The following is a 57,671-nucleotide window of genomic DNA, read 5'->3' as shown; positions in this document are numbered from 1 at the left end:
TCCCCTCGCCGGCCCGCCGGCCCGGCGCCGGTGTCGGCTGAGCCCTACGGATACAGGGTGAGAGCGGAGCCTTCGGTGCCCAGAGCGGTCAGCTCAGCCAGGCTCAATGGCGGGAGTTTCCCGCTGGGCAGCGGTCCCTGCTCCGGTCTGGTTTCCACGGTGTTGGTGAGCGTGAACCGCACCGTCGTCCCGTCCGGGCGTTCCAGCAGCAGCGAACGCTGCACGAACCCCGTCGGTCCCTCCGGGGCGACCTCCTCGGCGAGCAGTTGTCCGCCGCCGGGCAACTCGCTGCGCTGGCAGCCGTTCGGGTCGTCGGTGTGAATGCAGACGAGTCGCTGGGTGCCGCTCGGTTGGAGCACCACGATCAGGCCACCGACCCGGTCATCGCGGTGCAACCGGGCGACGGCCGTGTACTCGCGGCGCTGGGGGTCGTACTGGAACTGCGGTTGCCGGCAGGACGGCTGCACCGGTTCCACCCGGCTGCCGGCCGGCAACGCTCGGGCGAGCGTCTCGTTGAGCGTCAGGGTCAGCCGGACGACCGCGTCATCCGGGGCCTCCGTCGGCCGCGGCTGGACCGTGTCGTACGACTGCAACGGCCCCGGTGGCCCGCTCGCCTCGGGCACGACCGGCGCGCAGGGCGCGACCGCGGTCGGGGTGGTGCCGTTCGGGGTGGCGGCCGAGGTGGTGCCGTTCGGGGCGGCGACCGGCAGTCCCCCGCCGACCGGGCCGGCACCGGGCCCGGCCACCACTGCCGGGATGACCAGGACGGCGGCCACCAACGCGGCGGCGCCGGTGCCGGTGAGGGTCCAGGCCCGGGTACGGGACCGGCGCCGTTCGGTGTTGATCAGCCGGTCGATGTCGAGGCGGGTCGGCGGCGGGTCGGTCGCCGCGGCGCGCAGCAGATTGGGTAGGTCATCCATCGTTGCGTACTCCCTCGCTGACGACCGCCGGGCGGGCGAGTCGCGCGCGCAACGACTCGATCGCCCGGGCGGTCTGACTCTTCACAGTGCCCGGTGAGCAGCCCATCTCCTCGGCGGTCTCCTCGACCGACAGGTCGCAGAAAAACCGCAGCACGAGCACGGCCCGCCGCCGGGGCGGCAACTCGGCCAGCAGAGCGAGGATGGCGAGCCGGTCGACGGTCTGGTCACTGCCCTCCGTCACCCGGTTGGCGCCGCCGGCCGGCACCGGAACGTCGGGCACCTGTGCCCAGGACGCCTCCCGCCGCCACGGCCGGCGCCGCTCGTCGAGCCAGGCCCGCAGCAGCGTCCGCCGGACGTAGGCGTCGATGTTGTCCATCCGGGACACCCGACGCCAGTGGCGGAGCAGCTTCACAAGTGCCGTCGACACCAGGTCGTCCGCCGTGTGCCAGTCGCCGCAGAGCAGGTACGCCGTCCGGCGCAGCGGATCCAGCCGCGCCGTCACGTACTCGCGGTATCCCTCGACGTCCGCCGACAACCGGCCACCCCCTCGTCTACACCGATCAAACGGAGTCGGGGCGGTGCGAGGTTGCCCGGGTTACCGGGCGGCGCGTTCGATGGCGGTCTGGACGGCGCCGACCCGGTCGGCGAGCAGGCCCAGAGCGCCGACCGCCCGGTCCACCGGGTCGTCACCCGAACCGCCGAGCGCCTTGGCCCGCAGGAAGCCGGCCTTCACCTCGGCCCACCGTCGGGCCTGCTCGTCGGTGAGCCGGCCACGCAACTCGGCGAGCTTGAGCAGGTTCGCCTCGGCGCCGGCGGCCAGGGTCTGCGCCTCACCGACATAGTGGTCGTCGATCAACGCCTCCAGTTCCTCGTCGTCCATCACCGGGACGATCCGGGCGGCCATCTTGTTCATGTTCCGGTACGAACCCTGGAGCTGGAACGGCGGTTCGGTACGGGACGCGTCGGCCTGGGCGGCAGAGGCGATGTACGCCTGGTTGGCCGCCAGCACGACCTGCTGCACCCGGATCAGCTTGCGCAGCACCGAGACGATCTGTTCGAGTTCCACCGGCGAGTACGGGTGGTCCAGCTGGTCCGCGCGCACCGACCCGTCGCCCCGGGCGATCCGGACCAGCAACTCGATGTCGCCGCGTTCCCGTCCGGCCACGGGCGCGAGCACCGGGTTCGACGTCAGCGCGTTCTCCAGATAACTCAGCGCGAACACCTCCTCCCGGCCGGCCAGCACGTCACCGAGGTTCCACACGTCGGCCCGGTTGGCGAGCATGTCCGGCACCCGGAACCGCTGCCCCGACTCGGTGTACGGGTTTCCGGCCATGCACACCGCGAACCGCTTGCCGCGCAGGTCGTACGTGCGGGTGCGGCCGTCCCAGACGCCCTCCATCCGGCGCTGCGCGTCGCACAGCGAGACGAACTTCTGTAGCAGCTCCGGCGAGGTGTGCTGGATGTCGTCCAGATAGAGCAGCACGTTGCTGCCGCACTCCAGGGCGAAGGAGATCTTCTCCACCTCCTGTCGCGCGGTCGCGTTCGGCGCCTCGGCGGGGTCCACCGAGGTCACCCCCGAGCCGAGCGCCGGCCCGTTCACCTTGACGAAGACGAGGCCGAGCCGGCTGGCGACGTACTCCATGACGGTGGTTTTGCCGTAGCCCGGCGGCGAGATCAGCAACAGCAGGCCCATCTGGTCGACCCGCTCGCCGTCGCCTGCCGAGCCGAGCTGGCGGGCCAGGTTGTCGCCGATCAACGGCAGGTAGACCTCGTCCAGCAGCCGGTTGCGGACGAACGCGCTCATCACCTTGGGGCGGTACTCGGCGAGCCGCAGCCGGTCCCGTTCCGTCGCCACCAGATCGTTGCGCCGCCGCTGGTACTCCCGATAGGCGGGCACCCGCTCCACCCGGAACCGTCGGGTTCGGGCAAGCACCTCGTCCAACCGCAGGGTCAGCGCCGAGCCGGTGATCCGGGGATGGGCGCCGAGCAGCCCACCCACCGTCTCGGTGCGGGTCGCGGCCGAATCGTGCCGCGGCAGACCGGCGCCACAGACTTCGATCGCCACGGCTTCCGGGAGGTCGACCGCGCTGGCCGCGCTGCTGTCCGCAGCGCCGGCCTCGCCACCGGCCGAACCCGCCTCGCCACCGGCCGAACCCGCCTCGGTGCCGGCCGCCCCGGCCTCGGCCAGGAAGGCGGAGAGCCACGCCTCGACCAGTTGGTGCCGGGCGGCCAGGTCGTCACCGAGGGCCCGCAGGTCGTCGCCGAGTTCCTTGGCGGCCGGCGCCTGCGGGCCACCCAGCGCGGCCCGGAACCGGCGGAGCAGTTCGCGGGCACCGGCACTGGTGACGAAGCCCGGCGGCGCCTGCGCCAGCTCCTCGGCCAGGTACTCCCCGGCCAGCCGGTGTTCGGCCGCCGGCCCGGGCAGGCCGGCATCGCGCAGGAACTCATCGATGCCGCCACCCAGCTCGGCGTGCAACTCGTCGAGGGCCGCCGCCGTGCCGGCGCGGCGACCGAACCGGGCCCGGGCCCGGGCCAGCGAGGTGGCCCGCATCGCCCAGCCGGTCCGGGCCGACTCGTCGGCGCCGTGACTCCAGAACAGTTGAGCCGCGGCGCGGGCGGCTGGCGGGTAGCGGAGCAGCCCGACGCCGGCGTGCATGCGGAGCAGCGCGGCGAGGATCTCGGCGGCGTCCCGATCGTGCACGCCGCGCTCGTAGCCCTCGTCGTACCGGGTCTCGGCCGTCGCCCGCACCAGCTCCCGCAACGCGTCCGGATCGACGGCCGCCTGGTGCAACGCGTCCAGGTCCGGCCCATCCCGACCGACCTCGGCGTCCGCCAGGATGGCGGTGGCCAGGAACTCGGCCCGGTAGACCTCCGGCGACTCCGAGACGAGAAGCTGGTCCCAGAACTCCCGGCCGCCGTCCAGGACCCCGTCGCGGACCGGGACCCGGTAGTCGGTTCCGGTGACCGCCACCGTCATCCGCCCGTCCTGGGGGATCAGCGTGACGTCGACGGGTTGGGAGTTGACCGGGAACCGGTGCCGCCCCAACCGCACGGTGGCGCCGCCGTCGGAGTACAGGTCGAGCCGATCCCGCAGGGCCCGCCCGGCTTCCTGCCGGGCGGCGCCGATCCGGCCGTCCAGCTCCGCGGCCCGGACCGGGTCGCCCAGGGTACGCAGTTCCTCGACCACCGAGCGCAGCTTGGTGATCATCGGATCGCCGGCGAAGTAGGTGTTCACCTCGTCGAGCGAGCGCAGCCCGGCCAGCCGCCGCTGCACGCTCACCAGGATGCGGTCCGCCGAGGAGACCAGCCGGTCCGCCCGGCGGGCCCGCTCGTCCAGCAAGGTCTGCTTGCGGGCCGAGAACGCCTCGTAGACGTCGGTACGCCGGGTGGCCAGCTCGGCCAGGAAGTCGTCGAAGTCGGCGAACCGGGATTCCAGGTCCTCCACCCGCAGCAGCAGCCGCCCGAGCTGCTCGTCACACTTCTCGGCGGTGTCGGCCGCCGCCAGGGCTCCGGTGATCGCCTGGCCGAGCAGCGCGAACTCGGCCGCGAACCCGGCCCGTCCCTCGGCGGCGAGCAGATCCCGGCGGCGGGCGTCGAGCTGGGCACGGGCCCGGTTGACGCCGCCGAGCACCTCACCGACCCGGGCCAGGATGCCGGTCCTAACGGTCGCGTCGCCGATGTCCAGCGTGCTCACCACGTCGGTGACCGTCTGCAGGCCGGCGGTGTGTTCGGCCAATCGCTCGGCGATCGGGCCGGCCTCGGCCGCCGTTCCGATCTCCTTGGCCTCGGTGGCCAGCCGGTCCACCTCGGTCGCGTAGCCGGCGAACGCGTCGTCCCGGCGCAGGAACTCGATCGCCCGGCGGCCCGTGGTGTCCAGCTCCCCGTCCAGCCGGGAGGTCAGCCCGGCGAGCCGGTCGACGTCGACGTACCGCAACTCCCGCAGGGTGACCAGGTGGCCCTGCTCCTGACGGAGCGCCGCGAGCTGCCGGATCCACTCGTCGGCGGTGAGCGGGGTGGCTCCGTGGGCCCGCCGGACCAGCGCGCCGATCCGCTCCTCCGCCTCGTCCACCTGGGCGTTGGCGTGCGCGGTGAGCGACTGGACCTTCTCGAACTCGTCAAGCACCTGTTGGGCGGTGGCCCGCACCTCGGTCAGCGGTTCGGCGAGCCGCCCGAACTCCTCGTCCGCCAACCAGTGGTAGTGGTCGAACGCCCGTGCGCAGGCCGCGATCAACGCCTCGAAGACCGGCGCGGCCGGGCTCATCTCGTCCACCATGCGCGCCACCGACAGGCAGTCGGAGATGCCGCGGACGAGATCGGCGTTGCCGACCCGTTCCAGCGGCCCGGTGCCGACGGGTTGTGCGGCGGCGTAGCTCTCGGACAGGTACGGGGTTTGCCAGATCTGCATCGGATGGACCCGGGTCGGTTCCTCCGACGTGGCCCGGAACACGACAAGCGTGCCGTCCTCGAACAGCGAGTAGCCGTGCCCGGGAATCGGCGTCCCGACCTCCTTGCGAATCATGTTGTACGGCAACAGCAGCGACCGACCCTCAGCGCGGGCGTGGAAGACGTACAGCACGTCCTCGCCGTTGCTGGACCGGATGGCCCCCTCGAACTCCAGGTCGGTCACGTCGGTGTCGAAGGTGCGCCGGGCGCCGGTGGTCAGGTAGTAGCCGCCCGGGAAGATGATCCCCTGGTCCTCGGGCAGGCGCTGGCAGGCTGTCCCTATCCCGTCCAGCCGCACGACGTCGTTGGTCAGGGTGTTGAAAACCAGGTGACGCCAGGTGGTTTCCCGGTACGGCCGCAGCCGCATCAGGATCAGCGGCCCGACCGGCGCGTAGTGGATGTCGGAGTCGGCGAGGCTCTGCAACGGTTCGTCGACCGGTTCGGTGTAGATGCCCTCGCCGGACTCGGTGTTGTCCTCCACCTTGACGGTAAGCGTTCCCCCGACCGTCTCGACGAACACCTTGCCCTGAATGGAGACGTGCGGATGCCGACCGAGGACGTGGTCTTCCCGGGTCGTCTCGATCCACTCGAAGTCATGAGCGGGTGGGAAGACGTGCTCCCGCTCGCCCCGGTTGTCCAGGTATTCGACGGAGCCGTCGGTGCCGATCCGCCAGCGCAGTACCCGGATGTCGTCGGCCCGCTCGCCGGTGGCGAAGACCGCCAGCAGGCGACCGCCCAAGCGGCGCAGTTGCAGCAGCCGGGTCTGCCGGTAGTAGCGGTACAGCTCGGCGAAGTCGCGGCGGAACTGCGGGTCGCGGAGCAGCTCGGGCAGGTCGTCGGCCGGCACGTCGGCGAACCGGAAGGTGTCCTCGCCGCTGTTCCCGGCCGGTCGACCGGCACCGTCAGCGGGCTGACCATCACCGTCGGCCGGTCGACCGGCACCGTCGGCCGGTCGACCGGCACCGTCGGCGGGCTGACCGCCCTCGGCCGGTTCCCGCACAAAACGGTGCAGGGAGAAGACGTCGTCGACCTCCGTCTCCGGCTTGAGACCGATGAAGACGTTGTAGCCGAACAGCATCAGCCCGCCGATCGGCACGATGTCCCGAGGCACGCAGTTGTGTCTGGTGCGAATCCGCTCGGTGCCCAGCAGTCGCAGTTCGGTGCCACCGAACACGGCGAGTCGGTCCGCGTTCAGCCGATCCGCCCGGCGGGCCAGTTCGGCGGCCCGGTCGGCGAGTCGGGTCCGGAGCACCTCGTAGCTGCCGGCGTCCAGCCCCGGGCCGGCTGCGGTGCCGGCGTCCGTCACCGGACCGGCAGCGCCCCCGGCGGGCGTCACCGGACCAGCAGCTGTGCCGGCGTCCGGCGCCGGACCGGCTGCGCCCCCGGCGGGCGTCACCGGACCGGCACCGGGTCGCGGCTGCGCGGCGGTCACCGGCTCACTCACCCGCCCGGACCGCGCGGTTTCCGGTCAGGGCCGCCAGCGGCGCGTCGGCAACGCCCAGGCGCCGCGCCGCGTCCAGCAGTTCGCGCAGCTTGCCCGACGTCTCGGCCCCGCCCGCCTTGATCTGCTGGAGGAGGAAGGCCGAGATCGTCAGGTTCTGCATGTCGGCGGTGCCCATCGAGCCGAGCATTCTGGTCAGGTCGTCGGTGAACGACGAGCTTCCGTCGAGCCACGGCTTCGCGAGCCCACGCGCGGTGTCCGAGTGGTTCATGAACCCGTCGACGCTCTTGCCCAGCGTGATCGAGCCGAGCAGCTTGTCGAAGAAGACGCTGTCGCCGCCGACGATGTCAATGTTCGCCTTCTCGAGACCGGCCGAGACCACCATGGCCTGTGCCTCGGCGACCTGCCGGTGGACATCTATGCCGGCGAGCCGGACCTCCTTCTCCATTTCCAGCCGGATGCGGTACTCCTCGTGCTCGCGGGTCGCGTCGTCCAGCGCCGCCATCGCGGCGGCCTTCTCGGTGAGGCCCTCCGCCTCGCCCTTGAGCTTCTCGCGGACCGCCTCGGCGGCGATGATCGCACGCTCGCGTTCGACGGCCACCTCGGCGCGACCGACCTTCTCGATCGCCTCGGCGCTGCGCTCCTTGACCTGGACGTCGGCCAGCCCGCTCGCCGCGGCCTCGGCCTGGACGCCTTCCGCCAACCGGATCTTGGCCCGGGCCTCCAGCTCCGCCGCCTGCTGCCGGGCCTCGGCCAGCACGAGTTCCTCGCGGGCCTTGTGCTTGGCCGCCGCCTCGGCCGCCTCGGCCGCCTTGATGTCCTTGACCAGGTTCTCCTGGGCCTCGGCCTCGGCCTGGATGACCACCGCCTGGCGGGTCCGCTCGGCCTCCTCGACGACCCGCAGGCGCTTGATGTTCTCCTCCTGCTCGGCCACGGTCTTCTCGACCGCGATCCGCTCCCGGATCACCTCGGCGATCGCCCGCTTCTCGGCCTCGACCTCCTTGTCCTTGGCGATCGTGGACAGTTCGGTCTCCCGCTGCCGGCCGATCACCTCGAGCATGCGGTCCTTCTCGATCCGCTCGGTCTCGATGGCGATGACCCGTTCCCGGTTCTTCTCCGCGACGGCGATCTCCCGGGCGCGGTTCTCGTGCTGGATACCCAACTGCTCGTCGGTCCGGATGTTCGCGCTGGCGGACTTGAGCCGCTCCTCCGCCTGCACCCGGGCGGTCTCGGCCTCCTCGCGGGCCCGCATCGTCTCGACCTCGCGGCGCTGCTTCGCCTCCGCGTCGGCCTCCCGCCGCTCCAGCTCCAGGATGGCCTCCCGGGCGTCGACGTTCTGCCGGGTGATCTCCTTCTCCTCGCTGCGCCGGTATTCGTTGGTGCGCACGTGCTCGGCCGCGGTCAGCTCAGTGATCTTTCGGATGCCCTGGGCATCGAGGATGTTTCGCGGGTCGAGTTGGTCGAGCGGGGTCTGCTCGAGGATGTCGATGGCCGCGTCTTCGAGGCTGTAACCGTTGAGGTCGGTGCCGATGACCTGGATGATCCGATCCCGGAACTCGTCCCGCTTGGTGTAGAGGTCGACGAAGTCGAGTTGCTTGCCGACCGTCTTCAGCGCCTCCGAGAACTTCGCGTTGAACAGCGCCTGGAGGGTCTGCTGGTCGCTGGCCCGCGCGGTACCGATCGCCTGTGCCACCTTGATCACGTCTTCGACGGTCTTGTTGACCCGGACAAAAAACGTGATTTTGATGTCGGCGCGGATGTTGTCCCGGCAGATCAGGCCATCGTGCCCGGACCGCTCGATGTCGATGGTCTTGACCGAGATGTCCATCACCTCGGCCTTGTGCAGGACCGGCAGCACGACGGCACCGGTGAAGGTCACGTCGACCCGGCGCACCTTCGAGACGATCAGCGCCTTGCCCTGCTCGACCTTCTTGAAGAGTCGGCTGACCATGATCGCCAGGACGATGACGATGAGGAGGACGACGGCGAGCAGGACGCCGAGGCCGGTGGAGATGACATCCATGTGAGTTGCGCGGCCGGCGGGCGGGCCACGCATCCTCCCTTCGGGTCTCATTGGACGGCACGGGTTCGCCGAACCCACACGGTGCGCGGGCTCGTCGTGGGCGGGCGGGTCGAGGATTGGCGGGGGGCGGGCTTACGTGGGCGTACGGGGCGTCGGCTGGTCGAACGCGGCGCCGGCCAGCGTCACCCAGAAGAACTCGCCGAGGGGTTCATAGTCATAGATGAGGGCCATGCTGCCGGCGCGCATCGTCTCGTCCCCGGGTTGGCGCACCTGCACGATGGCCGTCGAGCCGTCATCGGCGGTCACCTCGGCCTGGCCGAAATCGGCGGTCACCCGGCCGGTCCGGATCACGCACAGCCGTCCGACAAAGGCGCTGCGGGTGTCCTCCGACCCGGCTGGGAAGAGCCGCCGCAGCGGCATCACCACCAACCGGCAGACCAGCCAGGCGCCGAGCAGCGCCACGACCAGCACGGCGAACCCGGTCGCCATACGGGCGACCGGCCCGAAGCCGAGCGCGTCCAGCAGGACGCCGCCGGCAAGACTGACGAACCAGGCCACCGCCACCAGCAACGAACCCACCACACCCGGCGGGACAGCACCGAGACCGACACCGGCCAGCGTGCCGGCCGCGCCGCCGCGCCCGGCCGGCTCGGCGCCGGCGTCGGTGTCCAATCCCGCGGTCGCGTCGGCGCCGTCTCCCAGGTCGAGCACGCCGGTCAGCGCCAGTAGCCAGTAGCCGATCACCACGACCAGCAGGAAGGTGAAGAGCACGGTCGGGAACTCGAGCACGGCCCCGAGGAATCCACCCATGCACTGACCTCCCCCGTCGCGATCGTCGTCAACGCTATGATCAGCGCCGTCAACATGCGCGATGGTGACACGCCAGGTCAACCCGGAGAGGGCCGCCGAACGGCTGAATCACCGTCGGTGTCCTCGCCCACACGAAGAGCCAGGGAGCGTCCTGACACGGGCGACGTCGTCAGTCGATGGGTGGGACCGGCACCCGGCCCTCGACGGCCGCCCGGGCGATGTCCCGCCGATGCTGGGAGCCCGCCAGGCCGATGCCGTCCACCAGCGCGTACGCGGCCTCCCGCGCCTCGGCGAGGGTCGGCCCGGTGGCCGTACCGCAGAGCACGCGACCGCCGGCGGAGACCAGCCGGCCGTCGGCGGAACGAGCCGTGCCGGCATGGATGACGCCCGGCCGGTCGGCGCCGGTGATCGGATCGCCGGTGCGCGGCGTACCGGGATAACCAGCCGCCGCGACGACCACCGTGACCGCCGCCCCCGGACGCCAGCGCAGCGGCGGATGGTCGGCCAGGGTGCCGGTCGCGGCGGCGTGCAGCAGGCCGGCCAGCGGCGTGTCCAGCAACGCGAGCACCGCCTGGGTCTCCGGGTCGCCGAACCGGGCGTTGAACTCGATCACCCGAGGACCGGTGGCGGTGAGGGCCAGCCCGACGTAGAGCAGCCCGTTGAACGGCGTACCGCGGCGGCGCATCTCCGCGAGAGTGGGTCGGACCACCGTGGCCATGACCTCGTCCACCAGGTCCGGTGGCGCCCAGGGCAGCGGGGCGTACGCGCCCATGCCGCCGGTGTTGGGACCGGTGTCGCCGTCGCCGATCCGCTTGAAGTCCTGGGCCGGGAGCAGCGGCAGCGCCGCCTCACCGTCCGTCACGACGAACAGGGAGACCTCCGGGCCGGCGAGGTGCTCCTCCACCACCACCCGGCCGCAGTCGCGGGCGTGCCGCTCCGCGGCGTGCCGGTCGCCGGTGACCACCACGCCTTTGCCTGCGGCGAGACCGTCGTTCTTCACCACGTACGGCGGGCCGAACTCGTCGAGCGCGGCGGCAACCTCGGCATCGGTGCCGCAGGTCCGGGCCCCGGCGGTCGGCACGCCGGCCGCCGCCATGACCTCCTTGGCGAACGACTTCGAACCCTCCAGGCTGGCCGCGGCGGCGGATGGGCCGAACACCGCGATCCCCTTGGCCCGCACCGCGTCGGCGACCCCCGCGACCAGCGGCGCCTCCGGACCGATCACCACGAGATCCGCGGCGACATCGGTGGCCAGCGCCGCGACCGCCTGCGGATCGGTGGCGTCGACGGCCCGTGTCTCGGCACCTTGGGCGATGCCCGGGTTACCAGGGGCCACGACCAAGTGGGTGACGGCCGGGTCGGCGCCCAGCCCGAGGGCCAGGGCGTGCTCGCGCCCACCCCCACCGAGAAGAAGTACCCGCACAACCCCGGATCCTACGGCGTCAGCCACCGACCCGCGTTGATCAAGAGGTTTGCGTCACCCAAGGGCCCGTTTCATGACGCAAACCTCTTGGTCAACGAGCTGCCGCGACGGCGAGAGCGTTCCTTACCGTGAACGGGATGTAGTCGGACCGGAGGGTGTCCGCCCAGGTGAAGCGGACCACCGCCCAGCCGGCGTTGACCAGGCGATTCTGTCGCCAACGGTCGGCGAACACCGCGTCCGGACCACCGTGCGGGCCTCTCCCATCCGCCTCGGCGATCACCCTCGCGCGCCGCCAGCCCAGATCACCGATGCCTAGCAGGTAGCCGTCGGCGTCACGGACCTCGACCTGTAGATCGTCGGGTGGGACCCGGCCGTCGACGCAGCGCAACCGCACCCGGGTTTCGAGCGGTGACTGTGCCCGACCATCCGCCTCCAGGAGGTAGCCCCGGGCGGCCACAGCCCCCCGCCGGCGAGAGATCGAGCGCGCGACCAGCGGCAGCTGGGACGCGTCGACCAGCCCTCGGTGCAGCGCCGAGTCGATCGCGGACACAGCGGAGTACCGGTCAGTCCGCAGGATCACGTCCGCCAAAGTGCGAAGCGGGGTTGTCACCGGGATGTCATCGATGCGGTGCACGTCCTCATCGCTGACCGTCAACTGGTGCACCGTGAGCCCAGCATGGGCATGCCGTTGGGGTCGGGGCCGGGCCACCGGGACCGAGACATGGATCATCGTGCTGGGCCGAAGGCCGGCGATGCCCTGCAACTCCGCGGCGGTTTCCAGGACGGCGCAGGCCCCTCGGCCCAGGCTGGCGACCGCAGCCCTGATCCGGGCCCGGCGGATCGGTGCGACACAGGCCGCGGGGTCGATCAGGAAGTACCCAGGCAACAGCCGGATCCAGCGGCCAGCCCGACACCGCTGCCGGACCTCGTCCCGGGAAAGACCGGCACGAAGCGCCTGGCGGAGGGACACGACGCCGTCCTGACCGGCAGCCACCCGGCGCAGCGATGGAGGAGTGGTCACCCGTCCACCCTCGCGCCTAGACCCACACTCCAACACCCCTGTGGATAACCCTGTGGATAACCCGCACCGGCGCCCCCGCTCAGCCCGGAACCTGTCCCGCGCCTGTCCCCCACCCCTGTCCCCGGGCCCGCGTCCCCGGGCCCGCGTCCCCGGGTTGATCAAGAGATCTGCGTCAGGGTCAGCTCGAATCCTGACGCAGATCTCTTGATCAACCCGGTACAGGGGGTGGGGGGTGGTTAGCGGAGGGGGTGGCGGATGACGTTCTCGTCGCGGCCGGGGCCGACGCCGACCACCGAGACCCGGGTGCCGCAGAGTTCCTCGACGCGCTCCACGTACCGCCGTGCGTTGAGCGGCAGTTCGTCCCAGGTGCGCGCCTTGGTGATGTCCTCCCACCACCCATCCAGCTCCTCGTACACCGGTTTGGCGTGGTGGAAGGCCGTCTGCGTCATGGGCATGTCGTCGACCCGCTCGCCCTCGATCTCGTAGCCCACGCAGATCGGCACCTTCTCGAGGCCGGTGAGCACGTCCAGCTTCGTGATGACCAGGTCGGTGACCCCGTTGAGCCGGCTGGCATAGCGCGCGACCACCGCGTCGAACCAGCCGCACCGCCGCTCCCGGCCGGTGGTGGTGCCGTACTCGGCACCGACCTTGCGCAGGTGCTCGCCGTTGGCGTCGAACAACTCGGTGGGGAACGGCCCGGACCCGACCCGGGTGGTGTACGCCTTGCTGACGCCGATCACCTGGGTGATGGCGGTGGGCGGGATGCCCGCGCCGACGCAGGCACCGCCGGCCGTCGGGTTGGACGAGGTGACGAACGGATAGGTGCCGTGGTCCATGTCGAGCATGGTGGCCTGGGCACCCTCCAGCAGGACGATCTCGCCCCGGTCCAGGGCGTCCCAGAGCATCGCGCGGGTTTCGGCGATGTACGGCCGCAGCCGCTGAGCGTACTCCAGGTACTCCTCGGTCACCGCGTCGACGTCGATCGCCTTGCGGTTGTAGACCTTGAACAGCATCTGGTTCTTCTCGCGGAGCACGAGTTCCAGTTTCTTGCGCAGAATGCCCGGGTCGAGCAGATCCTGGAGCCGGATGCCCATCCGCGCGACCTTGTCGCCGTACGCGGGGCCGATCCCGCGCCCGGTCGTGCCGATCCGCGACGATCCCAGGTAGCGCTCCACCACCCGGTCCAGCGCTCGGTGATGCGGCATGATCAGGTGCGCGTCGCCGGAGATCCGCAACCGGGACACGTCCACCCCGCGCTGCGCGAGACCGTCGATCTCGTCCAGGAGGACCTTGGGGTCGACCACCACACCGTTGCCGATGATGATCAGCGCGTTCGGCGAGAGCGCCCCCGAGGGCATCAGATGCAGGGCGTACTTCTGCCCGTCCGGCGTGATCACGGTGTGTCCGGCGTTGTTGCCGCCGGAGTAACGGACCACGTAGTCGACCCGCTCCCCGAGCAGGTCGGTAACCTTGCCCTTGCCCTCGTCGCCCCACTGCGCCCCGATGAGCACGATCGCTGGCATCGTGTACCCGCCTCCAAAGGGCCCGGGTGCCCAGGTGGCGACCGCGCGGCAAGCCCGGTGAGTCAGGTTAACAACTAGTGATGGTCCGACCGGCGGCGGCCGGACCGAGGCAGGAGGCCCCGCCCGTGTACGACGTGGTGCTGCTCACCCTCGGCGCCGGCCGGGACGCGCCGTCCGCCTGCGGTGACGGCTGCTGTGGCGGTGGCGGTGCCGGTGGCGCGAAACCGGCCGAGGAGTGTGCCGACACCCCGCGGGTACCGGTGCTGGCGTGCGCCGACGTGCTCACCGCTGCTGGCGCCCGGGTGACCACGGTGACGGCGCGGGCCGACGCCGAGATCGACGAGGTGCTGGCCCGGTTGGACGGACCACCCCGGCCAGACGGGCTGACCTGGCCGGACTCCGACGGCAAGACCCGGCTGGTGGTCGCCACCGCCAGTGACGGACAGTTGCGCGCCGTCGTGCGCCGGCTCGTCCGCCGGTACGCCCCACCGCCCAGCCGCCGCCCCGCCGACCTGGCCGGCAACCGAACGCTGCCGGACCTGCCGCCAATCGGCGTCCTGCCACTCGACCCGCGCGGTGGTGTCGGCAGCGCCACGGACCTGGCGGGTCAACTCGGCCTGCCCCGGGATCCGGCGGAGGTGGCCTGGGCGGTGCTCGGCGGACCGGTCCGTCGGCTCGACCTGCTCCGCAACGACGGCGGCTCGGTCACGCTGGACGGTGCTCTGATCGGTGGTGCCGACGACACCGGCACGCCGCGCACCTGGCAGGGCCGGGTCGAGGTGGACGACGCGGTGCTGTCCGACGGCGACGAGCCGCTGCTGGCCTGTGTGGTGGGTAACGGCAATGGGTACGCGGAGGTCGAGGGCCTGCCGCTGCTGACGGGGGCCGACCCGGCGGACGGCGTGGTAGAGGTGGCGGTGGTGCTTCCGGTGGTGGCGCGAACGTGGCGCCGCAGGAAAATGCGCCTTGAGGTACGGCGGGGACGTGGCCGGGCCGCATCGATCAATCCCCGCGCCGACCGCGTGCCGTACCTTGACGACGGCGTGTCCGGGGATCTCACGCGTAAACGATCGTGGTGGATCGAACCCGGGGCGTGGGCGGTGTATGACCGGGCCCCGGCGAGCTGAAGCCGCTCCTGACCCCGCACGGGCGGACGGGCATATCCTCGGAGGAGATGGGGGAGGTATCTGTGGTGCACGAGGACAGGGACGGAACTCACCTGCCGGCCGAGGAAGGACAGGCCGCGCAGCAGGGCGGCACGTCGGCGCCGCGCGAGGAGTTGCCGATCCCACCGTGGATCCAGCAGGCCCCGCCACCGGACCACGAGCCGGCCGAACACCGCGGACCGCGGACTCAGATCACCACGGCCGCGCAACGGCTCGCCAACGCGGCCGCGCCCACTCCGCCTCCCGAGCCGGAACCGGGACCGGATCCGGTCTCCCGGTCGCCGGTTTCGCCGCCCCCGCAGCAGAGTTCGACCGAGCGGCCCAGCTGGGCGACGACTCAGCCGCTGCCGCCGTGGATCACGGCTCAGCCGCCGGTCCGGCCGCCGGAGCCGCCGGTGCACGGCGGACCGGCTCAGCATCCGGTCGTCCCGCCGCAGCCGCCGTTCCAGCCGACCCAGACACCGTTCGGCCCACCACAGCCGCCGGTGAACTCACCACGCCCACCGGTCGACGTGCCACGCGTACCGGACGACATGACGCCGGCCGACTCGGACGTCCCGCCCCAGTCCGTCGCGGCCGACCTGCCGACCCGCGCCTGGCCGATCGTGAACGGTCGCGGCGCACCTCAGTCGGCGGCGGAGGCCGGCCCGACGATCGGCGACGGGGACGATCGCGACGGCAACGGCCCGGACGACCGTGGCGGCTCGGCCGGGGTGGACCTGGACGAGCCGTTCACCCTTGATCCGGCCGTCACCGAGTCGGGTGACCGGACCGAGTCGCATCCGGACGCCCCCGTCTCCAAGAGCGCGCCGGAGCCGCGCGACGATGTCTCGGCCCGGGACGGGTCGACGGCCGACCCCAGCCCCGACGAAGGCCCCCGGATGGGGGAGCCGGTCTCGCCGTGGGCGCAGCCGCCGTCGCGTACGTCGACACCCGCTCCGCCCGGTCCGTCGATGGGACAGGCGCGGGTGCCCGGTCCACCTCCGCCGGGGCCGATGACCGCCCCACCCAACCAGGGTGGCTGGGGGGCGCAGCAACCACCTCCGACCCCACCGGTGTGGGGCGCGCACGGTGGCCCGCCGGCCACCCAGTACGGCCACCCGCAGGTGAACCATCCACCGGTCAGCCATCCACCGCAGGTCAACCAGCCACAGGTCAACCACGGGCCGGCGCCGCAGTGGGCGTACCCGCAGACGCAGGGCCGGCCGGCGACCCCGGACGTCTACGACGAGCAGCCGTGGGCGCCCGACCCGTCGGTGCCCACCGCCGAGGAGTTCGCCCGCCGCCGGGCCGCCAAGCCCGCCGAGCCAGTGGCCGAGATGGGCGTCCGGGCGGTGGTCAACAAGCTTGGCCTGGTGCGGCTGGCGCCCAGCCGCCACGAGCAGGAGATTCGACAGGACGTCGAGATGGTCCGCCGCAACTTCGGCGGCCTGCGTCAGGTGACCGTTGTCAATCCGAAGGGCGGTGCCGGCAAGACCGTCGCGATCCTGCTGCTCGCCATGACGTTCGGGCAGAAGCGCGGCGGTTACGTGCTGGCCTGGGACAACAACGAGACCCAGGGCACCCTCGGCATGCGGGCGCAGCAGGACTTCCACCACCGCACGGTGCGCGACCTGCTGCGCGACCTGGGACAGTTCCAGGGGGCGCACGGCCGGATCGGTGACCTGTCGCAGTACGTCCGGGCGCAGGGGGCGGGCATGTTCGACGTGCTGGCCTCGGACGAGTCGGCCACCGGTGGTGAGATGTTGACCGCCGACGCGTTCGCGGAGATCCGCGAGGTGGTCAGCCGGTTCTACAAACTGATTTTCGTGGACACGGGGAACAACGTGCGGGCGCAGAACTGGCAGGCCGCCATCGACGCCACCGACCAACTATTGATCACCATGTCGGCCCGGAACGACTCGGCCGAGACCGCCGCGCGGATGCTCGACCACCTGGAGCAGAGCGGTCGGCACCGGCTCGTCCGGCAGGCGGTCACCGTGGTCTCCATGCCGCCCTCCAGCAAGGAGATCGACCTGCCACCGATCCAGCGGCACTTCGCCGCCCGGACCCGGGCGGTGCTGCTTGCCCCGTACGAGCGGTCGATCGACACCGGGGAGCCGCTCCGCTACGGCAGCCTGTCGTCGGCGACCAAGGACGCCTGGCTGAAGATCGCCGCGGCGGTGGCCGAGGGACTGTGACGCCTGGGCGCTGGCCGCGCCAGGTCGTGCGCCGGCGAGCCCGAGAAGTCCACCTCAGGAGCCGGCGAGGGCGTCCGCCGCGGCCGGGTCGCAGTCGCGGAGGAACTGGGCGCACCGAGCCGCCTCGTCGGACTCGCTGATCTCGTCGGCGATCCGGGACAGCACGTAGAGGCACCGGAGGAAGCCCTGGTTGGGAGCGTGCGACCAGGGCACCGGGCCGTGCCCCTTCCAGCCGCTGCGGCGCAACTGGTCGAGGCCGCGGTGATAGCCGGTACGGGCGTAGGCGTACCCACGGATGAGCTGGCCGTCGGCGTAGGCGCGCCCGGCCAGCGCACCCCAGGCGGCGCTGAAGGTCGGGAATCGGGCCGCGACCTCGGCGTACGCCTCGTCGGTGTCCTTCTGTCCCGCCTCGGCGAGCGCCGCCTCGGCGGCCTCGTTGCCCGGCAGGAGGGTGGCTGGTGGCTCAGGCAAGAGGTTCTGCATCGCCCCATTCAACCTCTCCGGGACGGTGGCCCGCGAACCGGGGGCACGACCTGACTGAACGGCCGAGGTCGTCCCCCCGGTACGGCCAGGTGAACCGTACGGTATGAGGGGTGCGATTCCGAATGTCTCGCACGGAGAATGGACTTCCGGAACCTCCCCAGGACCGGTTGAAGGGAGCCCGGTGACCCGCCGTCACCGGGCTCCCGCCATGATGGCCGGGTGCCGAGCCCTCCCCCCGCCGATGTCGTCCAACCGCACGACACCACGCCCGAGGAGATCGAGACCCGGGCTGAACTCGACAGGCACCTGGCCGTCGGCAGCCTGGCCGGCCTCACCCTGCAAGGGTTGCGGCTGGACGTCGACCCGGTGCCGGACCTGAGCCACGTCGACCTCACCGACACCCTGTTCGTGGGCTGCCGGTTCGCCAGCGCCGAGGCTGAGGCCGCGCTGGTCCGGCGCGGCGCGCACGTGGTGCCCCCGTTCGTCGCCCTGCCGTACCCGACGCATCCCGCCCGGCTCTACACGCCGGACGACCTCGCCACCGGCTTCGCCGCTGCCGGCTTCACCGGCATGTACGACACCCGGGTCTACCAGCACTTCCGGGCGCACGGCGGAGCGCTGCCGGCGGTCCGCGAGGCGCTCGCCCAGCGGCTGCACGACCACGCGATCGACAATGCCCTGGCCGACGCCACCCGGTCCTGGCTCGCCAGACACGGGCCCGGTTCGGTGGTCGGGGTGATGGGCGGGCACGCGGTGCCGCGCGGCGCCACGGCGTACCGGCTCGCGGCGACGCTCGGCTGGGAACTGACCCGGGCCGGGCGGCTGGTCGTTACGGGCGGTGGCCCCGGCGTGATGGAGGCCGCCAACCTCGGCGCGTTCCTCGCCGACTGGCCGGCGGACGTCCTGACCACGGTGATCGCCGAGTTGGCCGGCACGCCGGACTACACCGACCACGACCGTTACACGGCCGCCGCACTGCGGATCCGCGAACGGTTCGCCGGTGCCGGCCCAACCGCGGGCGGCATCGCGCCAGGGCCGACCGCCGGCGCCACGGCGACCCAGCCAACCTCGGGCGCCGCTCCGCCGGTCGCAATGCCCGATCCGACCGTGCCGCCGCCACGGTCGGCCGCCGGCGTCCGCGCGAATCCGGACACCGACTGGGCCCGTCGGGGCGGTCTGGCAATTCCCACCTGGCTGTACGGCCACGAGCCGGCGAACCTGTTCGCCGGGCGGATCGCGAAGTACTTCTCCAATGCGATTCGCGAGGACACGATTCTGCGGCTGGCCCGGGGTGGCATCGTCTTCGCGCCCGGACAGGCCGGCACCGTGCAGGAGGTGTTCCAGGCGGCCACCAAGACGTTCTACGGCACGGACGGGACGAGCGGACCGTACGTGTTCCTGGACCGCGCCTACTGGACCGAGACGCTGCCGGTCGGAGCCCTGCTGGAGCCGCTGCTGGCCCGGTCCCGGGGCGGTGATCTCACAAAGCTGGTGCACGTCACCGACGACGTGGACACCGCGGTCCGCCTGCTGACGTGAGGACGGCCCTGGTCGACGCCGGGCGTCGACCAGGGCCCCTCCGCGCCGCTACTTGCCCAGCTTGGTGCCGGTGGACCGGAGCGCCTCGCAGGCCTCCACCACCCGCGCGGCCATACCCGCCTCGGCGGCCTTGCCCCAGACCCGCGGGTCGTACATCTTCTTGTTGCCAACCTCGCCGTCCACCTTGAGGACGCCGTCGTAGTTGCGCAACATGTGGTCCGCGACCGGCCGGGTGAAGCAGTACTGGGTGTCGGTGTCGATGTTCATCTTCACCACGCCGTAGTCCAACGCCTCCCGGATCTCCGACAGCAGCGAGCCGGACCCGCCGTGGAAGACGAGGCTTAGCGGCTTCTCCTTGCCGTACTTGGCGCCCACCGCTTCCTGGATGTTCTTCAGCACCTCGGGGCGCAGCTTCACGTTGCCCGGCTTGTAGACGCCGTGCACGTTGCCGAAGGTGAGCGCCGCCATGTAACGGCCCTTCTCACCAAGCCCGAGCGCGTCCACCATCGCCAGGCCGTCGTCGACCGTCGTGTAGAGCTTCTCGTTTATGGCGTTCTCGACGCCGTCCTCCTCGCCACCGACGACGCCGACCTCGATCTCCAGAACGATCTTGCCTTCGGCGGCCCGGTCCAGCAGTTCCGCGGCGATCTCCAGGTTCTCGCCCACCGGCACCGCCGACCCGTCCCACATGTGCGACTGGAACAGCGGCTCCTCGCCGCGGGCCACCCGCTCCTTCGAGATGGCCATCAGCGGCCGGACGAACTTGTCCAGCTTGTCCTTCGGGCAGTGGTCGGTGTGCAGGGCGATGTTCACCGGGTAGTTCTTGGCGACCTCGTGCGCGTACGCGGCGAACGCCGCGGCGCCGGTGACCATGTCCTTCACGGTCGGGCCGGAGAGGTACTCGGCGCCACCGGTGGAGACCTGGACGATGCCGTCGCTCTCGGCGTCGGCGAAGCCGCGCAGCGCGGCGTTGAGGGTCTGCGACGACGTCACGTTGATCGCCGGGTACGCGAACCGGCCGGCCTTGGCCCGGTCGAGCATCTCCGCGTACACCTCGGGCGAAGCGATGGGCATCTTGCACGCTCCTTACTGAACCGCTCTCGGCCCCCGTGGGCCGCTGTCTCCGGTGTGGGCGCCTGACCGCGCTGTCATGTCCGGGCAGTATCCCGTAGCCGGTCGGCTCCGGCACAACCGACCTGACCGGGGCCGGGCCCGGCGACCGGCACCGATCCGCGCGGGTCCGGCGCGGGTCCGGACCCGGTCCGGACCCCGGTCAGTCGGGCTCCGGCACCACCAGGCTGATCACCCAGCTGACCACCGCCACGATGATGGCCCCCCAGAACGCCGGCCAGAACCCGTCGACGGCGAACGGCAGGCCGGTCCGTTCGGCGATCCAGCCCGTCAACATAAACAGCAGCGCGTTGACGACCAGCGCGAACAGGCCGAGGGTGAGCAGGTAGAAGACGCAGCCGACCACCCGGATGATCGGCTTCAGCACCGCGTTGACGATCCCGAAGATCAGTGCCACGACCAGCACCGTCGCCACCTCGCCACCGGTCGTCCGGGCGGTGACGTCGATGCCGGACACGATCAGGGTGGCGATCCACAGCGCAACCGCCGTGATCGCGAGCCGGATGACGAACGCCACGCTGCCATCTTGGCATCTCGATACCAACCCTGACCGGCCAAATCGCGGAACATCAGCGGTTTCGACAGGTGCCGACTGGGCAGGAGAGTCGGTCGGCGGGCAGGTACGCCAGCCCGTACGGTGGTAGTGGCAGGCCGGATCGGAGGTTAGGAGGCGGGATGACCCAGCCCGACGAGGACTTCACGCCAGGCGACCACCTCGCCCACGACGAGCGCGACCCGGAGGCTCCGGAGAGCGACGCGGTGGAGCAGGCGACGGCCGCCGACCCGTACGTCGAGGAGACCGACGTGCGCCGCGGCCTGGAGGTCGACGACTGGGACGCGATGGAGCAGGCCCGCATCATCGGGCCGGACGACGACGATTACGACCGCTGAGCGGCCCCTCAGTTCAGCTGGCGGATCCGACGGGCGAGCCAGGACCTAGCCCAGGTCGGTGACCTGGTCCGGATGCGTCCGGACCCAGTGGGTCAGGTCGTCCCGGCGCAACGCGTCGAACAGGGACCGGCTGGATTCCGGATCGAGGCTGACGCCGGAGGGCGTGGCACGCGTATCCCAGGACTCGTCCAGCGACCAGCCGATGCCGGTGACCTCGGCGTTGGCGAGTTGCGGAAGCAGCGGCAGCAGGTCGGTGAGCGCCACGCGGTCGGCCACGATTCCCCTCTCGGCCGCCCGCAGCAGGGCGGACAGCCGGGCGGGATTCGTTCCGGATTCTCGCACCTGATCCGCCAGCGCGGCGAGGAACCGCTGCGCGTTCCGGTCCCGGTCGAAGGCGCCCTCACGCAACCCGTACCGCTGGCGCAGCAGGTCCCGGACGGCCGCGCCGTCCAACCGCTGGCAGCCGGCCGGGAACACCCGCCCGGTGTGTGTCGAGGGCGTCCGCTGGGGGAGGCACATCCGGACCCCGCCGGCGGCGTCGGTGACGGCTTGCAGCCCCTGATAGGTGACGACCACCGTGCCGGTGGGCGCGACGCCGGTGAGGTCGGCCACGGTGCGTGCGGTGAGCCGGGCCCCGGCGGTCAGGTCAGGTCGGCCCCCGGGTCGCGCGCTGCCCATCATGAACGCCGCGTTGAGCCGGTCGGTCCCCCGGCCAGGGATCTCGACCACGAGGTCGCGGGGCAGCGCGATCAGGAACACCCGGCCGCGGTCGGCCGGTATATGGGCCAGCAGCACCAGGTCGGTCCGATGGCCGGCCCCGGCACCGTGGTCATCGAGACCGAGCAGCAGGAGGTTTGTCGGTCCCGCGGGGACCGCTGGCGACGCGCCGGGGATCGGTGGCGGCCCGACCGCCACGTCCCGACCCAGCACCGGTAGCGCCACGGCGGCCAGCACAGCCAGCACCGTGCCGGTCGAGGCAACGGCGAGCCGGCGCCGGCGACGCCGCCGGGCCAGCCGGTCGATGGCCGACCGCAGCGGACCGGTCGGTGGTGCCAGGTGTACGTGCCGGGCGAACGCCGCCCGGATCTCGTCCTCGATCATCGTGTCTCCACCAGTTCGGCGCGAAGGGTGGCCAGGGCCCGGGAGATGGCGGACCGGACGGTGCCGACGGCGCAGCCGAGCACCTCGGCGATCTCGCCGTCCGGCAGGTCCTCGTAGAACCGCAGGACGAGGGCGGCGCGCTGGCGGCGCGGAAGCGTGGCCAGGCGGGACCAGACATCGTCCCGGTCGGCGGTGGCCTGCGCGTGGTCGATGGCCGGCGCGGGCCGGTCGTCCGATTCGCCGCGCAGCAACACCCGGCGGAACCACGAGCCGCGACGCCAGTCGATGTACTGATTGGTCAACATCCGTCGGACGTACCGCTCGGGCGAGTCCGCACGGCGCACCCGACGCCAGTTCAGCTGGACCCGCACCATGGTTTCCTGCACCAGATCCTCCGCGAGGTGCGGATCGCCGGTCAGCAGCACGGCATACCGCACCAGCGCGCCGAGTCGCGCGTCGGCGAACTCCTCGTACGTCATCGACACCTCCGCCGGTCCACGATGGTGTTGACGGATCGGGACCGCCGAATCACTGCGTCGTTCTACCCGATCATCCGTTCGGGTGGATCCCAGCACCGGACCGGCCCTTCGTGACCGATCCGACCTCTGGGGGAACATCCGCTGATCAATGACCGCTTAGGCTCCGCTGGCTGTACCACTTTCACGGGGAGGACCTCATGCGGATCAAGCCTGTCCGGCGGCTGCTCGCCGGACTTGGCGTGGTCGGTGCCGTCGGCGCACTCGTCGCCGCCACCGCTTCGCCCGCCCTGGCGGACGACGACGCCAAGCTCGGCGTCTACCTGCGGGACACGACCATCGCCGAGAAGTCGGAGGGCAGGATCGAGTTTCCGATCCTGTCGGCCTCGAAGCCGGTCGTGCTGAACGGAATCACTGTGACGTACGACCTCGGCGACTTGCCGTCGACGGTCAGCGCTAAGGCCGACGACTCCGGGGATTGCACCACGACAGGGAAGATCATCCGCTGCTCCATCGACGATCCGACCAACCTGGACGAGTGGGGGGCCATCGGGCTCGCGCCGCTGTTCATCACGCCGAAGGACACGGCGAAGGACGGCGACACCGGCACCATCACCGTGACCTTCGGCTCCGCGGGCTACGCGACGGTCAGTCACCGGGCGAAGGTCCGCGTCGGCGAGGGCGTCGACCTCTCCACCGGTCAGACCGGGGACGAAGCCGAGTGGTACGAGTCGAGCGCGACGCCTGGGAAGGCGTTCACGTCTCCGGTCAACGTGGTAAACGCCGGCACCACCACCGTGCAGGGTCTGGTCGTCGTCTTCCACGCCGAACACGCCGTCGAGGCCGGTCAGCAGTACAGCAACTGCACCTACGAGGACAACGTGCTGCGCTCCTGCCGCTTCGACCAGGAGTTGGCACCGGGTGCCGCGTACAGCGCCGCACTGCCCTACCGGCTGCGGGCGGACACCCTCGCGCCGGGTGAGGTCTACGGGCAGCATGGCCTGTTCACGCTTGCGGAGTTCGAGGACTACGAGGCTTACTCCAGGAGCCGGGGCTACACTTTCGGCAAGCCGGGCACCGGCGGGACGCTGACGTTGGCCGCCGCCCGCGCCCGGGCCTCGTTCCAGGCGGACACCGAGCCGTACAACAACTGGGGATACATGATGGTCACGGTGACCGGGAAGAACCCCGCCGACCTGTACGCCATCGGGACCGCCGTGACCGGCAAGGCGGGTGACGTGGTCACCGCGAAGGTCGGCGTCGGCAACAACGGTCCCGCTGCCCTGGACGCCGCCCTGCCGGCCACCTACTACACGGTCAGCGTGCCGGCCGGTACCTCCGTGACGGCGGCGCCGGAGAACTGCTACCTGCTGAGGCCGGGTGACAGCGCCTGGGACCTGGCCGGTAAGCCGAGCGTCCCCACCTACTTCTGCGGCTCCGGTCCGTACCTGGGGGTGGGTCAGGTCGAGACGATCGACTTCAAGCTGCGGATCGACACCGTCGTGCCCGACGCGACCGGCCAGGTCAGGGCCAACGCCAGGTGCGACTGTGACGGGCGGTTCGACGGGGACCCGAACCGGACCAACGACGTCGCCCAACTCCTGGTGAACCCGACCGACGACGGCGGTTCGGGTGGGGGCGGCACCCTGCCCATCACCGGCTCGTCCACCGGCGTCGTCGTGGGGGTGGGCGTTGTGCTGCTCGCCGCCGGGGCCGCCGGATTCGTGCTGGCCCGCCGTCGGCGTACCCGGTTCGTGGCCTGATCCACGGCGGATGGATCGCCCGGAGGGGCCTCTTATCATCGCTATGCGTCGATAAGGGGCCCCTCCGGCGTTGTCGTCCGGCCAAACCGGGCGGCGCGGGACCCGCGGTTGCTGCCATCATGATCAGGTGCTGCTCACCGTCACCACCACCCACCGGCCGGCCACCGACCTTGGCTACCTGCTGGTGAAGCACCCCGACCGGGTGCACACGTTCGACGTGCCGACCGGCACCGCGCACGTCTTCTACCCGGAGGCGGCGGCGGACCGCTGCACGGCCGCCCTGCTGCTCGACGTGGACCCGCGACGGCTGGCCGGCGGCCGTAACCGGCGGACCACCCCGGCCGACTTCACCCTCGGCCGGTACGTCAACGACCGCCCGTACGCGGCCTCCAGCCTGCTCGCCTCCGCGCTGTCCAAGGTGTTCCGATCGGCGCTGCGCGGCGCGTCCAGGGACCGGCCGGAGCTGGTCGCGGCGACCATCCCCCTGGAGATCCAGGTTCCCGCGCTGCGCTGCCGCGGTGGCTCGGCCCTGGCCGAGTCGCTGTTCGGACCGCTCGGCTGGACGGTGACCGCGACGCCGGTCCCCCTCGACGAGCGGCGACCGGACTGGGGGGACAGCCGGTACGTCGACCTGACCCTGCGCGGCGTCATCCGGCTCGCCGACGCCCTCAATCAGGTGTACGTGCTGCTGCCGGTGCTTGACGACGCGAAGCACTACTGGGTGGCCCCCGACGAGATCGACAAGCTGTTGCGGGCCGGTGAGGGATGGCTGGCCAGCCATCCACAGCGTGGCCTGATCGCCCGGCGATACCTGGTGCACCGCCGGGCCCTCGCCGGGAGGGCGCTGGCCCAGCTCGACGAGCGCCGGCTGGCCGAGCTGCGGCTAGCCGACGACGCGGCCGATCCGGACTCCGTCGACCCGGATCCGGCTGCCGGAGAGCGACCGGGCGACGAGGACGCTCAACTGCCGGAGGCGGTGCGCCGGCAGCCGCTCGCGGTGCACCGCCGGCGAGCCGTACTCGCCGAGTTGGCCCGGGTCGGGGCGAGCCGCGTGCTGGATCTGGGCTGCGGCGGCGGCGCGCTGCTGGTCGACCTGGTCGCCGAGCGGCGGCACACCGAGATCGTCGGCACCGACGTGTCCGTCGGCGCGCTCGCCATGGCCGAGCGCCGGCTTCGCCTGGACCGGTTGCCGCAGCGCCAGCGGGACCGGATCAAGCTGTGGCAGTCGGCGCTCACCTACCGCGACGACCGCCTCCGGGGGTACGACGCCGCGGTGCTCATGGAGGTGGTGGAACACCTGGACGCGGAGCGGCTACCGGCGCTGGAGGACGCGGTCTTCGGTCACGCCCGACCGGGAACGGTGATCGTGACGACCCCCAACGTGGAGTACAACGTCCGGTACGAGGGTCTGCCCGCGGGGCGGCTGCGCCACTCGGATCACCGGTTCGAGTGGACCCGCGCCGAGTTCGCGGCGTGGACCGACCGGGTGGCCGACGCACACGGCTACCGGGTAACCCGGTCCGGTGTCGGCGACGAGGATCCCGAGGTCGGCTGCTCCACCCAGCTCGCCACGTTCATCCGGGAAGGGGGCTCACCGTGAGCGCGAGGAGTGAGCCGGGTTTGCGAGCCCCGCAGTCGCGAACGAAAGGGGGCTCATAATGCGGATCGACATTCCGGAGCTGGCGCTGGTGGCCCTCGTCGGCATCTCCGGGTCGGGTAAGTCCACATTCGCCCGGCGGCACTTCCGGCCCAGCCAGGTGCTCTCCTCGGACGCGTTCCGGGCGATGGTCGCCGACGACGAGAACGACCAGTCGGCCTCCGCCGACGCCTTCGACGTGCTGCACTACGTCGCCGGCAAGCGGCTGCGGGCCGGCCGGCTGACGGTGGTCGACGCGACGAATCTCCAGTCGCACGCCCGGGCCGGCCTGGTCGCGGTGGCCCGGGAGCACGACGTGCTGCCGGTCGCGGTCGTGCTGGACGTGCCCGAGCCGCTGTGCTGGGAGCGGACCGAGGCCCGCGCCGACCGTCCGTTCGGCCGGCAGGTTCTGCACCGGATGCACCGCGACCTGCGCCGGTCGCTGTCCGGGCTGGCCCGTGAGGGCTTCCGCAAGGTGCACGTGCTGCGCGGCCCCGCCGAGATCGACGCGACCGAGATCCACTACGAGCGGCTGTTCAACGACCGCAAGGAGCTGACCGGCCCGTTCGACATCGTCGGTGACGTGCACGGCTGCCGGGCCGAACTGGAGGCGCTGCTAGAACGGCTGGGCTGGACGGTGCACCGGGACGCCACCGGCAGGCCGGTCAACGCGACGCACCCGCTGGGGCGTACCGCGATCTTCGTGGGCGACCTGGTGGACCGCGGCCCGGACTCGCCGGGGGTGCTGCGCCTGGTGATGGGCATGGTCGCCGCCGGCACCGCGCTCTGCGTGCCGGGCAACCACGAGCAGAAGCTGGTACGCAAGCTGCGCGGCCGCAAGGTCACGGTGTCCCACGGCCTGGCCGAGACGCTGGCCCAGTTGGCGACCGAGCCACCGGAGTTCGTCGCCGGGGTGGAGACGTTCATCGACGGCCTGGTCAGCCACTACGTGCTGGACGGTGGCCGGCTGGTGGTGGCCCACGCCGGGCTGAAGGAGGCATACCAGGGGCGGGCGTCCGGACGGGTCCGGGCCTTCGCGTTGTACGGCGAGACGACCGGTGAGACCGACGAGTACGGCCTTCCGGTCCGCTACCCGTGGGCCCGTGACTATCGTGGTTCGGCCACCGTGGTCTACGGGCACACCCCGACGCCGACACCCGAGTGGGTCAACAACACCATCTGCATCGACACCGGCTGCGTTTTCGGCGGCTCGTTGACCGCCCTGCGTTACCCGGAACGGGACCTGGTGTCGGTGCCGGCCGCGAAGGAGTACTACCCGCCGGCCCGGCCGCTCGTCGTGCCGGCGCCCGAGCGCCCGGCGGACGTGCTGGACCTCGCGGATGTCACGGGCCGCCGGCACGTCGAGCACCGGTACGGCCGGCTGACCGTGCCGGCCGAGAACGCCGCGGCCGCCCTGGAGGTGATGAGCCGGTTCGCGGTCGACCCGCACCGGCTGGTGTGGCTGCCGCCGACGATGGCGCCGTGTTCGACGGCGACCGTGGACGGCTTCCTGGAGCACCCGGCCGACGCGTTCGCCGACTACCGGGCGGCCGGGGTGGATCGGGTGGTGTGCGAGGAGAAGCACATGGGCTCCCGCGCCGTGCTGCTCGTGTGCCGGGATTCCGCCGACGCGAGGTTCGGCGCGGGCGGTGGCGTGGCGTACACCCGGACCGGCCGGCCGGTGTTCGCCGAGCCGCTGGGGTCCGCGCTTGTGGACCGGGTGCGATCAGCCATCGACCGCGCGGGCCTGTGGACCGAGTTGAACACCGACTGGCTGCTGCTGGACTGTGAACTGCTGCCCTGGTCGGCCAAGGCGACCGGACTGATCCGCGAGCAGTACGCCCCGGTGGCCGCCGCCGGGGGCGCCGCGTTGCCGGCCGCGCTGGCCGCCCTGTCCGCAGCCGCGGACCGTGGGTTGCCGGTGGCCGAGCTTCGGGACCGGATGACCCGACGCGCCGACGATCTGGCCCGGTATGCCGTGGCGTACCGGGCGTACGTTCGGCCGACGGACGGGCTGACCGGGGTGACGCTTGCGCCGTTCGCGGTGCTGGCCAGCGCGGGGGCGGCACACACCGGTCGGGATCACGGTTGGCATCTCGCGCTGGCCGACCGGCTGCGAGAGGCCGACCCCGAGTTCATCACCCGGACCGACCGGCGGGTGGTGGATCTCGCCGACTCCGGTGCGGTGACGGACGCGACCGAGTGGTGGCTGGCGCTGACCGCGGCCGGCGGCGAGGGCATGGTGGTCAAGCCGTACGCCGGCCTGGCCGCGACCGACGGGAATGGCCGGTTGGTGCAGCCGGGCATCAAGTGTCGGGGCCGGGACTACCTGCGGATCATCTACGGTCCCGAGTACGACCGGCCCGACCAGCTCGCCGCGCTCCGTGGCAGGTCGCTGGGACGCAAGCGCGGTCTCGCGCTGCGCGAACACGGGCTGGGCCTGGCGGCGCTGGACGGACTGACCGAGGGCGCGCCGCTGTGGCGGCGGCACGAACTGGTCTTCGCGATCCTGGCCTGTGAGTCGGAGCCGGTCGACCCGCGGCTCTGACTGGCCGTGGCCGTGGGCGCCGGACGCGGCCGGTTCGGCGGCAGCGGGCCGCTCCGGGTCGGCCGGTTTCGGACGCGGCGGATCCCCGCCGGACGCGCGCCGGCTCGGCGGCGGCCGATCCGGCCGCGGGTAGCCTGGTGGGCCGTGGCCGACGCCCGGCGGGTCCGCGGGGCCAGACCGACTCAATGATTGGACCTTACGTATGGCAGCAGGCGAGCGCATCGGCCATGTCTTCCGGGGGACGGCCATCGGCGTGGCCGAAGCCGTACCCGGGATCAGCGGCGGCACCATCGCCCTGGTCACCGGTGTGTACGAGCGGCTCATCGAGTCTGCCGGTCACCTGGTGAATGCGGTTCGGTTCACCGCCTCGGACGGGCTGCGGGGGCGCGGCTGGACGCGGGTCACGCATGAACTGCGCCAAGCGCACTGGGTGGTGCTGATTCCCCTCGTCCTCGGCATGGTGCCGGGCCTGCTGCTGGCGGCGCGACTGCTGGAGCCGATGCTGCACGACTACCCGCAGCAGACCCGGGGGTTGTTCTTCGGGCTGGTGCTCGCCTCGATCCTGGTGCCGATCGCGATGGTCGGCAGGCGGTGGCGGGGTGGCGAGGTTGCCGCTTCGCTCGCCGCCGCGGTGGGAGCCTTCGTGTTGACCGGCCTGCCCCCGGCTTCGGTGACACCGAAGCCAGTGGTCGTGTTGCTCGCCGCCGCCCTGGCGGTATGCGCTCTGGCGCTGCCGGGAGTTTCCGGATCGTTCCTGCTGCTCACCCTGGGCCTCTACGAGCCGACGATCAGCGCCGTCAACGACCGGGACTTCGGCTACCTGGCGATCTTCGCCGCCGGCATGGTCATCGGGCTGGCACTCTTCGTCAAGACGTTGCAGTGGCTGCTCGACCGACACCGGCGGATGACTCTGGCGGTGATGACCGGTGTGATTGTCGGCAGTCTGCGTGCCCTGTGGCCTTGGCAGACTGACGACCGAGCCCTCCAGGCGCCGGGCGGCAACGTGCCGATCGTGGCACTGCTCGTCATCGTGGGCATGTCCCTGGTCATAACGATGATCATGGTCGAGCGTCGTCGGCTGCGGCGGGCGGCGGGCGATGTCGCGGACTCGGATCCCCGCTCAGGGGCATGATCGCGCCCGGTTTCGGCCGTCGGGCGCCGCGGTGTCGGAAGCGGTCCTAGACTGTCCGGCGTGCCGATGTCGGCGGGTACCGATCCGACACTAGCGGCAGAGCCTCGGAGGTCACCTCTTGTCGTCGCCCACCATCACCCTCGCCCTCGGTCCGGACTGGCTGGAACCGGAGTGGCTGATCTCGACATTCGGCCTGCTGGGCATCCTGGCCATCGTTTTCGCCGAATCCGGCCTGCTGATCGGCTTCTTCCTGCCGGGCGACTCGCTGCTGTTCACCGCAGGGCTGCTCACCGCGGACGGGAAATACATCACCTACCCGCTGTGGCTGGTCTGCCTGCTGATCACCATCGCGGCGATCGCCGGTGACCAGGTCGGGTACGCCTTCGGCAAGAAGGTGGGGCCGGCGTTGTTCCGGCGCCCGAACTCGCGCCTGTTCAAGCAGGAGAACGTGATCAAGGCACACGAGTTCTTCGAGAAGTACGGTGCCCGATCAATCGTGCTGGCGCGGTTCGTACCGATCGTGCGGACCTTCACGCCGATCGTCGCGGGCGTCAGCGGCATGCGCTACCGGACCTTCGTCACCTACAACGTGATCGGCGGCATCCTCTGGGGCACCGGCGTGACCGTTCTTGGTTACTTCCTCGGCCAGATCCCGTTCGTCAAGGCGAACATCGAAATGATCCTGATCGCGATCGTGGCGATTTCGGTGGTGCCGATCGCGATCGAGTTGCTCCGCGCGCGCATGGCCGCGAAACGGGGGACCACTCCCGAGGAGCGCGCCGCGGCGGAACAGGCGATCCGCGAGACGCGGCAGCACTACGGCCAGCACTGAGGGTGTTCACCAAGGCGCACTGACCCATCGCACCGCGCACGGGCACACCGATCGGGTCAGCGCCTGATCGGCACGCCGCCGGGTACGACGACTCGCGCCGGCCGTGCGGTGCCCCTCCACCGGGAGGGGCACCGGGCGGCCGGTCGGGTCAGCGAGCCTTCTTGGTGGCGCGCTTGCGCGGCGGGGTGAGCAGATCGGCGATCGTCGCGATCGCCGTCGGCACCAGCCGGTAGTAGGCCCACACACCACGCTTTTCCCGCTCGAGCAGGCCCGCTTCGGTGAGGATGCGGAGGTGGTGGCTCACCGTCGGCTGGGAGAGGCCCAGCGGCGCGGTGAGGTCACACACGCACGCCTCGCCCTCGGGGGCCGACTGGATGAGGCTGAGCAGCCGCAGCCGAGCCGGGTCGGCGAGTGCCTTGAGCACTCCCGCCAGTCGCTCGGCGTCGGCACGTTCGATCGGCTCGCCGGCGAGCGGCGAGATCTGAGGCATAGTCATTTCGGCCAACGCAGTTCCCACGTATTCCATCCTTCCACCAACAGCATCGACCCGCCTGCATATCAGCAGATCCGAATCGGTAAACTTTTAAGCCGGTAGGCCGAGGTCAGCCAACGTATAGGCGGCCCGATACGGCAGTCCGGCGGCGCGTACCGCCTCTCCCGCCCCTCGATCGACGATAACCGCCACACCCACCACCTCGGCTCCGACTCCACGTAATGCCTCGACCGCGGACAGCACGCTGCTGCCCGTCGTCGAGGTGTCCTCGACCGCCAACACCCGACGGCCGACGACGTCCGGACCCTCGATCCGTCGTTGCAGGCCGTGCGTCTTGTCGGTCTTGCGGACCACGAACGCGTCCACCGGCCGCCGGTCCGCCCCCGCGTGCAACATCGCGGCGGCGATCGGATCGGCGCCGAGGGTCAACCCGCCGACGGCCGTGTAGTCCCAGTCCTTGGTGAGGTCCGACATCACCCGACCCACCAGAGGTGCCGCCGCGTGGTGCAGCGTCACCCGTCGCAGATCGACGTACCAGTCGGCCTCGCGACCTGACGACAACACCACTCGTCCATGGACCACGGCCAAGTCGGTGATGAATTTTCGCAGGTCGTCACGGTCGCCCATGGTCGAAGATCGTACTGCGCGTGCCTGAGAGTTAGTTGAGTGGCCCGGGCCGTCGCTCTCGGAGGGAACCGACGGCATCGATGTCTGCCCGACCCCGCAGGGGTGCCCGACCCGGTGGCGGGGTTATCCCGCGTCCCGCCCGATCCGGCCGCGGGTGTCTCGGGCCACGCCGTGCAGCACACCTCGGGGCGTGTGCCGCAGGCCGAACACGGCAAGCTTGTACTTCCAGTCAGGGACGCTGACAAGCTTGCCTTTGTGCAGGTCACGTAGGCCCTCGGCGACCACGTCGTCGGCCCGCAGCCAGAGCCAGCGGGGCGTCTTGGACATGTTGATGCCAGCCCGGTCGTGGAACTCGGTCCGCGTGTAGCCGGGACACAGCGCCATCACCCGTACGCCGAACGGACGCACCGACTGGCCGACGGATTCGCTGGAGTTGGTTACCCACGCTTTGCTCGCCGAGTAGGTCGACCCCGGCATAACCGCCCCGAACCCGGCAACCGAAGAGACATTTATCACTGCCCCACGCCGGCGTTCGGTCATCCCGGGCAGGGCCGCGTGCGTCAAGCGCAGGACAGCCAACACGTTGAGCCTGAGCAGCCGGGCCTCATCGTCCGCGGAGGAGCGCAGGAACGGCCGGTTCAAGCTGATCCCGGCGTTGTTCACCAACAGGTCCACGGGTTCGTCGGCGGACCGGAGCCGATCCTCGACCTGTCCTGTGCCGGCCTCGGTGGACAGGTCCGCGGGCAGCACGTCCACCGGCGTACCGTGCCGCTCGCGCAGCTCGGCGGCGACCACCGCCAACCGTTCGGCGTCCCGCGCCACCAGCACCAGGCGCCATCCGTCGGCGGCGAGACGGCGGGCGAAGGCGGCACCGATACCGGAGGTGGCCCCGGTGACGAGGGCCGCCCCGGCGCGACGCGACGATCGTTCAGAGCTGGGCACGTCAGGGGCTGACACGGGCGGTCCTCACCTCGCTGGTCTACGACGGGACGGCCGGAACAGGGGGTCGCGCTCGGGTGTGGTCGTCACCCCCGCGCCGGCGGAAGAAGGCGGCCGCCGGCGGCAACGCGAGCAGTCCGGCCACCACAAGGTAGCCGAGGCCCTGAGCCACCGAAAGGGTCGCGCCCAGGCCGGCCCACCAGTCCGGATAGGCGCTTCCCGCGGCTGTGACCAGTTGTTCCGTGGCCAGTTCGTCGGGGCCGAACTCCATCGGCACCGTCCGTTGCAGCACCGTCACGGTGAGCGCTCCGCAGCCGAGCAGCGTGCCGAGCCCGCAGACCACCCAGGTCGCGACCCGGGCGCCCGGCGTCCCCCGGATCAATCCCAGGGCCAGCAGCACCAGAAGCACCGCGACGCCCACCCCGATCAGCGTGGCGAGGGCCGCGGCGCCGCGCATCAGGAACACCACCGTGCCAAGCTCCGACCGGCTGGCGGCGGTGCTGGCGGTGGCCGCGCGGAACCGGTCGACCGTGCCCGACAGGATCGCCAGGCCGAGCACCGCGTGCGCCAGGCCGACCGTCGCCATCAGCACCAGCATCGCGGCCGCGCCGGTCACGGCCGCGGGCCGGTGCGGCGGAGCGTCCGACATCGAATCTCCTCCTGCCTGAGACACGACGATCCCCCCGGGAGTTGTGTTGTGAGCAACCTACCCGGGGGGATCGGACGTCGTGCCGGTACGACTCAGCCGGCCGGTGGGGTCGACGGCGGCTTGTCGTCCCGGTCCGTCCGCGGGCCCGGCTCCTGCGGGTGGGCCGTCGGCTGCCCGGGGGTGGACGGGTAGCCGGGGGCGGACGGGTAGCCCGGCTCCGGCGCGCCACCGCCGCCCTGCGGGTAGCCGGGGTAGGTGCCACCCGGCACCGGTGGCTCCCCGTGACCCGGCTGCGGCTTGCGGAAGAACTGGTTGGACGCCGGCAGGGCCAGCAGGATCAGCGCCGCAAGCAGCGCGAGCAGGGCGAGCGTCGTCAACGTGTTGGTGACCGGGCCGTACCAGCCGGGGAGCACCTCGTCGAGCCGCTGCTGGATCTCGGCGGCGCTCGGCGCGTCGCCGCCCGCGTTGCCCATCGAGTTGCTCAGGGCCGTGCCGAGAAGGCCGAAGCCGAGGCAGCAGGCTCCGATGCCACCGACCACCCAGGTGGTGATCCGGGAAGCGTTCTTGCCCCGGTTGTTGAGCACCGCCAGCACGACGAGGCCGATGGCGATGAGCAGGAGGACGACGGTGCCGGCAATGGCGCCGATCGCCGTCGCCGTCTCCGCGCCCTCCACGCTGGTGCCCGCGTAGAGATCACGGTAGGCGTCCTGGACCTTGCCAAGGTAGGCGAGTCCGATGATGGCGTTGATCACCTGCAGTGCGGCGACCGCGTACAGCAGATAGCTGGAGATCGTGACGCTGCTCGGACGTGCCCCGGCCGTCGGTGCGACCGGATTGCTCGGATCCGACACGAACGCTCCTTTCCTAGAGCCACGAAACAGGGTATCGATACCCTGCCAGCGATCGGGGTGAAACAGGAACGACCCGCCGGACCAGGCCGTGTTTCGCCCGCACCGCGGCGCGGTCAGTAGTCCCGCCACTCGGCCCGGGAGAACTCCAACACCCGGGGGTGCAGCAGGGTGGACGCTGGCACGTCCAGCCGGCGCCGGTCCGCGGGGAAGACGGCCGCCATCCGCAGCGTGTCGCCATCGAGGAAGCGGGTCGCCGGATGCTCCTCGGGCAGCCTCAGCTCGGGAGCGGTGCCGCCCGGCGCCGCCAACACGAACCCCCAGTCGCCGAAAGACGGCACATCGACGTGGTACGGAGTGGTCGCGAACCCGGCCGCCCGCACGGACGCCTCGATCGACCAGAACGACCGGGGGGCGAAGTACGGCGAGCCGGACTGCACCACCAGCCGGCCCTCGTCGCCCAGCACCGACCGGATCAGCTCGTAGAACTCGACGGTGTAGAGCTTGGCGGTGGCCGTCTCGTCCGGGTCCGGCAGGTCGGCCACGACCGCGTCGAACCGCTCGGCGGCGGTGCGCAGCCAGCCGAACGCGTCCGCGTTCACCACCCGGACCCGGGGATCGTCGAAGGCGTGCGCGTTGAGCTGTCGCAACTGCGGCTCCCGGCGGGCCAACGCCACCACCGCCGGATCCAGGTCGACCACGGTGACCCGCCGTACGTCGGGGTAACGCAGCAGTTCCCGCACGGCCAGCCCGTCACCGGCCCCCAGAACCAGCACCGACGAGCGGGCACCGGCGAGCGCCGGGTGGACCAGCGCCTCGTGGTAGCGGTACTCGTCGACGGAACTGAACTGCAGGTCGCCGTTGAGGAACAGCCGCAGGTCGGTGCCGGGCCGGCCGGCCACCGACGCCGACCGGGTCAACACGATCTCCTGGTAACGGCTGCGTTCCGCGTACACCACCGGGTCCCGGTAGAGCTGCTGCCGCGAGGTCACCTCGAAGTCGTGTGCCATGGCGTACGCGTACCCGAGACAGAGCGCCACCACGGCGGACCCGGCGGTGAGCACGATCCGGGACCGCCGGCCGAGGTCCTTCCGGAAAACGGTGAAGACCAGGACCACCCCGGCGAGCGCGTTCACCGCCCCCACCACCAGGGCACCCCTGAGCTGACCGAACACCGGAATCAGCAGGAACGGGAAGGCCAACCCGCCGAGCAGCGCGCCCACGTAGTCGGCGGCGAACAGGTCAGCCACCGCGCTGCCGGCGGCCTGTTCCCTGATCCGTTGCAAAAGCACCATCAGCAGCGGGATCTCCGCACCGATCAACAGGCCGAGCACGAAGGCGGTCACCACCAGCGCCGGTGCGTACAGGTTGAGCCAGGCGAACGCGGCGTAGAGCAGCAGCACCGACAACCCGCCGAGCAGCGCGAGGACCAACTCGACGGCGGCGAACGCGGCGGCCGCGCGGGACTGCAACGGCTTGGCGGCCAACGCCCCGAGGCCCATCGCGAAAACCATCACGCCCAGCACGATCGACGCCTGCCCGACCGTGTCACCGATCAGGTAGCTGCCGAGCGCCACCAGCGCCAGTTCGTACACCAGGCCGCAGGCGGCGCAGACGAAGACCGCGAGCAGGACACCCGCGCGGGCCAGTCGCCAGCGCGGGTGGGTCGGCGTCGCGACGCTCACCCGCCATCCCCGGTACGTCGGCCGGTCCGGGGGCCGGGGGCGAAGTCCTTCGCGGTCCGCTGCTGCCGTCGCTGCCGGGCCGCGAGCCGGCGCTGCGCCTCGGCGTCCCGGTTGTGCTCCTTGCGCCGCTGAACCAGCCCGATAGCCACCAGCAGTCCGGTCACCAGCAGCAGACCGAGCGCTCCGGCGAAGTAACCCCAGCGGTCCCGCCACATGTCGCTGCCCGCGTCGGCCAGCGGGGTCACCGCGGCGGCCGGTTCGGCGGTGATCACCGGCGCCGGGCTGGCCAGTTCCCGCTCGACCGCCAGCAGCGGGAGGATGGTGGCGGCCCGGCAGATCGCCCAGCCCGGATCGTCCACGAACGCCTTCTCGTCGAGGCCGAACCGCCCCAGGTCGGCCTCCATGCCGAAGGCGTCCAGGCCGGCGGAGGACTCGACCGACAGGCTCGCGTAGTCCTCGCTCTCACTGCTCTCCGAGGTATAGACGACCGTGCCGGCGACCTCGATCCAGCGTGGGCAGCGCTGCGGGTCGCTGTCCACCGGCACCCCGTCGCCCAGGTTCGACCCGACGCTCACCTCCCGGTCCCGGTACCGGTCGGCGAGCCGCCAGCCGAAGCAGATGTTTTGGCTCTGTGCCGAGCGGTCCAGCACCGCGACGGTGTCGGTCCGTTCGGGCAGGGTCGGCGGCGGCACCGGTTCGGCCCTCGCCGGACCGGCGAAGCCGAACACGGCGGTCGCCGTGCCCACCATGACGAGGGCGGCCCGGCCGGCCACGTACGACCCGCGCATCAGCTGATGGCGGCCGCGATGACCGCGCCGGTGGCGAGGTGCACCGTGGCGGAGACCCAGACCGCCGGATGCGGCTGCGGATCCACCAGGATCTCCCCGAGCTTGCCCGGCGTGGCCACGTCCAGCAGCAGGAACGCCCCAGCCATGATCACCAGGCCGAGTACGCCGTACGCCGCGCTGCCAATGATCCCGCGGGCGAAGTCGTCCTCGCTCGCCATGATCGAGGCGACCACGATGATGCCGACGCTGGCCAGGTTGGAGGCGAGTAGCACAGCGGCGTTGCGGTTCCGGTCGACCCAGATCAGCTCGTTGAGCCGGCCCGGCGTAGCCAGGTCGACAAGGACGTACCCGATCCCCATGAGCACCACCCCGACGGCGCCGTAGGCCAGGGTGATCATCAGGTCGGTGACGAGGTTCGGCACGGTGTCTCCAGGGTGAGGAAGCGGCGGACTGACGGAAGCGGCGGACTGAGGGATACGGGGCCGGGCCTATTTGCCGGACCCGGGGCCACCGCCCCGGACGGAGCTACCCCGACCCCACCCCCAAGCGTTGCCCACGGTGGAGTGGTAACGCCGGTACGCGGTGGACGTCTTCTCCAGCAGGATCAGCGAGCCGGCCGCGAGCGGCAGGATCACCACGGAGTCGTCGTCGTAGCGCAGGTAGACGCCACTGCCGTCGACGTACTCGTCGGCCGGCCGCCAGGCGTCCGTGACCTCCTTCGCCACCTGGCTCGGCGGCCGGTTCGCGGTGTACGCGACGGCGTCCCGCCCGATGTCGCGCGCCGCCGCCCGGGTGTACCGGTCCTCGACGTAGCCACGGGGGGAGAAGTTGCCGTAGAAGATTCCGAAGGCCGCCACCAGCACACCGACCACGGCGAAGATCGTGCCGAGCAGGAACCACTTGCGAGGCGTCATGGGGTCACCACCGTCTCGGTCTGGACCAGTTCACCGGTCTGTGGGTACGCGTGCCAGGTCTGCCACCGCACGGCCCGCTCCCCATCGGGTCGGACCCGCAGGGCCGTGACCGCGTCCCGGTCGCCGGGAAAAACGCCTACCAGCGCGTGCGGGTCGTCGGTCAGCTCGTCGCGCAGCGTCGCCACCTGCTCGACGAAGGCCACCCGGTCGAGCCGGAGCACCCGGGAGGTGAACCGGTAGCGCCCGGCGTCGTCGTGCATCTCCCGGGGCAACCGGTCGGCGCCGGGGAGGCAGGCGACGGTCTCCGACCGGACGGCCGTACCGGAGATGTCGAGCACCACCTGATGCGAGGCGCCGAGCAGTCGCAGATGCACCGTGGCCAGGCCGGGCAGGGTGACCGTGAGCACGTGTAGCGCCGGCCGCTCCGGACCGTCGATGGCGAGGCTCAGGTCGGCGGCCGTGGTGTCGGCGTACGGGGTGTCTATGTCGACGAGCATCAGCGCTTCCCCTCGGGGGCCGACTGCGGATAAATCATGACCTCGGGACGGCGCAGCACCTCGCCGCGGGCCACTTCCCAGCTGCCGCTGTCGCCGTACGCCTCGAACGACAATCGGGCCCCGCCGGGCGCCTGGTAATCGTGGTACCGCACGGTGCCGGTCGGATTGAGTCCGGTTGTCCCGGTGGCGGTGTAGCGGGCTCGACCCGACTCGTCACTGGCGAACCGCCGGCCGTCGAAGTCGACAGTGGGCGCGCCCGGGGTGACGGTGGCGCCCGGTTCCGCGGTCCACAGCACCAGTTCCAGATCCGGGTCCTCCTCGACGGAGAGCCACCGCTTGACGCCCTGTACGTCGTCGAGCAGATGCTCGGCCCAGCCCCAGTCACCCTCGGTGAAGTGCAGCGAGCCGCGTACCCCGTAGGAGCTGCCACGGATCTCGACGATGTCCCCCGGGCGCAGCTTGCGGGGATCGCCCCGCATCGCGTCGGCGTCGTCGTCCGGCTGCCGGAACGGGTCGGCCGGGGCGGATGGCGCGGTGCTCTGCCGCCGCGCCCGGCGCCACATGATCACAGCAACCGCCAGTCCGGCCACGGCGACCAGGCACCCCAAGCCGGTCACCAGGTAAGTCAGCGTCCCGTTCACCACACCGCCCCCATCGACTTCGCGTCGGGCGAGACGGTAACAACCCCGTGCACATCTGCAAATGCCGGCGTTGTTGAGTATTCAGTCAGTCACGCAGTGGTGGTCCAGGGCGCATGCGCTCGGCCGCGTAATCGCCCAGACTTGTTTTTCCCATGACACAACCGGTGAACGTGGTGAACTCGGACCGGTCGTCGAGCAGCGACCGCCACGCGGCGCCGGCCGCGGCCGGGTCGAAGCGGTCGAGCAACGTGACGGCGTACGCCCGACCGGCCGCCGATCCGTTCTCGATCAGCTCCATCAGCCGCGGCCGCAGTTCCTCGGCCCGCGCCGGCAGGGCCTGCTCCACCAGCCGGTACGCCTCGGTCACCGGCAGCACCTGGCCGGCGAATCCGACTCCACCGAAGGCGAGCGTGTCGGCGCCGGCCAACTCCCGCAACGCCGCGTCGATCCCGGACCAGTCACCTCTCCCACCCATATCTCCATCCTCCCCCACCCCGTCGATCCCCCCACCCTGTCGATCCCCCCACCGTGTTGATCAAGAGGTTTGCGTCAGTGATCACGGCTTTCTCCGACGCAAACCTCTTGATCAACCCGGCGAGTGCGAGTGCGAGTGCGAGTGCGAGTGCGAGTGCGGGGGTGGGGGTGGGGGTGGGGGTGGGGGTCAGGTTTGGGTGATGGTCAGGGCGTCCTTGGTGTCGGCGAGATCGACCCGGACCGTGTCGCCGTCGCGCACGTCGCCGGACAGCAGCGCCTTGGCGAGCTGGTCGCCGATCGCCGACTGCACCAGACGGCGCAGCGGGCGGGCACCGTAGATCGGGTCGTACCCGTGCTCGGCCAACCAGGCCCGCGCGGCGTCGGACACGTCGAGCACCAGCCGGCGGTCCGCCAACCGCCGTCCCAACCGGTCGAGCTGGATGTCCACGATGGACCGCAACTGTTCGCTGCCGAGACCGGCGAAGACCACGATGTCGTCCAGCCGGTTGAGGAACTCCGGCTTGAAGTGCGAGCGGACCACCGCCAGCACCGCCTCCCGGCGCTGCTCCTCGCCCAGCGTCAGATCGCTGACCACCGACGACCCCAGGTTGGAGGTGAGGATCAGGATCGCGTTGCGGAAGTCCACCGTGCGCCCCTGCCCGTCGGTCAGCCGACCGTCGTCGAGCACCTGGAGCAACACGTCGAACACGTCCGGGTGCGCCTTCTCCACCTCGTCCAGCAGCACCACCGAGTACGGCCGGCGGCGCACCGACTCGGTGAGCTGGCCACCCTCCTCGTACCCGACGTAGCCGGGCGGGGCGCCGACAAGTCGAGCCACCGAGTGCTTCTCGCCGTACTCGCTCATGTCGATCCGGACCATCGCCCGCTCGTCGTCGAAGAGGAACTCGGCGAGCGCCTTGGCCAACTCGGTCTTGCCGACCCCGGTCGGGCCGAGGAACAGGAAGCCGCCGGTGGGTCGGTCCGGGTCAGCGACGCCGGCGCGGGCCCGCCGGACGGCGTCCGAGACCGCGGCCACCGCCTCGGCCTGGCCGACCACCCGCTCGCCGAGCGACGCCTCCATCCGCAGCAGCTTGGCGGTCTCGCCCTCCATCAGCCGACCGGCCGGAATGCCGGTCCAGGAGGCGACCACGGCGGCGATGTCGTCGGCGCTGACCTCCTCCTTGAGCATGGCCCCATCGGCCTGCAACCGGGCCAGTTCCTCCTCGGCCCGGGCCAGCCCGGTGCGCAGCTCCGGAATCCGGCCGTAGCGCAGCTCGGCGGCGCGTTCCAACTCGCCGTCCCGCTCCGCGCGTTCGGCCTCACCGCCGAGGCGCTCCAACTCCTCCTTGGCCGTGGAGATCTTGGTGATGTGCTCCTTCTCCAGCTTCCATCGCTCGCTCAGCGCGGTGAGCTGCTCCCGCTTGTCGGCCAGTTCCTTGCCCAGCCGTACCAGCCGCTGGGCAGAGGCCTCGTCCGACTCCTTGGCCAGCGCCATCTCCTCGATCTCCAGCCGGCGCACGGCCCGCTCGATCTCGTCCACCTCCACCGGCCGCGAGTCGATCTCCATGCGCAGCCGGGAGGCGGACTCGTCCACGAGGTCGATCGCCTTGTCCGGCAGGAAGCGGTCGGTGATGTACCGGTCGGACAGCGCGGCGGCGGCGACGAGGGCGGCGTCGGTGATCCGTACGCCGTGGTGCACCTCGTAGCGCTCCTTGAGCCCGCGCAGGATGCCGATGGTGTCCTCGATTGTCGGCTCGCCCACCAGCACCGGCTGGAACCGCCGCTCCAGGGCCGGGTCCTTCTCGATGCGCTCGCGGTACTCGTCGAGCGTGGTGGCGCCCACCATGCGCAGCTCGCCCCGGGCGAGCATCGGCTTGAGCATGTTGCCGGCGTCCATCGAGCCCTCGCCCTTGCCGGCGCCGACGAGCGTGTGCAGTTCGTCGAGGAAGGTGATGACCTGCCCGTCGGAGTTCTTGATCTCTTCGAGCACGGACTTGAGCCGCTCCTCGAACTGGCCGCGGTAGGACGCGCCGGCGACCATCGCCGCTAGGTCGAGTGACACCAACTTCTTGTCCCGCAGCGACTCGGGTACGTCCCCGGCCACGATCCGCTGGGCCAGGCCCTCGACGATGGCGGTCTTGCCCACGCCGGGCTCGCCGATCAGGACCGGGTTGTTCTTGGTACGCCGGGACAGCACCTGGATCACCCGGCGGATCTCGGAATCCCGACCGATCACCGGATCGATCTTGCCGTCCCGGGCCTGTTCGGTGAGGTCGACGCCGTACTTGGCGAGGGCCTGATAGGTCTGCTCCGGGTCGGCGTTTGTCACCCGCCGGTCCCCGCCGCGGACCGTGGGGAACGCGGCGACCAGGTTCTCCTCGGTGGCGCCGGCGTCCTTGAGCGCGCCGGCGACCATGCCACCCACCCGGGCCAGGCCGGCCAGCAGGTGCTCGGTCGATGTGTACTCGTCGCCGAGGGGGCGGGCGATCTGCTCGGCCGCTCCGATCGCGTTGACGAACTCGCGGGACAGGCTGGGCTCGGCGATGCTGGAGCCGCGGGCGGCGGGCAGCGTCTCGACGGCCCGTGCGGCGGCGCGGCGGACGTCTGCCGGGTTGGCCCCGACCGCCCGAAGCAGCGCACCGGCGGTTGAACCGCCGGTGTCGAGCAGCGATAGCAGCAGGTGCCACGGCTCGACGGTGGCGTGGCCCCGCTGGGTGGCGATGGCGACCGCGCCGGTGATGACTTCCCGGCTCTTGGTGGTCAGACGTTCGGCGTTCATGGCTCCCCCGGGGTAGCGCGGTGGTCTCCGTTGGGAACGACACAACCAGAGTTGAGTCTATTCCGCTCAAGTCTAGCGTTGTGACCCAGATCACGGCGATTGATGACCACCAGCCAGCCTTCGCCCGCCGGGCCGGGCAAGCCATGTCGAGAAGAGCCGCCCGGTTCCGTCCACCTGCTGACCGCGCCGCGCGGGCGCGTCAGCCGACAGGGGGATGAGAACATGAACCGCCAAGCCGTCACCGAGGCGCTGACCAGGCCGATTTCACGGGAGCTACTGGGGTCCTCGATCCCCGCACGGCTAGCCTATGTCGGCGTCGACGGTGCGCCTCGGGCGATCCCGATCGGGTTCTGGTGGACCGGGGAGCAGGTCGTCATGGCCACCGTGCCGAAGGCGCCGAAGGTACGGGCACTGCGGCGGAACCCGAGGGTGGCCCTCACCATCGACACCCAGGACGCGTGGCCGCCACGAGTCCTGCTGATCCGTGGCGCGGCCCGGGTCGAGCTGGTTGACGGGGTGCCGGATTCCTACGTCGAAGCTTCCCGAAAGGTAATTCCGGCCGCACATTTCGAGGGCTGGGAGCAAGGGGTGCGGACCCTGTACGACCGGATGGCCCTCATCACGATGGAGCCCGACTGGGCAAAGCTGCTGGACTTCGAGACCACCCTCCCCAAGGCCGTTGCGGAACTGGTGCAGACCCGCCGGAGCGCGGCCGTCTCCGACTGAGTTCCAACGACGCGTTGTGGAAGCGGGAGGAGGCAGATCAGCGGTTCGGGCCGGGCCGGTCGGTCACTGGAGGACCAGCTCCACCCTGGTCCACCGCCGGTTCGTCCCCGAACCCACCCCGATCCAGATGACCTTGTCGGGAGCGGTTTCTGGCAGTACGAGCACAGAGCCGTCATCGAGCACGCGGATGTCACCGCGCGGTGGCCAGTCCAACAGTCGATACCCGCCGTGCCCGGCGGCCCCCCAGCCGTACGGTCCGATCACCAGCACCCAGCCGCCGCCGATAGCCCTGGCCGTCAGCCCGGTGGGAGGTTGGCCGGACACCGACACCGGCTGCCAGCGCTCCGCCTCGAACTGCCAGAGCGGCGGGAACGACTCCCGGTCCGCCGGTTCACCGACCAGCCAGACATCCGTCCCGTTCAGCTCGGGAGAGAGCCCTCCGAGCGGAGTTTCCGTGGCCGGAACCGGCGTGGTTCGCCAGCTCTGGCCACGGTCGGTGGAGACCGCCGCATGCGGTCGCCCGTCCCGCACCCCCGTCGCCACCAACCGGCCCTCGGCGTACCCCACTGATCGCAGGTCGGGCAGGTCCGGTTGGTCGGGCAGCGTCCTGGCCTGCTCGCCAGCCAACTCCACGACCCGCTTCCGGTCGTCGCCGTCGCAGCAGACCTGGAACCGTCCGCCGATCACCGACCGGGCCGCCGGTGATTCCGCGCCCTGCGGCAACCGGACGAAGCTCTGCCCCCGGTCGGTGGAGAGATACCACCCGTGCGGTTCGAGCTGGACCAGCAGCCGGCCGTTGCGGACGTGCAGGTCGAGGCTCACGGCCGTCGGCTGCGGCAATCGCCGCTCCTGCCAGCTACGTCCTCCGTTGTCGGTAACCAGGAGGACCGCAGGACACCGCGACGGCGGCGGACTGGGCGCCACGTTGAATCCCGGCAGGCAACTGCCGGCCAACGCATAGCCGACGCCCGCGTCGGCGAATCGCACATCGAACCTCGGATAGCTGGCGGGCACCGGCACGCCCACCCGATAGACCCGGTAGGCGTCGACCGGGCCGGACGTTGACGTGGTCGCGACCGGACCCGGCGAACGGCGGATGTCACCGACGGTGCACCCACTCAGCACGACGGCGAGCACCACGGCCCCCGCCCAGGCAAACCTCCGCACAGTCCCATCGTCCTCGGTTACGGGGGTCGGGACTATGCCGGTTGGAGCACGATCCGGATCCAGGAACGATCGGCCGCCCGTCCGACGCCGAGCAACGGGTCGCCCTCGTGCTCCTCGGCCAGCAATGTTCCGTCCACAAGCGAGTGGAACATCCGATTGACGATGGGCCAGTCGACGACCGTGTAGCGGCCGTCGCTCACCACACCCGCCGAACTCCGTCCACCGACGGCCACCGTGCCGGCACCGATGGGCACCAGGATGTCCGCCTGCTCGGGTAGCCCGTCCGCCGCGACGGGAACCCACGGCGTGGTGCCCTCGGCTCTCGCCGGATGCCGCCACAGCGCCGGAGGTCGGCCGGTGGCCGGGCGCACCATGAACCAGGCGTCGCCGTCCGGTGCGATCTCCACGGCCATGCCGGCTGGATCGCCATCCGGCATGGCCGGCACCGATGGCGTCGTCCAGGTTCGGCCGAGGTCGGTGGAGAGCGCCACTACCGGGCGGCCGGCCCGCGTACCGGAAACCCACAACCGTTCGTCCCGGTAAGCCAGCGAGGTGGGTTCGGGCACCGGCGGCACCGGCAATGGTCGCGCCCGACCGCCACGCCAGTCCACGATCTGGTTCCACTGCTCATTGAACTGGAACCGGCTCAGGTTCTCCTGGAAGGCCCCCGGGGGTTCCGCGCCGCCGTCCGCCCGGGTGAAGGCATGGCCGCCGTCCGTGGAGCGGTACCAGTACGGCGCCGCGCGCAGCAGCAGCGTGCCATCCCTGGTCACGATCATCTGCTGCTCCGCCGCTTCCGAGCGGGGATGCCGTAGCCGCTGCCAGGAGCGGCCACCATCGGTGGTCGCCAGCAGGACCGCGGCGCAGGTCGGCGTCGTGCCGGACGACGCGGTGTCGGTGCCGCACCGGGTGAACAACGCGTAACCGCGGTTGGCGTCGACGAAATCGACCCTCTCCTGGTTGAAGTCGGTGGTCACCGGCACATCCGCCGCCCGGATCTCGACGACCGGAGACGTGGGGGCGGAATTCGACGGGCCGGGTGGCGGCGATCCGCCATCGGGCGGGCGACGGACGTTCCCGATGGAGCAGCCGCCAGCGGCGATCAGGACCATCGCGAGCACACCGGTGATCCGGTTACGCATGGCACGACGCATGACCATCATGGTCGCTTATCGCGGACGCCGTATCGCGGGCGCCGTGCGGCACCCCAGGACCGCCCAGGTACGTTGAGCGGGTGCGAGTACGTGTGGAACAGACGGCGCTGCCCGGGATCGGCGTACGTCACGACCTGATCACCGGCTCCGGTCGCCGACTCGGTGTGGTGACGCACCGGAACGGTCGGCGGGATCTGGTCCTCTACGACGTCGACGACCCCGACGCCTGTCTCGCGGACATCCCGTTGACGGACGACGAGTCCGAGGCTCTCGCCGACATCCTGGGTGCGTCACTGATGCTCGGGCAACTCTCCGGGCTACGGGAGCAGGCGGCCGGCCTGCTCACCGAGCAGATCGCCATCCCGGCGGGTTCCAGGTACGTGGGCCGCAGACTCGGCGACACCCGGGTCCGGACCCGCACCGGCGCCTCCATCGTCGCGGTGCTGCGGGAGGGGCAGGTCATCGCGTCACCCGACCCGTCGTTCCGGTTCGCGGCCAACGACGTGGTGGTCGTGGTGGGCACCCGGAACGGTCTCGACGGAGCAACCGCGGTCCTCGCCGGCGAAGACCCGGACGGCTGAGCCCGGATGCACCACGAGATCACCGTCCTCCTCGTCGAGGTGGGCGCGCTGCTGCTCGGTCTCGGTCTGCTCGGCCGGCTCGGCCGCCGGTTCGGCCTCTCGCCCATCCCGCTCTACCTGCTCGCCGGGCTCGCCTTCGGGCACGGCGGCCTGCTGCCGATGAGCGCCAGCGAGGATTTCTTCGCCACCGGTGCCGAGATCGGCGTCATCCTGCTGCTGGTCATGCTCGGCCTGGAGTATTCGGCGAGCGAGCTTGTCACCAACCTCCGGTCGGCCGCCCCGGCCGGCCTGATCGACGCACTGCTCAACGCGCTTCCGGGCGCAGCGTTCGCGCTGCTGTTGGGCTGGGGACCGGTGGCCGCCCTGGTGCTGGCGGGGATCACCTGGGTCTCATCCTCCGGTGTGATCGCCAAGGTGCTGGCCGACCTCGGCCGGTTGGGTAACCGGGAAACTCCGGTGATCCTGTCGGTGCTTGTCATCGAGGACCTGGCGATGGCCCTCTACCTGCCCCTGGTCACCGCGGTACTGCTGGGCAGCGGGCTGCTCGGTGGCGGGCTGGCGCTTGCCGGAGCCGTCGCGACCGTGGTGGTCGTGCTGGTGGTGGCCATCCGGTACGGGCAGGTGATCTCCAAGATGTTCTCCCCGAAGGACCCGGAGGCACTGCTGCTCGGGGTGCTGGGGTTGACGCTGCTGGTGGCCGGCATCGCGGCGGAGTTGAAGGTGTCGGCGGCGGTGGGCGCGTTCCTGGTCGGCATCGCCCTGTCCGGCCCGGTCGCGCACAACGCCACCGAACTGCTGTCACCGCTGCGCGACCTGTTCGCGGCCGTCTTCTTCGTCTTCTTCGGGCTGGCCACCAACCCGGCCGACATCCCGCCGGTGCTTCTGCCGGCGCTCGGCCTGGCGGTGGTCACCATGGCGACCAAGGTGGTCACCGGATACCTGGCTGCCAGGCGGGCCGGCATCGCCCTGCCGGGCCGGCTGCGTACCGGCCTGGGGTTGATGCCCCGAGGCGAATTCTCCATCGTCATCGCCGGCCTGGCGGTCACCTCGTCGGCCGTGGAACCACAACTCGCGCCGCTGGCCACCGCGTACGTGTTGATCACTGTGGTGACCGGTCCGCTGCTGGCCCGGGTGCCGGACACGGCGTGGGCGAAGGGGTGGCTGCGCCGCCGGGCCATGGCGCGGCGACGCGAGCCGGTGGCCGTCGGAGACTGACACCTGCCCCGCCGATTGTGTGCTTGCGGTTGCGTTCTACAGACTTTGTCAGCTTTTGTCCGAGCCTGCAGCACGAGGTCGCGGGGGGACAGGGGCGGCCGTCCGGCGTAACGGGTTGATGACATGGCCGGTTCGGGCACTATCGTGGTCCGCCGGCCACGCGTTACGGTTCGGCACGAGAGCCAGTGAAAGGTGGCGCCCGTCCGGCGCCCGCCGCGGTAGCGGATGAAGGGTCGACCCCCGGGGTGAGCGTGCAGCAGCCGGCGTTCAACGGTTTCGGAAACCCCGTGGATCCCACTCCAGCGGAGCTGCGTGCCTGGGCCTACCAGCCGGACTCCGTTCCGCTGCGTTCGATGCCCCCGGACTGGGACCTGCTGGTCGCCGGGGACCACCTCGTCATGACCCTGTTCGACCTGGCGATGGACGAGAATTGTCCGGCCCGCCGGTTCGCCCTGCACTGCCTCTACATCTACGCCTCGGACGGGATCCAGACGAAGTTCCGCGCCCACCCGCGACGCCGGTTGCGCAAGTTGATGGACCACGCCGAGCTACGCGGAGACGATCTGATGCGGGCCTGGGCGCACAACTGCCGGATGTTGTTGGCCCAGCCGAAGCTGTTCGACTACCACGACTGGTGCGAAGGCGGCCTGGTCCGCACCGGCCGGCGGCTGGGCACCTGAGCCGCTCGATGACGGGCCGGGAGCCCCCGTGGATCCCGGCCCGCGCCATCGCCAGCACCGGCGTCAACCCCCGGCGCGTCGGCCCTTCCGGTGGCGCACCTGCTCACGTGCCTGATCCTGACCGTGATCGACCTGGTCGAGGTAGCGGCCCTCGGTGAGCTCCGCCTCGTCGTCGCCGTCAGCGGTCTGTCCCGCTGCGGCGTCGGGCGCGAGCTTCTCCCGGACCTTGTCGGTCATCTTCTGGAACGGATCGGCCACGACAGCGCCCCCTTTGGTCCGGATTGAGAAATTCGAACCAGGAGTCAGATTAGCCGAGCGTGCCCGCCCCCGCGGCGAATTCGTGCGGAGGGAAGCAGTGGAGGATCAGCCCTCGCGGGTCGACCGGTTCGGCCGCCACACCACCAGAGCGGTGGACGGCCGGCGCCGGGGGACCAGATCCCCCCGCGGGAACGGCCCGGCCGCCTCCATGCGGGCAACCCGGTCGTACGCGGCCGCCAGTTCCTCCTGGGTCTGGGCGAGCCGCCGCCGCAGCTCGTCCACCACCTGCTCCAGCTCGATGATGCGCTTGATACCGGCCAGGTTGACCCCGTCCTCCTGGCTCAGCCGCTGGACCTCGCGGAGCAGTGCGACGTCACGCGCGCTGTACCGGCGCCCTCCGCCAGCGGTGCGGCCCGGCTGCACGAGACCCAGCCGGTCGTACTGGCGCAGGGTCTGCGGATGCATCCCGGCCATCCGGGCCGCCACCGAGATCATCAACACCTTGGCATCGGACGCCGCGGCAACCGAAATGACGAACTCCTCAGCCATCCTGATCACCTCCGGTCGACGGCCGCATCAACTGACTCGACGCACCCGGGCGTCGAGATGTTCCCGTCCGGCCCCCGGCGTCTGGGCGGCGAACGTCTCCAGCGCGGCTCGCGCCTCGCCGGACACCTGCTCGGGGACCACGACTTCGACGGTGACCAGCAGGTCACCGGTCTGGCCCGTACGCCGGACCACACCCTTGCCCCGGGCCCGCAGGGTGCGTCCGCTCGGCGTGCCCGGAGGCACCCGCAGCGTGACCGCGCCATCCATCGTGGGCACTCGCAGGTCGGTGCCGAGCACCGCCTCGGCGAAGGTGATCGGCACGGTCAACGTCAGGTCGTCACCGCTGCGCCCGAACAGCTCGTCGGGGCGCACCCGGACCAGCACGAACAGGTCCCCGGCCGGACCGCCCCGCTCGCCGGGCTCCCCGTGCCCGGTCAGCCGGATGCGCTGGCCGTCGGCGACCCCGGCGGGGAACCGGACGGTGATCGTCCGGTTCTTGGTGACGCCGCCGGTGCCGCGGCACTCCGGGCACTTCTCGTCGACGACGGTCCCGACGCCCTGGCACTCCCGGCAGGGTTCGGAGAAGCTGAACGAGCCCTGGTTGCGGGTCGTCACTCCGGCTCCATGGCATGTCGAACAGGTGCGCGGGGTGGTGCCCGGCTTGGCCCCGTTGCCGTGGCACACGTCGCAGACCCCGGGCGCGCGCAGGGTGAGCGGCAGCGTGACCCCACGGACGGCGTCCTCGAAGTCCAGCGACACCTCCGCCTCGACGTCCCGGCCCCGAGCCGGACCCCGAGGCCGGGCCGCCGCCCCGCCGGAGAACATCGATCCGAACAGGTCGGAGAAACCGCCACCGCTGGTGAACCGGCGATCTCCCGCTCCCGCGCGGCCGGTCGTGCCGAACAGGTCAGAGACGTCGAACGGAAATCCCGCTTCGCCTCCTGCCCGGGCGTTACGACGGAACGCGCCCGACCCGAACAGGGAGCGCATCTCGTCGTACTCGCGGCGTTTCTGCTCGTCGGCCAGGACGGAGTATGCCTCGGACACCGACTTGAACCGGGTCTCGGCCTCGGCGTTGCCCGGGTTGCGGTCCGGGTGCAGTTCCCGCGCCAGCTTGCGGTACGCCTTCTTGATGTCGTCGGCGGAGGCGGTCTTCTCGACCCCCAGCTCGGCGTAGAAGTCCTTTTCCAGCCAGTCCTTCGAACTCACCTGTCCACCCCCTTCCTCGTCCCGGAGTCCGCCCGGCGGGTCCGTGCGACCGGCTCCGGCCGCACGGACCCGCCGGGATCCGCCGCTATTCGGGTTCCGCCACCGCGACCAGCGCCGGCCGGAGCAGCCGCTCGCCGAGCAGGTAACCCCGACGCATCACGTCGACACAGGTCGGCTCGGACACGTCGGCGGACGTCTGGTGCGCCACCGCTTCGTGCCGGGTCGGGTCGAAGGGGTCACCCTTCTCACCGAACGCCGTGAGCCCGAACTTCGTCAACGCGCCGGTGAGTTGCTCGGCCACCGTGCCGAACGGTCCGACCAGGTCGCCGTGTTCGCGGGCCCGGTCCAGGTCGTCCAGGGTCGGCAGCAATGCGGCGAGCACCGTGCCGGTGGTCTGCTCGGCCACCAGTCCTCGGTCCCGCTCCACCCGCTTGCGGTAGTTGGCGTACTCGGCCGTCAGCCGCTGCAGGTCCCGCGTCCGCTCGTCCAGGTCGGCCCGGAGTGCGGTCAGCTCCGCCCCGAAGGCGCCCGGCCCGGCCGCGACCTCGTCGGTCGGCTCCGCGGGCGCGTCCACCACCGGCTGTTCGCCGCCGGCGGCCGCCGCGGCGGCGGCCTCCGCCGCCTCCGCCAGGTCGGCCGAGTCGTCGGCGAGTTCGGACTCGGTGCTGCGCTTCGCCCGTCCTCCCGTGTCCCGGTCGTCGCCGGCGGGCTCGGCCTCGCCGGACGAGCCGGAGCTGGACTCGTCGGATCCCGCCGGGCCGGCGGGATCGCCAGCGACCGTCGGTTGCCCGCCGGATCCGTCGACGTCACCGGCCGACTCCGCCGTTCCGGTGCCGTCACCGTCCTGGTTGATCTTGCGGTTGTCCCGGATGACGACCCGCTCGCCGGCCGGATCGCTCCGGCCGGCGTCCGCGGCGCCACCCGGCGCCGCGCCGGCATCCCCGGTGTCGGCGGCTCGTGGCTTGTCCGTCATGGGTTCATACCTTTCGTTGCTGGGCTCGGACGATGGGACGGCAGGTCACTTCTTGTCGTCCTCGTCGACGATCTCCGCGTCGACGACGTCGTCCCCGCCGGCCTTGCCCGCGCCACCCGCACCGGCACTGCCGCCGGCACCGGCACCGGCGGCACCGGCGGCGCCCGCCCCACCGGCACCGGCAGCGCCCGCGTCGCCGCCCTGCTGAGCCTGCTCGTTCTGCTGGGCGTAGAGCAGCGACCCAGCCTGCTGCGAGGCCTGGGCAAGCTTCTCGTGCGCCGCCTTGATCTTCTCGAGGTCACTGCCGCCGAGCGCGCCGCGCAGGTCACCGAGCGCCTCGTTGATCTGGTCACGACTTTCCGCGGGCAGCTTGTCGCCGCTCTCGGCCAGGAACTTCTCGGTCTGCCACTGGAGAGCCTCGGCCACGTTGCGGGTCTCGGCCTCGTCGCGGCGACGCTTGTCCTCCTCCGCGTGCTCCTCGGCGTCGCGGCGCATCCGCTCGATGTCATCCTTCGGCAGCGACGAGCCGCCGGTGATGGTCATCGACTGCTCCTTGCCGGTGCCGAGGTCCTTGGCGTTGACGTGCACGATGCCGTTGGCGTCGATGTCGAACGTGACCTCGATCTGCGGCACGTTGCGCGGTGCCGGCGGCAGGCCGGTCAGCTCGAAGGTGCCCAGCTTCTTGTTGTAGGCGGCGATGTCCCGCTCGCCCTGGAAGACCTGGATGAGCACCGACGGCTGGTTGTCGTCGGCCGTGGTGAAGACCTCGGAGCGCTTCGTGGGGATGGTGGTGTTGCGCTCGATCAGCTTGGTGAAGATGCCGCCCTTGGTCTCGATGCCCAGGCTCAGCGGGGTCACGTCCAGCAGCAGGACGTCCTTCACCTCGCCCTTGAGCACGCCGGCCTGCAGCGCGGCGCCGACCGCCACCACCTCGTCCGGGTTGACGCCCTTGTTGGGCTCCTTGCCGGTGAGCTGCTTGACCAGGTCGGTCACGGCCGGCATCCGGGTGGACCCGCCGACCAGGATCACGTGGTCGACGTCGGCCAACTTGATCCCGGCGTCCTTGATGGCCTGCTCGAACGGGCCCTTGCAGCGGTCCAGGAGATCCTGCGTCATGCGCTGGAACTCGGACCGGCTCAGCGTCACGTCGAGGTGGAGCGGGCCGGCCTGACCAGCCGTGATGTACGGCAGGTTGATGTTCGTGGTGGTCGCCGCGGACAGTTCGATCTTGGCCTTCTCGGCGGCCTCGCGCAGTCGCTGCATGGCCATCTTGTCCTGGGCGAGGTCGATGCCCTGCTCGCCGCGGAACGTCTTCACCAGGTGGTCGATGACCCGCTGGTCCCAGTCGTCGCCACCCAGGTGGTTGTCACCACTTGTGGACTTGACCTCGATGACGCCCTCCGCCAGCTCCAGCAGGGAGACGTCGAAGGTGCCGCCACCCAGGTCGAAGACCAGGACGGTCTGCTCCTTGGAGCCCTTGTCCAGACCGTACGCCAGGGCCGCGGCGGTCGGCTCGTTGACGATCCGCAGCACGTTGAAGCCGGCGATCTCACCGGCCTCCTTGGTGGCCTGACGCTGGGCGTCGTTGAAGTACGCCGGCACGGTGATCACCGCGTCGGTGATCTGCTCGCCCAGATACGCCTCGGCGTCCCGCTTGAGCTTCATCAGGGTTCGCGCCGAGATCTCCTGCGGGGTGTACTTCTTGCCGTCGATGTCGACGGACCAGTTGGTGCCGACCTCCCGCTTGACCGACCGGATGGTCCGGTCCGGGTTGGTCACCGCCTGACGCTTGGCGACCTCACCGACGAGCACCTCGCCGTTGCGGGCGAACGCGACGATCGACGGAGTCGTCCGCGAGCCCTCGGCGTTCGCGATGACGGTGGGCTCACCGCCCTCAAGAACGCTGACGCAGGAGTTCGTCGTGCCGAGGTCGATACCGACCGCACGTGCCATGTTCGCTTCCTCGCTTCGTTACTGGAGCAGGTGTCGGGATCGCCGAGGCGATCCGCAGGTGAGCACACCCACCGCAAGTTGAGTGGACCGGACTCAATACTGCCACGATCACCAGGAACGTCAAGTCAGGGTTGAGTCACCTGTACGCAACTTGACCGGATGGGCGGATATTCCGGGTCGGGAGTGTGTCCGGTTGTCGGCATGGCGGGGATCGGGCACCCTTTACCCGTGACCACGCAGGGTGAGCCGGCCGGGGGCCCGAGTACGGCGCCCGCCTCCACCCAACCTTCTTCCCAGCGCTCCGGCGAGTCATCCGCCGACCGGCCAGGTGATCCATCCCACACCGCACCGGACGCCCCCGACCGGGACACGAGCGCCGACACCACCGGGTCACCGGACCCGGACGGAGGCGATCCCGCCGAACCGGACCTGCGGGCGGCCCTCGTCGGGCTTCGCTCCGCCGTCCGGGACACCGGCTTCCCGCTGGTGCTGCCCTCCACGGACGAGGCCGTCCGGACCGGCCGGACGCTCGTCGCCCAACTCGACGACTACCTGCTGCCCCGGCTCGCCCGGCTGGACGCCCCGCTGCTCGTGGTCGTCGGCGGATCGACCGGGGCCGGCAAGTCGACCCTGGTGAACAGCCTGGTGCAGGCGCGGGTGAGCGCCGCCGGCGTGCTCCGGCCGACCACCCGCGCACCGGTGCTGGTCTGCAACCCGGCGGACAGCGCCTGGTTCCGGCGGGGTGAACTGCTGCCCGGCCTGACTCGGACGAACGAGCCGGGCACCGACCCCAACACGCTGCAACTGGTCGCCGCGCCGGCCCTCACCCCCGGGCTCGCCTTCCTCGACGCGCCGGACATCGACTCCGTGGTGGCCGCCAACCGCGCCCTGGCCAACCAACTGCTCGCCGCCGCTGACCTGTGGTTGTTCGTGACCACCGCGGCCCGGTACGCCGACGCGGTTCCGTGGGGACTGCTGCGCACCGCCCGGGACCGGGGCACCGTGATCGCCCTGGTGCTGGATCGGGTGCCGCCGGAGGCGACCGACGAGGTCACCCAGCATCTCACCGAGATGCTGGCCGAGCACGACCTGGCCGCCGCGCCCCTGTTCGTGCTTCCGGAGACCATCGTCGACGGGCAGGGGCTCCTGCCCGAGCGGGCCACCGCCAACCTGCGCGCCTGGTTCGGCCGACTCGCCGCCGACGGACGCGCCCGCGCCGCGATCGTCCGGCAGACACTCGACGGTGCGCTGGCGGCCGTCCGACCCGCCATCGACCTGCTCGCCGCCGCCGCGGACGAGCAGGCGCAGGCCGCCAGGTCGCTCGACGAGCGGGTCGCCGGGGCGTACCGCAACGCCCGGCACACCGTCGAACAGGGCGTCCAGGACGGTCGGCTGCTCCGCGGCGAGGTGCTCGCCCGATGGCAGGAGTTCGTGGGCACCGGCGAGATGTTCCGCACCCTGGAGGCACGGATCGGCAGGATGCGGGACCGGGTGGTCGCGGCGATCACCGGCCGGCCGGCCCCGGGTCGACAGCTACAGGCCGCGATCGAGTCCCAGTTGGTCACGCTGCTGCACGGGGTGGCCGCCGACGCCGCGGAGACGGCGTACACAGGATGGCAGGCCCACCCGGCCGGTGCGGCGCTGCTCGAACCCGCGCTCGCCCGACCGGCACCGGACTTCACCACGCGCGCCGAGCGGCTGGTCCGCGACTGGCAGCGGGGGGTGCTCGACCTGGTTCGCGTCGAGGGAGGCGACCGGCGTTTCGTCGCGCGCACCGCCGCGTACGCGGTGAACGCCACCGGGCTCGCGGTGACCATCGCGGTCTTCGCCTCCACCGCATTCATCCCGACCGGTCTGGAGGTGGCGACCGGTGCCGGCACCACGGTGGCTGCCCAGGTCGTCCTCCAGGCGATTTTCGGGGACCAGGCGGTGCGTACGCTCGCCGCGAAGGCCCGGGAGGACCTGCTGAAACGGGTCGCGGAGTTGCTCGACGAGGAGGCCGCCCGGTATCGGGCGCGGACCGCCGCGGTCGGGGTGGGGAGCGAACCGGGCGAGCGCCTGCGGACCGCGGCGGAGGACGTGGAGTGGGCCCGACGACGAGCCCGGCTCACCGACGGCGCCCCGCTCAACCTACCGGGAGACACCCGGTGACAAACATCGCCGGCCGGGTCCGGGGGGTGCTGCGCGGCGATCGCCGGATAGACCCGGACGAGTTGCTCGCTCGGGTGGAGGCGGTTCGACGCTTCCTCACGGCGGTCGAGGGCCACCTGCCGGACGACCGGCTCGGTGCCGCCTACACGCTTGTGGAACGCGCTGGCGCGCGACTCGCGCTGTCCCGCGACCACACCGTGGTGGCGCTGGCCGGCGCGACCGGCAGTGGCAAGTCCAGCCTGTTCAACGCGGTGGCCCGGATCGACCTGTCGCCGGTCGGGGTCCGGCGGCCGACCACCGGCGTCACCCATGCCTGCGTGTGGGGACCACCGGAAGGTGCGATCAAGCTGCTGGACTGGATCGGCGTGCTCCCCCGGCACCGGTTCGTCCGGGAGAGCGCGCTGGACGGCGAGGACGAGGCCGCGATGCGCGGGCTGGTGCTGCTCGATCTGCCCGACTTCGACTCCGTGGAGCGGTCCCACCGGCGCGAGGTCGACCGCCTGCTGGGCCTCGTGGACCTGGTGATCTGGGTGGTCGATCCGCAGAAGTACGCCGACCGGGTGGTGCACGACACGTACCTTCGCGAGTTCCACCGGCACAAGGACGTGACGGTGGTGGTGCTCAACCAGATCGACCGGCTGCCACCGGCCGACGTGCCCCGGGTCGCCGCGGATCTGCGCCGGCTGCTGGACGGCGACGGGCTGCACGGGGTTCCGGTGCTGTCCACCGCCGCCGTGGTGGACGAGTCGTTGACCGAGCTTCGGGCGACGCTGGAGCGGACCGTCGCCGAACGGCAGGCGGCGCTGCGGCGGCTCGCCGGTGACGTGGAGACCGTGACCGCCTCGCTGACCGACCTGATGGGCCCGGCGCCCGCCGCGGACGACCTGGCCCGGACCAGTTTGCCGAGGCTGACCGACGCGCTCGCCGGGCAGGCCGGAGTGCCGGCCGTGGTTGCCGCCACCGAGCAGGCGTACCGGCATCGGGCCGCCACCACGACGGGGTGGCCGCTGGTCCGGGGATGGCGCCGGCTGCGACCGGACCCGCTGCGCCGGCTGCACCTGCCCGGTCCCGCCGATCCCGCCGACGAAGGTGCGGAGAGTCTCGTCGCGGCGACCTCGGTGCCCGATCCGACGGCTGCCCAGCGCTCCGCGGTGGGACTGGCCGTTCGGGAGGTGGCCGACCGGGCGGGTGGGGCCCTGCCGCCACCGTGGCCGGCCGCGGTCGCCACCGCCGCCCGGTCGCGGCTGACCGACCTGCCTGACGCGCTGGACCGGGCCGTGGTCAACACCGAGTTGGGCGTGCGCCGCAAGCCACTGTGGTGGCGGCTGGTCGGTGGCCTGCAGTGGCTGGTCACCCTCGCGGCCGCCGCCGGACTGGGCTGGCTGGTGGTCGGTTACGCGGTGCGTGCCCTCGGGCTGCCCCGGCTGGACTACCCCCTGGTCGGCGAACTGCCGCTGCCCACCCTGCTGCTGCTCGGCGGGCTGCTGGCCGGGCTGCTGCTCGCGGTGCTGGTCAAGCCGATGATCAAATGGGGGGCGCGGCGGGCCCGGCGGCGGGCCGACCGGCGGTTGCGGGCCGCGATCAGCGACGTGGCCCGGGAGTACGTGCTGGGTCCGGTCCGGGCGGTGGTCGGATCGTACGAGGAGGCCCGTGCCGCACTGGCGGAAGCGCGTCGAGGCTGAGCAGTCGCTCACGGCATATACCGGCGCGCTCCTGATGCTGTCCGACCGCACCCCGGCGTAGGGTCGAGGCATGCCCATGCCGCAGACCCCCTACGACGCGGTACTGCACGCCGCCCGCGACGTGACCAGGCTCGACTGCGCGCTGGACGCGGAGATGCTGGGGACGGCGCTGCTCGGCAGCGTCTACGCCCTCGCGGAGGAGGACCGCGGCGCCGCGGTCCGGGCCTTCGTGGGGGACTTCCTGGCCGCAACCAGCCGGCGGCGCAGCGCCGCCGCCACCACCATCCGGCATGTGTTCGCCACCCTGGTGCCGGAGGCTACCGGCGCCGCGACGGTGAAACCCGGAAGCCAGGCTCCGACGTGGTCCGACCAGGTCGGCCAGGTGCGGCTCACCGGCAGCTACTCCTACGGTGACGTGTACGGCGACCAGACGTCCTATCTGGCCACCTTCGCGTACGCCGACCGGGAGGCCGGCGGACCGGAGCATGCCGTGGTGGCGCTGGTCGACCACAACATCGGCATCACCAAGGACGTCTTTGTCGGGGGCCCGGCCGCGGGCATCCTCGACCAGGTCAGACAGATGTGCGCCGGTGACGAGCTGACCTGGTTCCGGCAGGAGGATCCGACCCGGCTGCGCGCCGAGGTCAGCCGGCACCTGGCCATCACCGACGACCTCGCCGAGCTGCCCGACGAAGGGTCGCTGGCCACCGACCGGGCACTCGTCGGCGCCCGTCTCGCGCTGCTGCCGGCGCCGCCGCTGGCGCCGGTGACGGAACCGGAGCAACTCAGCGCGGAGCAGCGCACGGCTCTGGTTCGGGAGTTCCTCGGCTCGCCGGAGGCGGCTCGGCACGGCCTGGACGCCGTGGACGGAAACGGTCTCGCCTCGTTGCACTTCTGTATCAGTCTGGTCCTCGACCACGCGGCCAGCTTCCCGGAGCCGGATCCGCTGCGGTGGAGTCCGGCCGTCGCTGGCCTCTTCCTGCTCGACTGGGTGCACCGGCGGGCTGTGCTGGACCTGGACGACGCGGCGATGCTTCCCCGGGTCGTCCGGTCTTGGGCGGCGTACGCGACCCGGCGGCGTGGCCTGCCCGAGGCCGCGGTGGACCAGACGAACGCCGCCGTCGAGGAGATGGTGCCGGAGTTCGTCCGGCTCTACACGACGGGTGAGCGGCGCAGCCCGGCCACGGCTGCCGTGGCGCAGCTGATGGCCGATGGCGTAGACCCGAACGACACCGACGCCCTCGAGGCGTGGATCGAGGAGAACCGGCAGCGCCTCGGCGAGGACCCCCTCTGACGATCCGACGCTCCACCACGGGGCGACGGCGGGCGACCGTCGGCGACCCGCTTCAGGACCGCGCAGGCGCCCCGGTCGGGCTCGGCGTAGGAGTCGGGCTCGGCGTGCCGGTCGGGCTCGGCGTAGGAGTCGGGCTCGGCGTGCCGGTCGGGCTCGGTGCCCCGGTCGGGCTCGGCGTGCCGGTCGGGCTCGGCGTAGGAGTCGGGCTCGGCGTGCCGGTCGGGCTCGGTGCCCCGGTCGGGCTCGGCGTGCCGGTCGGGCTC

Annotated in this window: 49 protein-coding genes; 16 read left to right on the top strand and 33 right to left on the bottom strand. The window is 71.4% G+C overall.

Annotation, left to right across the window (positions count from 1 at the left end; genetic code table 11):
- Nucleotides 1-44: 44 nt before the first annotated feature.
- The 8 genes from ACFQUZ_RS08335 to ACFQUZ_RS08300 all read right to left on the bottom strand — a co-directional run bounded on the left by ACFQUZ_RS08335 (nucleotide 45) and on the right by ACFQUZ_RS08300 (nucleotide 13,604).
- Nucleotides 45-920, bottom strand: coding sequence for a hypothetical protein (locus ACFQUZ_RS08335; RefSeq protein ID WP_377439675.1), 876 nt, complete (start codon nucleotides 918-920; stop codon nucleotides 45-47).
- Nucleotides 913-1,455: a SigE family RNA polymerase sigma factor gene (locus ACFQUZ_RS08330; RefSeq protein WP_377439673.1), complete on the bottom strand. Its 543-nt coding sequence runs from the start codon at nucleotides 1,453-1,455 to the stop codon at nucleotides 913-915. The genes ACFQUZ_RS08335 and ACFQUZ_RS08330 overlap by 8 nt, the downstream gene beginning before the upstream one ends.
- A gap of 60 nt (nucleotides 1,456-1,515) precedes the next feature.
- Nucleotides 1,516-6,807: a DNA repair ATPase gene (locus ACFQUZ_RS08325; RefSeq protein WP_377439670.1), complete on the bottom strand. Its 5,292-nt coding sequence runs from the start codon at nucleotides 6,805-6,807 to the stop codon at nucleotides 1,516-1,518.
- Nucleotides 6,800-8,827 (bottom strand): flotillin family protein, encoded by a 2,028-nt coding sequence (locus ACFQUZ_RS08320; protein WP_377439667.1) that lies wholly within the window; start codon nucleotides 8,825-8,827, stop codon nucleotides 6,800-6,802. Before ACFQUZ_RS08320 ends, ACFQUZ_RS08325 begins: the two co-directional genes overlap by 8 nt.
- Before the next feature lie 132 nt (nucleotides 8,828-8,959).
- A complete protein-coding gene (locus ACFQUZ_RS08315; RefSeq protein ID WP_377439665.1) occupies nucleotides 8,960-9,637 on the bottom strand; it encodes a hypothetical protein in 678 nt (225 codons plus the stop codon).
- 169 nt (nucleotides 9,638-9,806) lie between these two features.
- Nucleotides 9,807-11,060, bottom strand: coding sequence for a phosphoribosylamine--glycine ligase (purD, locus tag ACFQUZ_RS08310; RefSeq protein WP_377439662.1), 1,254 nt, complete (start codon nucleotides 11,058-11,060; stop codon nucleotides 9,807-9,809).
- A gap of 91 nt (nucleotides 11,061-11,151) precedes the next feature.
- Complete coding sequence (locus ACFQUZ_RS08305; protein ID WP_377439660.1) at nucleotides 11,152-12,081, bottom strand: type IV toxin-antitoxin system AbiEi family antitoxin domain-containing protein; 930 nt, start codon at nucleotides 12,079-12,081, stop codon at nucleotides 11,152-11,154.
- Between the two features lie 236 nt (nucleotides 12,082-12,317).
- Entirely contained in the window at nucleotides 12,318-13,604 is a 1,287-nt protein-coding gene (locus tag ACFQUZ_RS08300) for an adenylosuccinate synthase (protein WP_377439657.1), read from the bottom strand.
- A 125-nt stretch (nucleotides 13,605-13,729) separates the two neighbouring features.
- Between ACFQUZ_RS08300 and ACFQUZ_RS08295 the strand changes: the two genes are divergently transcribed.
- On the top strand, nucleotides 13,730-14,731 hold the full coding sequence (locus tag ACFQUZ_RS08295; RefSeq protein WP_377440069.1) for a hypothetical protein: 1,002 nt from the start codon (nucleotides 13,730-13,732) through the stop codon (nucleotides 14,729-14,731).
- 47 nt (nucleotides 14,732-14,778) lie between these two features.
- Nucleotides 14,779-16,950, top strand: a complete 2,172-nt coding sequence (locus ACFQUZ_RS08290; protein ID WP_377439654.1) for a chromosome partitioning protein — start codon at nucleotides 14,779-14,781, stop codon at nucleotides 16,948-16,950.
- Between the two features lie 54 nt (nucleotides 16,951-17,004).
- Here the strand turns inward: ACFQUZ_RS08290 and ACFQUZ_RS08285 are convergent, their stop codons facing one another.
- Nucleotides 17,005-17,433, bottom strand: a complete 429-nt coding sequence (locus tag ACFQUZ_RS08285; RefSeq protein WP_377439652.1) for a DUF3151 domain-containing protein — start codon at nucleotides 17,431-17,433, stop codon at nucleotides 17,005-17,007.
- 219 nt (nucleotides 17,434-17,652) lie between these two features.
- Between ACFQUZ_RS08285 and ACFQUZ_RS08280 the strand changes: the two genes are divergently transcribed.
- Entirely contained in the window at nucleotides 17,653-18,972 is a 1,320-nt protein-coding gene (locus ACFQUZ_RS08280; protein WP_377439649.1) for an LOG family protein, read from the top strand.
- A gap of 48 nt (nucleotides 18,973-19,020) precedes the next feature.
- Here ACFQUZ_RS08280 and fbaA read toward each other — a convergent pair whose 3' ends face one another.
- A complete protein-coding gene (gene fbaA, locus ACFQUZ_RS08275) occupies nucleotides 19,021-20,046 on the bottom strand; it encodes a class II fructose-bisphosphate aldolase (protein WP_377439646.1) in 1,026 nt (341 codons plus the stop codon).
- Nucleotides 20,047-20,245: 199 nt separating this feature from the next.
- Entirely contained in the window at nucleotides 20,246-20,620 is a 375-nt protein-coding gene (locus tag ACFQUZ_RS08270; protein ID WP_377439643.1) for a phage holin family protein, read from the bottom strand.
- A 158-nt stretch (nucleotides 20,621-20,778) separates the two neighbouring features.
- On the opposite strand from ACFQUZ_RS08270, the gene ACFQUZ_RS08265 reads away from it, so the two are divergent.
- Nucleotides 20,779-20,994 carry a hypothetical protein gene (locus ACFQUZ_RS08265; RefSeq protein WP_377439642.1) on the top strand — a complete coding sequence of 72 codons (216 nt, stop codon included), beginning with the start codon at nucleotides 20,779-20,781 and terminating at the stop codon, nucleotides 20,992-20,994.
- Nucleotides 20,995-21,039: 45 nt separating this feature from the next.
- Here ACFQUZ_RS08265 and ACFQUZ_RS08260 read toward each other — a convergent pair whose 3' ends face one another.
- Together ACFQUZ_RS08260 and ACFQUZ_RS08255 are read right to left on the bottom strand one after the other, a co-directional pair.
- A complete protein-coding gene (locus ACFQUZ_RS08260; protein ID WP_377439639.1) occupies nucleotides 21,040-22,095 on the bottom strand; it encodes an LCP family protein in 1,056 nt (351 codons plus the stop codon).
- Nucleotides 22,092-22,574: a SigE family RNA polymerase sigma factor gene (locus tag ACFQUZ_RS08255; RefSeq protein WP_377439636.1), complete on the bottom strand. Its 483-nt coding sequence runs from the start codon at nucleotides 22,572-22,574 to the stop codon at nucleotides 22,092-22,094. The genes ACFQUZ_RS08260 and ACFQUZ_RS08255 overlap by 4 nt, the downstream gene beginning before the upstream one ends.
- 197 nt (nucleotides 22,575-22,771) lie before the next feature.
- On the opposite strand from ACFQUZ_RS08255, the gene ACFQUZ_RS08250 reads away from it, so the two are divergent.
- From ACFQUZ_RS08250 to ACFQUZ_RS08230, 5 genes are all read left to right on the top strand, one after another.
- The gene (locus ACFQUZ_RS08250) at nucleotides 22,772-24,334 is read left to right on the top strand and encodes an LPXTG cell wall anchor domain-containing protein (RefSeq protein WP_377439634.1); all 1,563 of its coding nucleotides are present in this window, start codon (nucleotides 22,772-22,774) and stop codon (nucleotides 24,332-24,334) included.
- 127 nt (nucleotides 24,335-24,461) lie between these two features.
- Nucleotides 24,462-25,934, top strand: coding sequence for a 3' terminal RNA ribose 2'-O-methyltransferase Hen1 (locus tag ACFQUZ_RS08245; protein ID WP_377439631.1), 1,473 nt, complete (start codon nucleotides 24,462-24,464; stop codon nucleotides 25,932-25,934).
- Nucleotides 25,935-25,992: 58 nt separating this feature from the next.
- Nucleotides 25,993-28,518 (top strand): polynucleotide kinase-phosphatase, encoded by a 2,526-nt coding sequence (locus tag ACFQUZ_RS08240; protein ID WP_377439629.1) that lies wholly within the window; start codon nucleotides 25,993-25,995, stop codon nucleotides 28,516-28,518.
- Nucleotides 28,519-28,720: 202 nt separating this feature from the next.
- Nucleotides 28,721-29,650, top strand: a complete 930-nt coding sequence (locus tag ACFQUZ_RS08235; RefSeq protein ID WP_377439627.1) for a DUF368 domain-containing protein — start codon at nucleotides 28,721-28,723, stop codon at nucleotides 29,648-29,650.
- Nucleotides 29,651-29,768: 118 nt separating this feature from the next.
- The gene (locus ACFQUZ_RS08230; RefSeq protein WP_377439624.1) at nucleotides 29,769-30,482 is read left to right on the top strand and encodes a DedA family protein; all 714 of its coding nucleotides are present in this window, start codon (nucleotides 29,769-29,771) and stop codon (nucleotides 30,480-30,482) included.
- 148 nt (nucleotides 30,483-30,630) lie between these two features.
- Here ACFQUZ_RS08230 and ACFQUZ_RS08225 read toward each other — a convergent pair whose 3' ends face one another.
- The 13 genes from ACFQUZ_RS08225 to clpB form a co-directional block, all read right to left on the bottom strand.
- Nucleotides 30,631-31,008, bottom strand: a complete 378-nt coding sequence (locus tag ACFQUZ_RS08225; protein ID WP_007073957.1) for a helix-turn-helix transcriptional regulator — start codon at nucleotides 31,006-31,008, stop codon at nucleotides 30,631-30,633.
- Between the two features lie 57 nt (nucleotides 31,009-31,065).
- Nucleotides 31,066-31,602, bottom strand: coding sequence for an orotate phosphoribosyltransferase (locus tag ACFQUZ_RS08220; RefSeq protein ID WP_377439622.1), 537 nt, complete (start codon nucleotides 31,600-31,602; stop codon nucleotides 31,066-31,068).
- A gap of 123 nt (nucleotides 31,603-31,725) precedes the next feature.
- On the bottom strand, nucleotides 31,726-32,544 hold the full coding sequence (locus ACFQUZ_RS08215; protein WP_377440066.1) for an SDR family NAD(P)-dependent oxidoreductase: 819 nt from the start codon (nucleotides 32,542-32,544) through the stop codon (nucleotides 31,726-31,728).
- Between the two features lie 37 nt (nucleotides 32,545-32,581).
- The gene (locus ACFQUZ_RS08210; RefSeq protein WP_377439620.1) at nucleotides 32,582-33,190 is read right to left on the bottom strand and encodes a hypothetical protein; all 609 of its coding nucleotides are present in this window, start codon (nucleotides 33,188-33,190) and stop codon (nucleotides 32,582-32,584) included.
- Nucleotides 33,191-33,282: 92 nt separating this feature from the next.
- Nucleotides 33,283-34,041, bottom strand: a complete 759-nt coding sequence (locus ACFQUZ_RS08205) for a hypothetical protein (RefSeq protein ID WP_377439617.1) — start codon at nucleotides 34,039-34,041, stop codon at nucleotides 33,283-33,285.
- Nucleotides 34,042-34,154: 113 nt separating this feature from the next.
- Nucleotides 34,155-35,723, bottom strand: a complete 1,569-nt coding sequence (locus ACFQUZ_RS08200) for a polyamine aminopropyltransferase (protein ID WP_377439614.1) — start codon at nucleotides 35,721-35,723, stop codon at nucleotides 34,155-34,157.
- Nucleotides 35,720-36,511, bottom strand: a complete 792-nt coding sequence (locus ACFQUZ_RS08195; protein WP_377439612.1) for a hypothetical protein — start codon at nucleotides 36,509-36,511, stop codon at nucleotides 35,720-35,722. Before ACFQUZ_RS08195 ends, ACFQUZ_RS08200 begins: the two co-directional genes overlap by 4 nt.
- The gene (locus tag ACFQUZ_RS08190; protein ID WP_377439611.1) at nucleotides 36,511-36,933 is read right to left on the bottom strand and encodes a DUF350 domain-containing protein; all 423 of its coding nucleotides are present in this window, start codon (nucleotides 36,931-36,933) and stop codon (nucleotides 36,511-36,513) included. Before ACFQUZ_RS08190 ends, ACFQUZ_RS08195 begins: the two co-directional genes overlap by 1 nt.
- Nucleotides 36,934-36,999: 66 nt before the next feature.
- The gene (locus tag ACFQUZ_RS08185; RefSeq protein WP_377439608.1) at nucleotides 37,000-37,425 is read right to left on the bottom strand and encodes a DUF4247 domain-containing protein; all 426 of its coding nucleotides are present in this window, start codon (nucleotides 37,423-37,425) and stop codon (nucleotides 37,000-37,002) included.
- The gene (locus ACFQUZ_RS08180) at nucleotides 37,422-37,922 is read right to left on the bottom strand and encodes a DUF2617 family protein (protein ID WP_377439605.1); all 501 of its coding nucleotides are present in this window, start codon (nucleotides 37,920-37,922) and stop codon (nucleotides 37,422-37,424) included. Before ACFQUZ_RS08180 ends, ACFQUZ_RS08185 begins: the two co-directional genes overlap by 4 nt.
- Nucleotides 37,922-38,563 carry a DUF4178 domain-containing protein gene (locus ACFQUZ_RS08175; protein ID WP_377439603.1) on the bottom strand — a complete coding sequence of 214 codons (642 nt, stop codon included), beginning with the start codon at nucleotides 38,561-38,563 and terminating at the stop codon, nucleotides 37,922-37,924. The genes ACFQUZ_RS08180 and ACFQUZ_RS08175 overlap by 1 nt, the downstream gene beginning before the upstream one ends.
- Nucleotides 38,564-38,648: 85 nt before the next feature.
- Nucleotides 38,649-39,038, bottom strand: coding sequence for a hypothetical protein (locus tag ACFQUZ_RS08170; RefSeq protein ID WP_377439600.1), 390 nt, complete (start codon nucleotides 39,036-39,038; stop codon nucleotides 38,649-38,651).
- A gap of 186 nt (nucleotides 39,039-39,224) precedes the next feature.
- Entirely contained in the window at nucleotides 39,225-41,816 is a 2,592-nt protein-coding gene (gene clpB / locus ACFQUZ_RS08165) for an ATP-dependent chaperone ClpB (protein ID WP_377439598.1), read from the bottom strand.
- A gap of 102 nt (nucleotides 41,817-41,918) precedes the next feature.
- Between clpB and ACFQUZ_RS08160 the strand changes: the two genes are divergently transcribed.
- Nucleotides 41,919-42,542, top strand: coding sequence for a pyridoxamine 5'-phosphate oxidase family protein (locus ACFQUZ_RS08160; RefSeq protein ID WP_377439596.1), 624 nt, complete (start codon nucleotides 41,919-41,921; stop codon nucleotides 42,540-42,542).
- 63 nt (nucleotides 42,543-42,605) lie between these two features.
- Here ACFQUZ_RS08160 and ACFQUZ_RS08155 read toward each other — a convergent pair whose 3' ends face one another.
- Nucleotides 42,606-43,709, bottom strand: coding sequence for a hypothetical protein (locus ACFQUZ_RS08155; RefSeq protein WP_377439594.1), 1,104 nt, complete (start codon nucleotides 43,707-43,709; stop codon nucleotides 42,606-42,608).
- Between the two features lie 32 nt (nucleotides 43,710-43,741).
- Nucleotides 43,742-44,863 carry a hypothetical protein gene (locus ACFQUZ_RS08150; RefSeq protein ID WP_377439593.1) on the bottom strand — a complete coding sequence of 374 codons (1,122 nt, stop codon included), beginning with the start codon at nucleotides 44,861-44,863 and terminating at the stop codon, nucleotides 43,742-43,744.
- Between the two features lie 80 nt (nucleotides 44,864-44,943).
- Between ACFQUZ_RS08150 and ACFQUZ_RS08145 the strand changes: the two genes are divergently transcribed.
- From ACFQUZ_RS08145 to ACFQUZ_RS08135, 3 genes are all read left to right on the top strand, one after another.
- Complete coding sequence (locus ACFQUZ_RS08145) at nucleotides 44,944-45,444, top strand: cation:proton antiporter regulatory subunit (RefSeq protein WP_377439591.1); 501 nt, start codon at nucleotides 44,944-44,946, stop codon at nucleotides 45,442-45,444.
- 6 nt (nucleotides 45,445-45,450) lie between these two features.
- A complete protein-coding gene (locus ACFQUZ_RS08140; protein WP_377439588.1) occupies nucleotides 45,451-46,659 on the top strand; it encodes a cation:proton antiporter in 1,209 nt (402 codons plus the stop codon).
- Nucleotides 46,660-46,904: 245 nt separating this feature from the next.
- Nucleotides 46,905-47,339 carry a hypothetical protein gene (locus ACFQUZ_RS08135; RefSeq protein WP_377439586.1) on the top strand — a complete coding sequence of 145 codons (435 nt, stop codon included), beginning with the start codon at nucleotides 46,905-46,907 and terminating at the stop codon, nucleotides 47,337-47,339.
- A 63-nt stretch (nucleotides 47,340-47,402) separates the two neighbouring features.
- Here ACFQUZ_RS08135 and ACFQUZ_RS08130 read toward each other — a convergent pair whose 3' ends face one another.
- The 5 genes from ACFQUZ_RS08130 to dnaK all read right to left on the bottom strand — a co-directional run bounded on the left by ACFQUZ_RS08130 (nucleotide 47,403) and on the right by dnaK (nucleotide 52,281).
- Nucleotides 47,403-47,597 (bottom strand): hypothetical protein, encoded by a 195-nt coding sequence (locus ACFQUZ_RS08130; protein WP_377439584.1) that lies wholly within the window; start codon nucleotides 47,595-47,597, stop codon nucleotides 47,403-47,405.
- Between the two features lie 105 nt (nucleotides 47,598-47,702).
- A complete protein-coding gene (locus ACFQUZ_RS08125; protein WP_377439582.1) occupies nucleotides 47,703-48,146 on the bottom strand; it encodes a heat shock protein transcriptional repressor HspR in 444 nt (147 codons plus the stop codon).
- A 27-nt stretch (nucleotides 48,147-48,173) separates the two neighbouring features.
- Entirely contained in the window at nucleotides 48,174-49,355 is a 1,182-nt protein-coding gene (dnaJ, locus tag ACFQUZ_RS08120; RefSeq protein WP_377439580.1) for a molecular chaperone DnaJ, read from the bottom strand.
- An 85-nt stretch (nucleotides 49,356-49,440) separates the two neighbouring features.
- Nucleotides 49,441-50,328 (bottom strand): nucleotide exchange factor GrpE, encoded by an 888-nt coding sequence (grpE, locus tag ACFQUZ_RS08115; protein ID WP_377439578.1) that lies wholly within the window; start codon nucleotides 50,326-50,328, stop codon nucleotides 49,441-49,443.
- Nucleotides 50,329-50,373: 45 nt separating this feature from the next.
- Nucleotides 50,374-52,281 (bottom strand): molecular chaperone DnaK, encoded by a 1,908-nt coding sequence (gene dnaK, locus ACFQUZ_RS08110; protein ID WP_377439577.1) that lies wholly within the window; start codon nucleotides 52,279-52,281, stop codon nucleotides 50,374-50,376.
- Between the two features lie 228 nt (nucleotides 52,282-52,509).
- On the opposite strand from dnaK, the gene ACFQUZ_RS08105 reads away from it, so the two are divergent.
- The 3 genes from ACFQUZ_RS08105 (at nucleotide 52,510) to ACFQUZ_RS08095 (ending at nucleotide 57,408) form a co-directional block, all read left to right on the top strand.
- Nucleotides 52,510-54,432 (top strand): ABC transporter, encoded by a 1,923-nt coding sequence (locus ACFQUZ_RS08105; protein WP_377439576.1) that lies wholly within the window; start codon nucleotides 52,510-52,512, stop codon nucleotides 54,430-54,432.
- Nucleotides 54,429-56,114: a GTPase gene (locus tag ACFQUZ_RS08100; protein ID WP_377439574.1), complete on the top strand. Its 1,686-nt coding sequence runs from the start codon at nucleotides 54,429-54,431 to the stop codon at nucleotides 56,112-56,114. Before ACFQUZ_RS08105 ends, ACFQUZ_RS08100 begins: the two co-directional genes overlap by 4 nt.
- A gap of 70 nt (nucleotides 56,115-56,184) precedes the next feature.
- On the top strand, nucleotides 56,185-57,408 hold the full coding sequence (locus tag ACFQUZ_RS08095; protein ID WP_377439572.1) for a hypothetical protein: 1,224 nt from the start codon (nucleotides 56,185-56,187) through the stop codon (nucleotides 57,406-57,408).
- Nucleotides 57,409-57,671 lie beyond the last annotated feature (263 nt).

Origin of the sequence: Plantactinospora sp. GCM10030261, from assembly GCF_042666615.1 — a bacterium.
Lineage (GTDB): Bacteria > Actinomycetota > Actinomycetes > Mycobacteriales > Micromonosporaceae > KBS50.
Note: the sequence above shows the minus strand (reverse complement) of the source record. Positions and strands in the feature narration are given on the sequence as shown.

Coding starts and splice junctions, on each gene's coding strand:
- ACFQUZ_RS08335 (WP_377439675.1), bottom strand. CDS start 920: ATGGATGACCTACCCAATCTGCTGCGCGCCGCGGCGACCGACCCGCCG.
- ACFQUZ_RS08320 (WP_377439667.1), bottom strand. CDS start 8,827: ATGGATGTCATCTCCACCGGCCTCGGCGTCCTGCTCGCCGTCGTCCTC.
- ACFQUZ_RS08315 (WP_377439665.1), bottom strand. CDS start 9,637: ATGGGTGGATTCCTCGGGGCCGTGCTCGAGTTCCCGACCGTGCTCTTC.
- ACFQUZ_RS08300 (WP_377439657.1), bottom strand. CDS start 13,604: ATGCCAGCGATCGTGCTCATCGGGGCGCAGTGGGGCGACGAGGGCAAG.
- ACFQUZ_RS08290 (WP_377439654.1), top strand. CDS start 14,779: ATGGGGGAGGTATCTGTGGTGCACGAGGACAGGGACGGAACTCACCTG.
- ACFQUZ_RS08285 (WP_377439652.1), bottom strand. CDS start 17,433: ATGCAGAACCTCTTGCCTGAGCCACCAGCCACCCTCCTGCCGGGCAAC.
- fbaA (WP_377439646.1), bottom strand. CDS start 20,046: ATGCCCATCGCTTCGCCCGAGGTGTACGCGGAGATGCTCGACCGGGCC.
- ACFQUZ_RS08265 (WP_377439642.1), top strand. CDS start 20,779: ATGACCCAGCCCGACGAGGACTTCACGCCAGGCGACCACCTCGCCCAC.
- ACFQUZ_RS08260 (WP_377439639.1), bottom strand. CDS start 22,095: ATGATCGAGGACGAGATCCGGGCGGCGTTCGCCCGGCACGTACACCTG.
- ACFQUZ_RS08255 (WP_377439636.1), bottom strand. CDS start 22,574: ATGACGTACGAGGAGTTCGCCGACGCGCGACTCGGCGCGCTGGTGCGG.
- ACFQUZ_RS08250 (WP_377439634.1), top strand. CDS start 22,772: ATGCGGATCAAGCCTGTCCGGCGGCTGCTCGCCGGACTTGGCGTGGTC.
- ACFQUZ_RS08240 (WP_377439629.1), top strand. CDS start 25,993: ATGCGGATCGACATTCCGGAGCTGGCGCTGGTGGCCCTCGTCGGCATC.
- ACFQUZ_RS08235 (WP_377439627.1), top strand. CDS start 28,721: ATGGCAGCAGGCGAGCGCATCGGCCATGTCTTCCGGGGGACGGCCATC.
- ACFQUZ_RS08225 (WP_007073957.1), bottom strand. CDS start 31,008: ATGGAATACGTGGGAACTGCGTTGGCCGAAATGACTATGCCTCAGATC.
- ACFQUZ_RS08220 (WP_377439622.1), bottom strand. CDS start 31,602: ATGGGCGACCGTGACGACCTGCGAAAATTCATCACCGACTTGGCCGTG.
- ACFQUZ_RS08210 (WP_377439620.1), bottom strand. CDS start 33,190: ATGTCGGACGCTCCGCCGCACCGGCCCGCGGCCGTGACCGGCGCGGCC.
- ACFQUZ_RS08195 (WP_377439612.1), bottom strand. CDS start 36,511: ATGCGCGGGTCGTACGTGGCCGGCCGGGCCGCCCTCGTCATGGTGGGC.
- ACFQUZ_RS08185 (WP_377439608.1), bottom strand. CDS start 37,425: ATGACGCCTCGCAAGTGGTTCCTGCTCGGCACGATCTTCGCCGTGGTC.
- ACFQUZ_RS08180 (WP_377439605.1), bottom strand. CDS start 37,922: ATGCTCGTCGACATAGACACCCCGTACGCCGACACCACGGCCGCCGAC.
- ACFQUZ_RS08170 (WP_377439600.1), bottom strand. CDS start 39,038: ATGGGTGGGAGAGGTGACTGGTCCGGGATCGACGCGGCGTTGCGGGAG.
- clpB (WP_377439598.1), bottom strand. CDS start 41,816: ATGAACGCCGAACGTCTGACCACCAAGAGCCGGGAAGTCATCACCGGC.
- ACFQUZ_RS08160 (WP_377439596.1), top strand. CDS start 41,919: ATGACCACCAGCCAGCCTTCGCCCGCCGGGCCGGGCAAGCCATGTCGA.
- ACFQUZ_RS08150 (WP_377439593.1), bottom strand. CDS start 44,863: ATGCGTCGTGCCATGCGTAACCGGATCACCGGTGTGCTCGCGATGGTC.
- ACFQUZ_RS08140 (WP_377439588.1), top strand. CDS start 45,451: ATGCACCACGAGATCACCGTCCTCCTCGTCGAGGTGGGCGCGCTGCTG.
- ACFQUZ_RS08125 (WP_377439582.1), bottom strand. CDS start 48,146: ATGGCTGAGGAGTTCGTCATTTCGGTTGCCGCGGCGTCCGATGCCAAG.
- grpE (WP_377439578.1), bottom strand. CDS start 50,328: ATGACGGACAAGCCACGAGCCGCCGACACCGGGGATGCCGGCGCGGCG.
- dnaK (WP_377439577.1), bottom strand. CDS start 52,281: ATGGCACGTGCGGTCGGTATCGACCTCGGCACGACGAACTCCTGCGTC.
- ACFQUZ_RS08095 (WP_377439572.1), top strand. CDS start 56,185: ATGCCCATGCCGCAGACCCCCTACGACGCGGTACTGCACGCCGCCCGC.